The sequence below is a fragment of the Butyrivibrio sp. Su6 genome (assembly GCF_900108105.1).
Classification (GTDB): Bacteria; Bacillota; Clostridia; order Lachnospirales; family Lachnospiraceae; genus Butyrivibrio.
On sequence record NZ_FNUR01000007.1, the window covers coordinates 1 to 57671 of the forward strand.

47 protein-coding genes and 2 pseudogenes (1 of these 49 running past the window's edge) are annotated in these 57671 nt (G+C 39.3%); 2 read left to right on the top strand and 47 right to left on the bottom strand.

The features are described from left to right. Positions 1–819: 819 nt before the first annotated feature. From C4S54_RS08865 to C4S54_RS09060, 41 genes and pseudogenes are all read right to left on the bottom strand, one after another. A complete protein-coding gene (locus C4S54_RS08865) occupies positions 820–2052 on the bottom strand; it encodes a glycerate kinase type-2 family protein (protein ID WP_103869212.1) in 1233 nt (410 codons plus the stop codon). Positions 2053–2082: 30 nt separating this feature from the next. Continuing rightward, on the bottom strand, positions 2083–2766 hold the full coding sequence (locus tag C4S54_RS08870) for a GntR family transcriptional regulator (RefSeq protein ID WP_160110734.1): 684 nt from the start codon (positions 2764–2766) through the stop codon (positions 2083–2085). A gap of 131 nt (positions 2767–2897) precedes the next feature. Further along, a complete protein-coding gene (locus C4S54_RS08875) occupies positions 2898–4358 on the bottom strand; it encodes a GntP family permease (protein WP_103869214.1) in 1461 nt (486 codons plus the stop codon). Positions 4359–4389: 31 nt separating this feature from the next. After that, on the bottom strand, positions 4390–5556 hold the full coding sequence (locus tag C4S54_RS08880) for a UxaA family hydrolase (RefSeq protein ID WP_074885921.1): 1167 nt from the start codon (positions 5554–5556) through the stop codon (positions 4390–4392). Beyond that, a complete protein-coding gene (locus C4S54_RS08885) occupies positions 5553–5873 on the bottom strand; it encodes a UxaA family hydrolase (RefSeq protein WP_074885919.1) in 321 nt (106 codons plus the stop codon). The genes C4S54_RS08880 and C4S54_RS08885 overlap by 4 nt, the downstream gene beginning before the upstream one ends. A gap of 12 nt (positions 5874–5885) precedes the next feature. Next, positions 5886–7172: a nickel-dependent lactate racemase gene (gene larA / locus C4S54_RS08890; RefSeq protein WP_103869215.1), complete on the bottom strand. Its 1287-nt coding sequence runs from the start codon at positions 7170–7172 to the stop codon at positions 5886–5888. A 178-nt stretch (positions 7173–7350) separates the two neighbouring features. Continuing rightward, entirely contained in the window at positions 7351–8994 is a 1644-nt protein-coding gene (locus C4S54_RS08895) for a SulP family inorganic anion transporter (protein ID WP_103869336.1), read from the bottom strand. An 84-nt stretch (positions 8995–9078) separates the two neighbouring features. Further along, entirely contained in the window at positions 9079–10977 is a 1899-nt protein-coding gene (locus C4S54_RS08900) for a peptide ABC transporter substrate-binding protein (protein WP_160110735.1), read from the bottom strand. A gap of 64 nt (positions 10978–11041) precedes the next feature. Next, the gene (locus C4S54_RS08905; RefSeq protein WP_103869217.1) at positions 11042–12058 is read right to left on the bottom strand and encodes an ABC transporter ATP-binding protein; all 1017 of its coding nucleotides are present in this window, start codon (positions 12056–12058) and stop codon (positions 11042–11044) included. Further along, positions 12058–13044 (bottom strand): ABC transporter ATP-binding protein, encoded by a 987-nt coding sequence (locus C4S54_RS08910; protein ID WP_022774158.1) that lies wholly within the window; start codon positions 13042–13044, stop codon positions 12058–12060. The genes C4S54_RS08905 and C4S54_RS08910 overlap by 1 nt, the downstream gene beginning before the upstream one ends. A 142-nt stretch (positions 13045–13186) precedes the next feature. Then, complete coding sequence (locus C4S54_RS08915; protein WP_103869218.1) at positions 13187–14245, bottom strand: ABC transporter permease; 1059 nt, start codon at positions 14243–14245, stop codon at positions 13187–13189. Positions 14246–14282: 37 nt separating this feature from the next. After that, positions 14283–15212, bottom strand: a complete 930-nt coding sequence (locus C4S54_RS08920) for an ABC transporter permease (protein ID WP_103869219.1) — start codon at positions 15210–15212, stop codon at positions 14283–14285. Positions 15213–15644: 432 nt separating this feature from the next. Beyond that, entirely contained in the window at positions 15645–16412 is a 768-nt protein-coding gene (locus C4S54_RS08925; protein WP_103869220.1) for a flagellin, read from the bottom strand. A 430-nt stretch (positions 16413–16842) separates the two neighbouring features. After that, complete coding sequence (locus C4S54_RS08930) at positions 16843–17280, bottom strand: hypothetical protein (RefSeq protein ID WP_103869221.1); 438 nt, start codon at positions 17278–17280, stop codon at positions 16843–16845. 295 nt (positions 17281–17575) lie between these two features. After that, entirely contained in the window at positions 17576–19153 is a 1578-nt protein-coding gene (locus tag C4S54_RS08935) for a helicase HerA-like domain-containing protein (protein WP_103869222.1), read from the bottom strand. Between the two features lie 72 nt (positions 19154–19225). Next, positions 19226–22477, bottom strand: coding sequence for a carbamoyl-phosphate synthase large subunit (gene carB / locus C4S54_RS08940; RefSeq protein WP_103869223.1), 3252 nt, complete (start codon positions 22475–22477; stop codon positions 19226–19228). Between the two features lie 157 nt (positions 22478–22634). Then, positions 22635–23009, bottom strand: a complete 375-nt coding sequence (locus tag C4S54_RS08945) for a desulfoferrodoxin family protein (RefSeq protein WP_103869224.1) — start codon at positions 23007–23009, stop codon at positions 22635–22637. Positions 23010–23150: 141 nt separating this feature from the next. Beyond that, entirely contained in the window at positions 23151–23681 is a 531-nt protein-coding gene (locus tag C4S54_RS08950) for an arsenate reductase/protein-tyrosine-phosphatase family protein (RefSeq protein ID WP_442861132.1), read from the bottom strand. Between the two features lie 299 nt (positions 23682–23980). After that, positions 23981–24127: pseudogene (locus C4S54_RS16110) on the bottom strand (site-specific integrase); the annotation flags it as partial. Positions 24128–24284: 157 nt separating this feature from the next. Next, positions 24285–24464: a hypothetical protein gene (locus C4S54_RS08955; RefSeq protein ID WP_103869226.1), complete on the bottom strand. Its 180-nt coding sequence runs from the start codon at positions 24462–24464 to the stop codon at positions 24285–24287. A 33-nt stretch (positions 24465–24497) separates the two neighbouring features. After that, the gene (locus C4S54_RS08960; protein ID WP_103869227.1) at positions 24498–25886 is read right to left on the bottom strand and encodes a hypothetical protein; all 1389 of its coding nucleotides are present in this window, start codon (positions 25884–25886) and stop codon (positions 24498–24500) included. A gap of 126 nt (positions 25887–26012) precedes the next feature. Continuing rightward, positions 26013–27254, bottom strand: coding sequence for a hypothetical protein (locus C4S54_RS08965; protein WP_103869228.1), 1242 nt, complete (start codon positions 27252–27254; stop codon positions 26013–26015). 49 nt (positions 27255–27303) lie between these two features. Further along, complete coding sequence (locus C4S54_RS08970) at positions 27304–28083, bottom strand: hypothetical protein (protein WP_103869229.1); 780 nt, start codon at positions 28081–28083, stop codon at positions 27304–27306. Positions 28084–28108: 25 nt separating this feature from the next. Beyond that, positions 28109–28501: a hypothetical protein gene (locus tag C4S54_RS08975; protein ID WP_103869230.1), complete on the bottom strand. Its 393-nt coding sequence runs from the start codon at positions 28499–28501 to the stop codon at positions 28109–28111. Then, positions 28494–30077 (bottom strand): 5-methylcytosine restriction system specificity protein McrC, encoded by a 1584-nt coding sequence (locus C4S54_RS08980; RefSeq protein WP_160110736.1) that lies wholly within the window; start codon positions 30075–30077, stop codon positions 28494–28496. The genes C4S54_RS08975 and C4S54_RS08980 overlap by 8 nt, the downstream gene beginning before the upstream one ends. Then, complete coding sequence (locus C4S54_RS08985; RefSeq protein WP_103869232.1) at positions 30070–31866, bottom strand: McrB family protein; 1797 nt, start codon at positions 31864–31866, stop codon at positions 30070–30072. Before C4S54_RS08985 ends, C4S54_RS08980 begins: the two co-directional genes overlap by 8 nt. 17 nt (positions 31867–31883) lie before the next feature. Continuing rightward, positions 31884–33590, bottom strand: coding sequence for a dGTP triphosphohydrolase (dgt, locus tag C4S54_RS08990; RefSeq protein ID WP_103869233.1), 1707 nt, complete (start codon positions 33588–33590; stop codon positions 31884–31886). 793 nt (positions 33591–34383) lie between these two features. Beyond that, positions 34384–34524, bottom strand: a pseudogene (locus tag C4S54_RS16430) (ClpX C4-type zinc finger protein); the annotation flags it as partial. A gap of 68 nt (positions 34525–34592) precedes the next feature. Next, positions 34593–36014, bottom strand: coding sequence for a zinc ribbon domain-containing protein (locus tag C4S54_RS09000; RefSeq protein ID WP_103869235.1), 1422 nt, complete (start codon positions 36012–36014; stop codon positions 34593–34595). Beyond that, on the bottom strand, positions 35999–36175 hold the full coding sequence (locus tag C4S54_RS16000) for a hypothetical protein (RefSeq protein WP_160110737.1): 177 nt from the start codon (positions 36173–36175) through the stop codon (positions 35999–36001). Before C4S54_RS16000 ends, C4S54_RS09000 begins: the two co-directional genes overlap by 16 nt. 231 nt (positions 36176–36406) lie before the next feature. Then, on the bottom strand, positions 36407–36817 hold the full coding sequence (locus tag C4S54_RS09005) for a hypothetical protein (RefSeq protein ID WP_103869236.1): 411 nt from the start codon (positions 36815–36817) through the stop codon (positions 36407–36409). Between the two features lie 34 nt (positions 36818–36851). Next, entirely contained in the window at positions 36852–40571 is a 3720-nt protein-coding gene (locus C4S54_RS09010) for a UvrD-helicase domain-containing protein (RefSeq protein WP_103869237.1), read from the bottom strand. After that, positions 40552–43686 carry a PD-(D/E)XK nuclease family protein gene (locus C4S54_RS09015; RefSeq protein WP_103869238.1) on the bottom strand — a complete coding sequence of 1045 codons (3135 nt, stop codon included), beginning with the start codon at positions 43684–43686 and terminating at the stop codon, positions 40552–40554. Before C4S54_RS09015 ends, C4S54_RS09010 begins: the two co-directional genes overlap by 20 nt. A 52-nt stretch (positions 43687–43738) precedes the next feature. Next, positions 43739–45706: an ATP-binding protein gene (locus tag C4S54_RS09020; RefSeq protein ID WP_103869239.1), complete on the bottom strand. Its 1968-nt coding sequence runs from the start codon at positions 45704–45706 to the stop codon at positions 43739–43741. An 86-nt stretch (positions 45707–45792) separates the two neighbouring features. Continuing rightward, on the bottom strand, positions 45793–47001 hold the full coding sequence (locus C4S54_RS09025; RefSeq protein ID WP_103869240.1) for a helix-turn-helix transcriptional regulator: 1209 nt from the start codon (positions 46999–47001) through the stop codon (positions 45793–45795). Between the two features lie 17 nt (positions 47002–47018). After that, positions 47019–47294, bottom strand: coding sequence for an acylphosphatase (locus C4S54_RS09030; protein WP_103869241.1), 276 nt, complete (start codon positions 47292–47294; stop codon positions 47019–47021). A gap of 356 nt (positions 47295–47650) precedes the next feature. After that, positions 47651–49225, bottom strand: a complete 1575-nt coding sequence (locus C4S54_RS09040) for an RNA-binding domain-containing protein (RefSeq protein ID WP_103869243.1) — start codon at positions 49223–49225, stop codon at positions 47651–47653. Positions 49226–49798: 573 nt separating this feature from the next. Continuing rightward, a complete protein-coding gene (locus C4S54_RS09045) occupies positions 49799–50092 on the bottom strand; it encodes a hypothetical protein (protein WP_103869244.1) in 294 nt (97 codons plus the stop codon). 4 nt (positions 50093–50096) lie between these two features. Continuing rightward, positions 50097–50432, bottom strand: a complete 336-nt coding sequence (locus tag C4S54_RS09050) for a HepT-like ribonuclease domain-containing protein (RefSeq protein ID WP_103869245.1) — start codon at positions 50430–50432, stop codon at positions 50097–50099. Next, entirely contained in the window at positions 50433–50735 is a 303-nt protein-coding gene (locus C4S54_RS09055) for a nucleotidyltransferase family protein (protein WP_242973770.1), read from the bottom strand. Between the two features lie 134 nt (positions 50736–50869). Continuing rightward, positions 50870–51139: a BRO family protein gene (locus C4S54_RS09060; protein WP_330405645.1), complete on the bottom strand. Its 270-nt coding sequence runs from the start codon at positions 51137–51139 to the stop codon at positions 50870–50872. A gap of 160 nt (positions 51140–51299) precedes the next feature. On the opposite strand from C4S54_RS09060, the gene C4S54_RS09065 reads away from it, so the two are divergent. Beyond that, positions 51300–53033, top strand: coding sequence for a DUF6709 family protein (locus C4S54_RS09065; RefSeq protein ID WP_103869247.1), 1734 nt, complete (start codon positions 51300–51302; stop codon positions 53031–53033). 92 nt (positions 53034–53125) lie between these two features. Here C4S54_RS09065 and C4S54_RS09070 read toward each other — a convergent pair whose 3' ends face one another. From C4S54_RS09070 to C4S54_RS09080, 3 genes are read right to left on the bottom strand one after another with little or no spacing between them, the layout of a single operon-like run. Further along, on the bottom strand, positions 53126–53533 hold the full coding sequence (locus tag C4S54_RS09070) for a C-GCAxxG-C-C family protein (protein WP_103869248.1): 408 nt from the start codon (positions 53531–53533) through the stop codon (positions 53126–53128). A 5-nt stretch (positions 53534–53538) separates the two neighbouring features. Further along, positions 53539–54126: a 4Fe-4S binding protein gene (locus C4S54_RS09075; protein ID WP_103869249.1), complete on the bottom strand. Its 588-nt coding sequence runs from the start codon at positions 54124–54126 to the stop codon at positions 53539–53541. After that, positions 54113–54313: a 4Fe-4S binding protein gene (locus C4S54_RS09080; RefSeq protein WP_103869250.1), complete on the bottom strand. Its 201-nt coding sequence runs from the start codon at positions 54311–54313 to the stop codon at positions 54113–54115. Before C4S54_RS09080 ends, C4S54_RS09075 begins: the two co-directional genes overlap by 14 nt. Before the next feature lie 125 nt (positions 54314–54438). On the opposite strand from C4S54_RS09080, the gene C4S54_RS09085 reads away from it, so the two are divergent. Continuing rightward, positions 54439–54783 carry a winged helix-turn-helix transcriptional regulator gene (locus C4S54_RS09085; protein WP_103869251.1) on the top strand — a complete coding sequence of 115 codons (345 nt, stop codon included), beginning with the start codon at positions 54439–54441 and terminating at the stop codon, positions 54781–54783. Positions 54784–54854: 71 nt separating this feature from the next. On the opposite strand, the gene C4S54_RS09090 is transcribed toward C4S54_RS09085, so the two are convergent. The 3 genes from C4S54_RS09090 to C4S54_RS09100 all read right to left on the bottom strand — a co-directional run. Then, a complete protein-coding gene (locus C4S54_RS09090) occupies positions 54855–55853 on the bottom strand; it encodes a class B sortase (protein WP_103869252.1) in 999 nt (332 codons plus the stop codon). Positions 55854–55998: 145 nt separating this feature from the next. Next, a complete protein-coding gene (locus C4S54_RS09095; protein ID WP_103869253.1) occupies positions 55999–57459 on the bottom strand; it encodes an amidohydrolase in 1461 nt (486 codons plus the stop codon). A gap of 38 nt (positions 57460–57497) precedes the next feature. Next, positions 57498–57671 carry the 3' portion of an amino acid ABC transporter ATP-binding protein gene (locus tag C4S54_RS09100; protein WP_103869254.1) on the bottom strand. The gene runs 603 nt beyond the window's last position, so only the last 174 of its 777 coding nucleotides appear in the window; its start codon lies beyond the right edge, outside the window; its stop codon occupies positions 57498–57500.

The window sequence follows — 57671 nt, forward strand, 5'->3', positions numbered from 1 at the left end:
ATAGAAAAAAATCGTTTTGGGCATATAGCGGTTTGTAAAGCTTCCAGCCACCTCTGATTCTTGCTATTTTGGGTATATAGCAACTTTTTGCAAGGCCAGCCACCCCTTATGAAGGTCAACTGGGCATATAGGCCGATTTCAAGACTCGAGCCACCCGTTAAAATGGTGGCTACGGACGGATAATCGCCGTATATGCCCAAATGCCTGCGATAAAAGCTATAATGAGGGGTGGCTGAAAGCCTGAAATCAGGCTATGAGCCCAAAACCGGTTAATTGCAGGTGGCTGAGCTATTGAAAACGAGCTATATGCCCAAAACAGCAGCTCGCTCTCATTGGGAGACGAGGGAATAAAGCCTTATACGTTCTAGAAGTATCAACATCTACTGTTCCTAGCACTACGCATTCTTGAATGTCGCCACTTCTGTTGTTTTTGATTTCGGTGCGCGAGGCACCTTAAATTATCTCCCTGCAGTTCCTGAATTCGGAGGCCGAAGCACCTTAAAGTAGCCGCCCCTACTGTTCTCGGAATTGGATCCTGAGGCAATAATCCCTAGCCACACCGAAGGTGCTTGCCATTGACGGGATCTGAGGAAAACGCTAAAATGCTGAATCCGACGGTGAGAGAAAATCTACTGTTCCCATCATCTTCACCGTCGGCTCGCAGACAAAGGCGTTTTCCTCAGACTCAGTCAATGGTGGCGGACGCTGCCAATCACTTACGCATATACAAAGGAAGAGTATTCCGTTGAAAGCCAATTACATTCAACGGAATACTCTCCCTAATCTACAACAATATTCATTTATAGCATTTTTATTGCCTTAGACTCCTATCAGCAATGCCGCAACATCATTAACATTAGTGCCTGTAGGGCCTGTGATTACAAGTCCATCTACTAATTTCAAGGCGTTATATGAATCATTATTGGCAAGAACATCAGATATTGTTATTCCTTTTGATAAAAGAGCCTCTTTGGTATATCCATCCACAATGCCGCCTGCAGCGTCTGTTGGCCCATCTGTGCCATCACTTCCGACGGAAAATACACATACGTTCTTAAGGCCGCCTATGCCTTCTGCACAAGACAGGGCAAGCTCCTGGTTCCTGCCACCAAGGCCTTTTCCTGTAAGCTTTACTACTGTCTCACCGCCCATGATATATGCAAGCTTTTTGCCATCTTTTGAGTGTTCTCTCGCAATAGCAGAAAGAAACTGCCCTGCTGCCTTAGCTTCACAGTCAAGACAAGCCGTCAGGACAATAGGTTCATATCCAAGTTCCTTTGCCTTTATGGATGCTGAAGCACAAAGCTGCTTAACACTTCCTGTAACTATGGTCGTAACATTAGATAGCTCTTTTGGTGTTTCCTCGGTTAAAAGAGCTTTCACATCTCCTGCCACTTTAAGATTATATTTTTCTATGATTCCAATTGCATCCTCAGTCGTTGCTGAATCAGGATACGCCGGTCCTGATGCGATCATATCAAGAGGATCTCCAATTATATCTGAAAGAATAATCGAAAAGACTGTTGCCGGCTCACACATTTTTGCAAAGCGACCGCCCTTTACATTTGAGAGTCTCTTTCTTATAGTGTTTATCTCTGTGATACCTGCTCCTGATGAGAGAAGCTGCTTATTGATGTCCTGAAGTTCAGACAATGACACCTTTGGGTCTTCGAACAAAGCTGAACCGCCACCTGAAACAAGAAAAATAACAAAATCATCTTTAGAAAGACCTGACACAAGCTTTTCTGCTTCTTTTGTTGCAGCTACGGAGTTTTCATCAAGAACAGGGTGTCCTGCCTCAAAGCATCTGATCCCGTCTATCTGGTCTTTAACATGATCATACTTGGTAATACACACACCATCTGTAATTTTATCGCCAAGCTCATCCACTGCGGCCTTAGTCATCTGCCAGGCAGCTTTCCCTATTGCTACCAGATATATTTTTCCATCACATGCAGGTAACTTCTTAAGAGCTTTTTTTACCGCATTATCAGGTAGTGCACTCGCGATTGAAGCATCGATTATTTCTTTTGCATCTTCTCTTATACCCATATTTTCCCCCATTGATATTATGCAGTCTGTTTATTCATCCTCATCGTCTTTAGAACATTCTCCAAGCAAATGCTCCAAAGCTGTATCCTTTGCATATGTCAGATGAGTTTTATTTATCCTGTCTGCGCCTTTATAATCACCACTTATTAGTTTATCAATTATATCTGAGTGCTCTTTTTGAGACTCATCAAAACGTTCTCTTGAAGATAAAGAGAATATTCTAAATAGCATATTCATATTCCTGACTTTTCTGTAAAGCTCCATCAGAATGCTGTTATCACAGCACTCAATGATAAATCTGTGAAATTTGGAATCAACTTCAATATACATGTCAAGATCATCATCTTTATGGTACTTTTTAAAATCCTTTTTATAATCCGTAAGCTTCTTTTGCTGCTCTTTTGTAAGCTCTTTTGGAAGGTTCAATATAGCATAGGACTCCAATAGCTCCCTGATCTCATATATCTCAATTATCTCTTTTTGTGTAAACTCTCTTACAAATGTCCCCTTATTTGGAATTTCTTTTACAAGCCCATCTGAAGATAATTGCTTTAATGCTTCGCGAACAGGGCTCCTGCTAACTCCAAGTTCCTTGGAAAGCTCCACTTCCTGAAGCCAGAACCCCGGTGCATACTCCCCTGAGACAATAGCTTTTTTTATAATAGAATAAACCTGATGACTTATTGTATTTACCTGCAGTTTTTTTGTTGGCATACGTTTTTCCCCATATAATACGATTTCTGATAAAACACTTATCATCAGAATTATACCAAATTTCGAGCTGTTAAAAGAAATAATCCGGTCCAAAAGTCTGTATATTTGGACCGGATCTTTCGCATATAGTCTTAATGAATGAACAAGCTAAGAATGATTATAAGAATCGATCCAAAGATTGGTATTGCTATTGTTGATACCGTCCACGTCTTAAGAGATGTCTTAATATCCATTCCAGAGAAGTTTGTTACAACATGGAAGTAAGAGTCATTAAGGAATGAAGGCATCATAGCTGTAAGGCAGACTGCCAAAGCTGCAAGATATGGATTGATTCCAAGTGTAGCCATCATAGGTGCTACGATTGCTGAACCTGTGATCATGGCAACTGTTCCTGAGCCCTGTGGGAATCTCATGATTGTTCCAATGAGGAGCGGAACAAGAATTGCCGGAATACCCATAGCTACGATTCCGTTAGCCATTATCTGAGCTGCACCTGTTGCTTTAACAACAGCACCTAAAGCACCACCGGCTGCTGTGATAAATACTATAGGACCAGCGTCCTTACAAGCTTCTCCCATCATAGCAATTACAGTCTTGTTATCAAGGTCTTTTGCCAGTCCAAATGCACCAATGCAAAGAGAGATGAAAAGGGCGATGATTGGTGTTCCAAGGAACTGTACGACCTGTCCGACCATTGTGGCCTTAAGTGCTGTCTGTCCTACTAAAGTGTTCAAAAGAATAAGTACTACAGGTAAAAGAAGAATTGTAAATGAAATAAATGCTCCAGGAAGCTTTTCTGTTGAAAGAAGCTCTGCAAAATCTGCATTTTCAAGATCTTTTCCTGCATTTAACTTAGCTTCGATCCTGTCGAGAACCTTAAGCTGATCTGCTGTATATTTTGATCTGTCAATCTCAGATGGAACAACGAATTTGTCCTTATACTTTTCACCGAACCAGCGGAACAAGAATACTGATACGATGAAAAGAGGAATTGAGAAAAGAAGTCCTGCAATAATGAAAAGACCAAGATCGATGTTTATGCCATTCTGCTGGAATGTGCTGATAACAGCAAGTGGTCCAGGTGTCGGAGGAACCATGAAATGAGTAATGTAAAGGCCCATTCCAAGGATACCGCCAAGCCATACCATTGATTTCTTGGTAAGTCTTGAGAACTCTTTTGCAAGAGAAGAAAGAATTACGAAGCCGCTGTCACAAAATACAGGGATAGAAACAACAAATCCTGTAAGTCCAAGAACAACGTCTGCATTCTTAACACCAACAAGCTTAAGAATTGTAAGTGCCATTCTCTTAGCTGCTCCACTCTTTTCCATAAAGATACCCATTATTGTACCAAAGCCAATAACGATACCAATGGAAGTCATTGTGCTTCCAAAACCGCCAGTTACAGTGCTCACTGCAACTGATAAAAGATTGCCACCTTCATTACCTGTTCCAACAAGAAGTGCGTTTCCTGAAAGGATTGCAATAAAGATAGCAGACACGATCATCGCCGGGAAGGGATGAAGACGTGTGCAGATGATGAGAACCATCATCACAACAATACCGATAAGCATTGCTAATACTGGATTCATAAAAGAAACCCCCTTTCACTTTTTGTGAATTTTATATAACAGGTCCGAGACAGTGAATGTCTATTGCACTGAAATACTGAATCGCCTCATTTTTAGTCATCTCTCCATTCAGTACCCGCAATAATTTATCAAAGGCCTCTTCCCCTACCTGTTCTATAGTTTTTTCTCCCGTTATGATAAGACCGGCATTGAGGTCCATATCGTCCTTCATATTTTCATAAGTATTTGGATTGCCACAGATTTTGATTACAGGCATGCTAGGGAACCCCTGTGGTGCTCCGCGTCCTGTTGAAAAGCACATGAACTGAGCACCCGTTGCAGCCATGCCGGTAAGGATTTCTGGTTCTCTTCCAGGTGTGTCTTTTATCCAAAGTCCTTTCTGATCAGTGATGTGCTCCGGATACTCCAAAACACCCTGAATTGGTCTTGTGCCGCTCTTTACAATAGCTCCAAGGCTCTTTTCTTCTATACTTGAAAGACCTCCAGCAATATTCCCCGGTGTAGGCTGTCCCCTTCTCATATCGCAGCCTATGCTCTTTGCTCTGTCCTCCATTTCAGTAACAATCTGGTATATTTTGTCTGCCACTTGTTTGTTGACAGCTCTTTTAGCTAAAAGATGTTCTCCTCCAAGAAACTCTGTAGTCTCGCCAAAGACTACTGTTGCCCCAAGATCAACAAGCTTATCAGCCACATATCCGATAACGCAGTTTGAAGCCATTCCACTGGTGGTATCAGAGGCGCCGCATTTGATCGCCATTACTATTTCTGACACGTCAGCCTTTTCCCTCTGCTGTCCTGAAATCTCTATTACAAGCCTTCTTGCTATATCAGTTCCCTCTCGTATTGCCTTTGAAACTCCGCCAAGGGCCTGGATGTGAATGATTTCTGTTGGCTTACCTGTGGCCTTTAGCTCCTCATACATTCTGGCATGATCAGTTCCCTCACAGCCAAGGCTTACGATCAGCACAGCTCCCACGTTAGGGCTTTTCCCCAAACTGATAAGCGTATCTGTAACCCTGTCAAGATCAGGCGGAAGCTGACAGCATCCCTGATGATGCATGTAGGTAACAGTTCCCTGAACCTCCCTGCATATGGCATTTGCCACGTCATTTGCGCAGGTTACAGACGGGATGACAGCCACATAATTTCTAGAGCCAACTGAGCCATCTTTTCTTCGATAACCATTCCAAGTTGTCATGACTTATCCCCCTTTTTCTCAAGATCTCCTCTTCCTCTCATGCTATCAAGGTTGTGAACGTGTACATATTCGCCAAACTTTATATCATGAGTGGCTACTCCTATTTCCTCGCCATATTTTGTTATCTGCTCGCCTTTCTTTATATCTTTTACAGCAATCTTATGACCATAAGGAACATTTCCAATTACTTTCACATTTGTCTTCTGACCCTTTTTGTCCCTGATCTCAACTTCTGTTCCATCAGTTATATTTTCTGCAAAAATGGTGGCGACATTATCGAGGTCATTTACTTTAAGAGCAATCTTTACTTCCTCCATACTCCCTCCTTCTCAATTTTCAGGTGCAACAGCGAGAACACTTACACCGTCAGGGATCACAACTACGCTGGCATCTTTTCCTTTTATTCCATATGCTATTTCAAGCGCTTCATCAGGAGTTTTTGCAGGTATCATGTTGCACTTTTTCACAGTCTCAGGATCAAGATATGTTGTAACAAGGATCATCTTGTGCTTATGAAGGATCCTTGCATAGATCTGAGGACACCACTGCTCAGGAATTGTGTCTTTCGCAGGAATCTTGGAAAGATAAGCATCGATTTCCTCAGGCGTTCCCATCTGGATCAGCTTTTCAAAATGTGTTCCACCCATGCCGTCAGCACAGCTGCAACACATGATGATCACGCCGTCTTCCCCTGCACAGGCTTCCGCTGTAGCAACTGCCTTGGGGCTCTGATAAAGGTTCTGATCAAGAGGATAGCCTCCATTACTTGTAACAACTATATCTCCTGTAATGCTAGGACACTGCGACCATTCTCTTATAAACTTAACGCCCTGTGCATGCGCTGCCTCAAGATCACCGGCCCAGGCAGCAATGACTTTTTTCTCTGCATTAAGTGCAACATTTAAGATGAACTGCACATTCACTCTTCTTGCTGCACACAACATATCCTCATGTATAGGATTGTGCTCAAGCACACCGGTTTTTGCATACTTACTGGCTATTGCCTGATAGGAATGATTCATGTTTACAGTTTCCTGTGAACAGATTCCAGGCAAAATACTCTTTCTTCCACCGGAAAATCCTGCAAAGAAATGAGGCTCAATAAATCCTTCACAAATAAGCAGATCACACTCTGTAGCAAGCTTATTTACATGGAATTCAGCGCCTGATGGAAGTGTTCCCATATCAGCAAAATCAGATGGTTCAAATGCATTATTGATGGCAATCTTCTCGTTATCTACTATCTCATCGCCAAACATTCTGCGCTGTTCTTCCTCGGTTGTTGCCCTGTGAAGACCTGTCGCAATAAGTATCGTGATATCTGCATCAGGACTTCCTTTCCTTATCTCCGCAAGCTCTAAAGGAAGTGTTATTTTACTTGGCACAGCCCTCGTGTGGTCACTTGTTACCAGCACAACCTTCTTTTTCCCTTTGGCAAGTTCACATAAAGGTGCCACCCCGATTGGATTCTCTAAAGCTTCTTTTACAAGTTCAATCTCTGTTTTTTCAGTTTTAAATTCGTGCATTTTCGCTGTGATAACAGCCTTAAGATTCTCCTCTTCCACATGAATGTCCATGGTGGACGTGTAGTAAGGAATAGAAATTGTTTTTTTCATACCCCGCCTCCAATAAGATGTATCATGTATACATCATACATTTATTGTAGACTTGCGCATCTGATATTACAATGTAGTTTTATCTATTTTTCGACTAAAAAAGTGACAAAAAAAATGGTTTGTAAATGTTGATTATTTCCATTTACAAACCATTGCCTGTTGTTCTACTCAGTTTCCATCAAATCTCAGCTGCTCTCTTTAATGCATCTTCTATATGAGGAAGGAAGTTTTCTCTTCCAACAAGTTCTACGAAACCATCTTTTTCCATGGTGTTCATAGGCTGCTCATTAACATGTGAAAAGACAAGCTGGACATTGTTTTTCTTACATCTGTCGTAGAGCTGCTCAAGTGAATGCATAGCTGTTGCATCGATAGCAGGTACACCACGCATACGGATAACAAGTGCTCTTGTGAAATCCTTGAAACTGATCTCTGCAATCTGCTCAGCATCACCAAAGAACATAGGTCCTGAAATCTCATATACCCTTACGTGCTTTGGAATATCCTTAAGCTCTGGTCCATCAGGGTCATCTTCAGGATCATAATACTTCCATCCACGAACTCTTGACTCCTCGCTCATTCTCTTCATGAAGAGAACACAAGCTGCAACCATACCAACTTCAATAGCTACAACAAGATCAAATACTACAGTAAGTACAAATGTTGTTACAAGAACTATGATATCGCTCTTTGGAGCTGTTTTGCACAGATGAGCAAAGGTCTTGTACTGACACATATTGTAAGCAACCATGAAAAGAATTGATGCAATGGTTGGCATAGGAATAAGTGCAGCAAGTGGCATGAGAATAACAAGTACCAAAACAAGGCAGATTGCGTGAACCATACCTGCAATAGGAGTTCTTCCACCATTTTTAATGTTTGCAGCTGTTCTGGCAATAGCTCCTGTTGCAGGAATACCACCAAATAAAGCTGATCCGATATTACCAACACCCTGGGCAACGAGCTCCATATTGGATCTGTGCTTAGAATCGATCATGCTGTCAGCCACAACACATGACAAAAGAGATTCTATTGCTGCAAGGATTGCTATAGTGAATCCATCTCCTGCTACAGACTGAATTGTCTTAAAGCTAAATTCAGGCATATGAGGAGTAGGAAGTTTTCCACTAATCTCGTAAAGATCGCCGATTGTATTAACATGAAGTCCACCAAATTTAACAATAAGGATACCGACGATAACAGCTATAAGAGAACCAGGGATCTTCTGATTTACCTTTGGCCATACGATCTGGATCGCAAGACAAAGAAGTCCTACAAGAAGTGCCTGGCAGTTAAAGGTTCCTATATTTTTTACGATTGCTTCCACCTTATCAACTGTCTCAACAGTAGCTGTTCCAGCCGGATAAGTAAGTCCCAAAAAGTCTTTTACCTGACCTATCGCAATTGTTACTGCAATACCTGCTGTAAATCCTGTTGTAATTGTATAAGGGATAAATTTGATAAGGGAGCCAAGTTTAAATACTCCCATCAGAATAAGTAAAACACCCGCAAATATAGTTGCAAGGGCAAGACCATCCATTCCCTTTGTTGCTACGATACCTGCTACGATAGTAGCAAATGCAGCTGTCGGTCCTGCTATCTGAACTCTGCTGCCGCCAAGGAATGAAATAATAAATCCGGCAACAATCGCTGTGTAAAGACCTTCCTGTGGTCCAACACCTGAAGCAAGAGCAAGTGCAATTGAAAGGGGAAGTGCTATGATAGCAACAATGATTCCCGCAACAAGATCAGTTGCAAACTGCTTGCCATTGTAACCCTTAAGGGCCGTAAATAACATGGGTTTTAATTTTTCGTTTTCCATAATCTCCTCACCTGAATAAATAAACTTAGAAAAAAAGCCGCCACGCGTGAGCATGGCGGCTCAATGACTACAATATTATAGTCATTATTCTGCTACTGTGCAATACATGAAGTACTTGTATCCAAGTGGGCTTGAGAAGAAGCCGTTTACCTTGTCAGAGATCATGTAAAGATCTGTGTAGTAATAGATTGGGCAGATGCAACCTGTTGACATAAGCAGGTCTTCTGCTCTGTGCATAAGTGCATAACGTGTGTTAGCATCTGTGCACTTCTTGATGTCAGCGATAACTACATCATATGTCTCAGCCCAGGTTCCGTTCTCAACCTTTGTGTCATATCCAAGGTCTGTAAGATCGATTGAGTATGCAGCAACCTTAGCGTTGTCGCCCTTACCGAACTGAACATCGTTGTTACCTGAAGCTGTTGTCCACATATCAAGGAATGAAATAGGATCGTTGTAATCACCAAGCCAACCGTTACGAGCGATTGAATAGTTACCAGCTTTACGTGTATCAAGGAATGTAGCCCACTCCTGGTTCTCAAGGTTAAGTGTGATACCTACACCTGCAAATGTTGACTGAATAGCTTCACCAATTGCTTTGTGTCCCTCTGATGTGTTGTAGAGGTATGTAAGTGTTGGGAAGTCTGTGAACTGCTGTGTAGCCTCATCAAATGTATAGTACTTCTTAAGTGTTTCAAGTGCTGAAGTCCAGTTTGCTTCGTAAGCTGCATCTGTTACATCGTAGTAACCTGTGAAGCTTGAATCTGGTCCGGCATTCTCATAGAACTGAGATCCATCAGCATCTGTAAGACCCATAGCAACGAATGAAGATGCAGGAACCTGTCCACCCTGTGCAATATCGTTTACAATGTAGTTTCTGTCGATGAGAAGTGCAAGTGCATTACGAACTTCATTCTCAGCATTTGCTTTTTCAACACCTGTAAGAGTACTTGTTGAAGGAAGGATCTCTTCATTGATGTTCCAGCATACATAGTATGTTCCAAGCTGACCTGCTGTTACAAACTGTGTAGGATAGTTCTCTTTAAGAGAAGCGATCTCGTTTGTAGGAACATCATCGATGAACTCCCAGTCACCATTCTCAAAGTTAGCGAGCTGGTTGTTAGCATCATCTGAAAGATAGAAGTTAATCTCGTTCATTGTTACGTCAGCAGCATCTACAAAGTTCTCATTCTTTGTAAGAGTGATAACTGAGTTGTGCTCCCATGATGTCATTGTGTAAGCACCATTGTTTACATATGTAGAAGGATCTGTAGCCCATGACTCGTTAGCAACAACATCCTCACGAACAGGCATATATGTTGGGAATGCAAGAAGCTCATTCCAATATGCGATCTGGTTAGCAAGTGTAACTTCAAGAGTCTTATCATCGATAGCTTTTACATTAAGCTTTTCTTCTCCTGTTGCGCCGTCAGCCCAAATATCAGCATATCCGTCAACAACTTCGAACATGTAGCCGTAGTCTGCTGCAAGAGCCTGGCTTGCTGCACGGTTCCATGCAAATACGAAGTCACCAGCTGTTACAGGCTGTCCATCTGACCATGTAAGACCATCACGAAGTGTGTAAGTATAAGTAACTGTTCCATCCTCATTCTCAACACCATCTACAAGTGCTTCTGCACAGTCTGGCTGAAGCTCAAGGTTTCCGTTTGCATCAAGTCCCCACTTAGCAAGACCTGAGAAAAGGTGGTTGATCATTGTTGCACCATCAACTGCAGAGTTAAGTGCTGGATCGAGTGTTGCAGGCTCAGAAGCAAGACAAACATTGATCACACCCTTGTTTGTTCCTGCATCAGCTGCTGGAGCAGCATCTGTTGAAGCATTAGCATCAGAAGCTGTTGATTCTGTGCTCTGTGGTTGCTGGGTATCTGTGCTCTGTGTAGCTGTGTCAGCTGAAGCGCCGCAAGCTGCAAGGCTCAGTACCATTGATGAAGCAAGTAATACTGATAATAACTTCTTTTTCATAATTATCCTCCTTGTAAGATAATAAGTTTTTTTATAAAAAATGCTGGATCGCATCTTCTATCTTTTAGTTAAGAACTATCTTGTTCTGAATCTTTGAAACATCTTCAATATGATGGCAGGCTACAAAATGTCCTGATGAAACCTCTTTAAACTCAGGCATACTCATGGCACAATCCTCCTGAGCATATGGACATCTTGTTCTAAACGGGCATCCTGACGGTGCATTAAGCGGGCTCGGTATATCTCCCGAAAGGACAATTCTCTTATTAGCCCTAGCTATCTTTGGATCCGGTACAGGTACCGATGAAAGAAGGGACTTGCTGTATGGATGCAGCGGATTGTTATAAATTTCCTCAGCATCAGCAAGTTCTACCATTTTTCCAAGGTACATAACCGCAATTCTGTCACTGATATGTCTTACAACCAAAAGGTCATGAGCAATGAAAAGATATGTAAGTCCCAATTTGTCCTGAAGCTCATCAAACATGTTTATGACCTGAGCCTGAATAGAAACGTCTAGGGCTGAAACCGGCTCATCGCACACGATAAATTCCGGATTTACAGCAAGGGATCTTGCGATACCGATACGCTGACGCTGTCCGCCTGAAAACTCGTGGGCATATCTTGACGCATGCTCAGAGTTAAGTCCTACATAACTCATAAGTTCAAGGATACGATCTCTTCTCTCTTCCTTGGTCTTGTAAAGGCCGTGGATATCAAGAGGCTCTCCGATAATGTCAGAAACTGTCATTCTTGGATTAAGCGATGAATAAGGATCCTGGAAAACCATTGTGGCTTTCTTTCTAAACTCTTTTATGTCATCCTTAGTCTTGATCTGCTTTCCGTCATACCAGATTTCTCCGGCTGTTGGCTTATAGAGGTTCAAGATCGTACGTCCTACTGTTGTCTTTCCACATCCTGATTCTCCTACAAGTCCAAGTGTCTCACCTTTTTTTATGGTAAAAGAGACATCATCTACTGCCTTGAGAGGCTTAGTCTTAAAGAATCCTACATTTACATTGAAATATTCTTTAAGATGTTTTATTTCTACAAGATTCTTTTTGTTTGATACTTCACTCATCAGTTAACCCTGCCTTCCATCTGCTTCTTAACGTTCATCCAGCAGCCAGCAGCATGATCATCATTGATCTGCATACGCTCTGCTCTTTCGCGCAAACATATCTTCATAGCCGCATCGCATCTGGGTGCAAATGGGCATCCCTTAGGCATATTAAGAAGGTCAATAGGTGTACCTGCGATAGGTTCAAGTTTCTTGCCCTCTTTTCCTTCTGTAGGGATTGAACGAAGAAGTCCTTTCGTATACTCGTGGCATGGATTATAGAAGATCTCATCCGCTGTACCCTGCTCACATATTGAACCGGCATACATAACAATTACTTCATCACACATCTGGGCAACTACTCCAAGGTCATGTGTGATCATTATTATTGCCATTCCAAGTTCTTTCTGAAGTGACTTCATAAGATCAAGGATCTGAGCCTGTATCGTAACATCCAAAGCTGTTGTAGGCTCATCCGCAATAAGAATATCCGGTTCGCAGGCAAGCGCCATAGCTATCATTACACGCTGTCTCATGCCACCCGAAAACTCGTATGGATATTGATTCATTCTCTTTTCAGGCTCATTTACATTAACAAGTCTGAGCATTTCTATTGCACGCTCTTTTGCCTGCTCTTTATTTCTATCTGTATGAAGGAGAATTGCCTCCATCAGCTGATGTCCGATTGTATAAGTAGGATTGAGTGATGTCATTGGATCTTGGAAAATGATCGACACCTTATTTCCGCGTACAGTCTTCATGACTTTTTCACCGGATCCTACAAGTTCCTGTCCATCAAGTTTGATTGAACCGGAAACTATTTTTCCTGTTCCTGCAAGTATCTGCATTATCGAATATGCAGTAACTGATTTACCGGAACCGGACTCTCCTACTATTCCCAGGACCTTTCCTCTGTCCAGGTTAAAAGATATTCCATTAACTGCCTTTACCTCACCGGCGTCTGTGAAGAATGAGGTATGAAGGTCTCTTACTTCAAGTAATCTCATCAATTTATACTCCCGATTGTATATTGTATTTATGATCTTAGTTTTGCCTCGTCAAGTGATTTTCCAATGAAGTTCTGCTCTGACACTTCGTGTCATCCAGAACAAAGTAGTACACCAGACTCGAAAGGACCTCGTCAGGTGATTACTTTTCTAACTTAGGATCAAATGCATCACGAAGCCCATCACCAAAAAGGTTAAGTGAAAGAACTATAAGTGAAATAACAAGTGCAGGTATTACAAGTCTGTATGGATATGATGAAATACCGTTAAGTGCATCTGAGGCCAGAGAACCAAGTGAAGGCATAGGTGCATTTACACCAAGTCCAAGGAATGAGAGATAACTCTCAGTGAAAATAGCACTTGGAATCTGAAGAGCTGTTGAAATAATGATTACTGAGAAGCAGTTAGGAATAAGATGCTTTAAGATGATCCATTTTCCTCTTGCTCCTGCGGCCTGGGATGCAAGTACATATTCCTGCTCACGAAGTGAAAGGATCTGACCTCTTATGAGTCTTGCCATTGAAACCCAGTAAAGAACACCAAACACTATAAACAAACTGATGATGTTTGAACCGATCTTGGCAAGCACCGTTCCATCCAGAGCGCCTTCCATAACGACCTTAAGTACTGATGAAAGAAGGATGACCATGAGCATATCAGGAAGGGAATAGATGATATCAACTATTCTCATGATTATCAGGTCGACCTTTCCTCCTGCGTATCCGGCAACTGAGCCGATTGTCATACCAATGATAAGAACGATAATGCTGGCAAAAAAGCCAACTGCTAAAGAAATTCTTGTTCCATAAACAACACGGATGAAGTAATCTCTTCCCTGAGAGTCAGTTCCAAAGATATGAGGAATAACTGTCTCTCCCGCTTCCATTCTTCTGATCTCTGATCTGCCGTACTCAAAAGGCTTAAGATCATTGAAGGAATTATCTACCGGCTTACCGGGTGTCATACCAAGCATCTGGTCATAAGAGTATGGCCAAAACATTGGAATAAAAATTGCTGCCAATGTAATGATCACTATTATGAAGAAACAAACTGTTGCAACTTTATTTTTTAAAAGTCTCTTTACGCTGTCCTTAAAGAATGTTGATGAAGGACGCATCTGAACCATGTATTCTTTTTCTTCTTCTGTAGCAGGAATGAAATCGTCCATGTTAACCTGCGCACTAAGCTTTGAAATATCCATCTGGAAAATCTCCTAACAATTTATTGAAATAATGCTCTTACTCTAATGTGATTCTCGGATCTACAACCTTGTACATGATATCTCCCACAAGGTTCATGATTACGATAAGTGTCGCAAGGACGATCGTTGTTCCCATAACCAGCGGGTAATCACGGCCTGTAATACTGTTTACAAAAGCCCTTCCAATTCCGGGAACTGCAAATATCTGCTCTACTACAAGTGAACCTGTAACAATTCCTGCAAGCATTGGTCCAAAGTATGTGATTACAGGAATCAGAGAATTTTTAAGGGCATGTCCGAAAATTATCTTCATTCCTGAAACACCTTTTGCCTTGGCTGTTCTTATGTAATCCTGACCAAGAACTTCAAGCATTGATGATCTTGTAAGTCTTGTGATATAAGCCATTGGATAAAGAGAAAGTGTAACGACCGGAAGAACCAGTCCATTTTGTGATGCGCCGTTTGCCGGGAAGACTTTAAGCTTTATGGCAAAAAGAATAAGAAGAAGTGATCCCATTATAAATGATGGCATAGACACAAATGCTGTGGTAATTATCATTATTATCCTATCGATCAGCTTGTTTCTTCTAAGGGCTGCAACAGATCCAAGGATCACTCCGCAGATAAGAGCTATTACAGCTGCAATAACACCAAGCTTGGCTGAAGTTTTCATTCCGTCAAAGATGATGTCATTAACGTTACGGCCTCTCTGTTTTAATGATGGTCCAAAATCAAACTTCGTTACGATATCTTTCAAATATGTAAGATACTGAACTACAAGGGGCTTATCCAAACCATATTTGGCCTCCATCGCTGCTTTTACCGATTCGGTAACAGCTTTCTCACCTGTGAATGGTCCGCCTGGAACTGCATGCATTACGAAAAACGTAACCGTGATAACTACCCAGACTGTAACAATTGCAAGGATGACTCTCTTAACAATGTACATTAGTGTCTTTGTGTTCATTCTAAATCTCCACCTACCTGTTTTATTTGTTTATCCAGTTGCTATTAATGGTGCAAAGCGTTGACGCTTCAACGTACTACATCGATTATGTTATAAAAATTGCAATGACACCTCTTTTCGTGCGCCATTGCACTTATCGACAAGATTGTATACACGCATATAATCATGCAACTGCCCTTATGTTATAAGAGTGCTTACTTTATGTCAAGCTAGTTAGGTTAATTTCGCTCTAATTGATTAATAAACATCAACCATCCTTGAGCGAAATACATATGTCCGTGGCCGACGCACATTTAATTAAGTTTGTTTTTTTGATTTTTTTTAATTCAATTTTTTGCAATGAAAAAAATCTACGTAATTATTATATCACAATTACGTAGATTTTTTAATTAAATTAAATTTAGTTTTAACCGTGTAGAATTAATCAGTTGTTCAGGCGAAAAGCATCAGATTTTGCCTTTCATTATCTTCCATTTGTCTTTTCTGGAGAGTCATTTGGTAAGAATCCAGCGCCTGCTGGGTCTTGAGTTGCTGATAAGCCTTTACAGAATTATCCTCTTCTTTATCCATCTGATATCCATTAAGCTCAAGTGCTGCATGTGAGTTGTATGATAATGCATAATCAACTCCATTTGTCTGTGCTCCTACATTTGACCTTGAACTTGAAACCTTTTCAAGAGCACTGTCGATCGCACTTATGTCAAAATCTCCTGTAACGTCATAGTCTGCTATTCCAAGGGCTTCCAAAGTGGAATTGTAAGTTGAAACCGTAGCCTCAGATCCATTGTTGTCGGTAGCAACCTTTAGATCCCCATTTGAGCCATCAAGAAGATTCTTTTCGTTGTACTGTGTACTTCCTGCTATATCTTCTATCCCCTGCTTGTACTGCTCAATCTGATTCTGAATTGCCTGTTTGTCATCGTCTGACAAAGTTCCATTCATTGCCTGAAGAGAAAGTTCTCTGATGGACTGAAGATAATCAGTTATTCCATCCATTGCTCCATCTTCAATGTTCAAAACAGATTTCGCAGAAGTAAGGTTCTCGCTACCTGCATCAAGGCCATTGACCTGTGACTTGGTTTTCTCCTGAATAGCCAGCTCTGAAGCTCCCTGAGAAGCACTTTGATAAGTTCCGCCTGCTGCAATAGTGGAATATGGAGAGTAACTACCGTATCCACTCACAGATGAAATGCTGCTCATATCGACCTCCTTTTCTCATCATGTGAAGCAAAAAATATACTTACTTAAGGTAATCGTAGCATCATGTAAAGAAAATACTAGACGTAAAAATATTAATTTTGGGGGATTTTGAAATGATATTTCATAGAAAAAATGTAGCCATGAAACAAGAAGTCAAGACTTCAAGAAAAAATGAACCACAAACCCCGTCCCTAGGGGCTAGGGGCCATTTTTCCGTATAACGCAAAAACACCCACGGGGGGACGTGAGTGCCTGCGATTTTCTTATGAGGGGGAGATAGTGATTGTCTCTAAACGGCTTAGAGAACTGTTTCATCACTAACCTTAATTAACAATATAAACTAAAATTGTGTTCAAAAAGTGAATAAAATAATCTTTTTTGTGAACTTTTTGTGGAGAAAAGGCGAAGTGCTACTTAAAAACAATGTTTTTTAATTTGAATATCTGCTGTATATCTCCGCCAGTTTACTGATTTCCTCAGGTGAAAGATTCTCAACTGCATATTCCATAAGACCATCTTTGTCGCCTTCATTGACATATTCCATAACCTCTCCGGCAGTTTCTGTATCAATATGGTCTGCTATTATTTCAGTAACTGTTTCCCTATCCTCCTCAGAAAGGGACTCAAGAGCCTCTTTTACTTCCGGATGGTCTGCTGCGATCTTATCAATATTATCTTCTATAAGATCAACCGTTTTCTGAGCAACTATTTTTTTAGTACCTTCTTTAATAATAGGAAGAGCTACATTTATAAACAATAAAACAACAACTCCTAAAATGATGATTGATATCATCAAATGCCCGAATGCACTGTTTTTATCCTCTTTCTTATTTTTATAATGTGCGTTTTTACGTTTGTTTTTTGACATTTTTTCTTTTACTCCAATTTATTTTTTATAATAGATTATATTTCTTTAATAGTTCGTACACATTTTGGAAACACTTACCCTGTACTATATAATCTATCAGAAGTACAAAACTTCTGAACCCCCAACAATACTTTTTTTCATACACGGGTTGTCTGGTTCCCCACCTGGCAACCCCTCCTCCCAAAATTCAGAGCCTTTTAAAGGCTCTTTTCTTTTTGGTCAAAAGAATCTGCAAAATAAAGAAACCAGCTTCTATTGTATCACAGAAGCCGGTTCCATAATTATTATTTTAAGTTCAAACTTTAAACAGTGTTGAAAGAATACCTCTTCCAAGGCTTGCTCCCAGATTACCTCCAAGTGTTTTTCCAAACTTACCAAACTTACCGCCGAAAGTCTTTCCAACCTCTCGTCCTACAGTTCCTGCAACAGCATTTCCAACTGATTTAGCTGCCTGCTTTTTCTTTCTTGCCTCTGCTGCCTCTTCTTTTTCTTTTGCCTTAGCTGCTGCGGCTTCCTCTTTGGCCTTTGCCTTGGCTGCCTCTTCCTCAGCCTTTAGCTTTGCTTTTGCCTCAGCATCTGCAAGACCCTTTCTTTCAAGGAATTCATAGGCAGAATCCGGATCTTCAGCTTCATAATATTTACTATACAGAACGCTCTGCTTTATCTCTTTTTCTCTCAAAGAATCATCAATGCCGCCCATCAGTGACTGTGGCGGAAGGATAGATACCTTCTCTACAACAGTAGGGGTACCATCTTCGTCAAGAAGTGAGCATACTGCCTCTCCTGTTCCAAGCTCCTGAATAACATCAGCTGTCTTAAATGCAGGATTCTCCCTGAATGAATCAGCTGCTGCCTTGACCGCCTTCATATCAGATGGAGTATATGCGCGGAGTGCATGCTGTATCTTATTTCCAAGCTGAGCAAGAACCCCATCCGGAATATCACGAGGATTCTGCGTTACAAAGTAGATGCCAACACCTTTTGATCTGATGAGCTTAACAACCTGCTCGATCTTATCCATCAAAAGCTTTGGTGTATCTGCAAAAAGAAGGTGTGCTTCATCAAAGAAAAATACCATTTTAGGCTTATCAAGGTCTCCAACTTCCGGAAGTGTCTCGAAAAGCTCTGAAAGCATCCACAAAAGGAATGTTGCGTACAAAGTGCCATTGTTTATAAGGCTTGTGCTGTCCAAGATATTTATCATACCCTTTCCGCCTTCACCCGTTGTAAAAAAGTCTCTGATATTAAGGGCCGGCTCGAAAAAGAACTTGTCAGCTCCTTCAATTTCAAGAGAAACAATAGCTCTAACAATTGCCGCAATTGAAACTTTGCTGATATTGCCATAGTCTGCAGCAAACTCTTTGTTGTTTTCGGATATATAATTCAGCATTGCCTTAAGGTCCTTGGTATCTACAAGGAGAAGGTCATTGTCATCTGCAATCTTGAATGTTATTGACAATATATCTCTCTGAAGATCATTAAGTCCAAGGATCCTGGATAAAAGAAGCGGTCCCATTTCTGAAACTGTTGTGCGAAGAGGGATTCCCTCCTTGCCAAAAACATCCCAGAATGTTGCAGGATATTTTGTATAAGTAAAACCGGCTTCATCAAGGCCAAATCTCCTGATCCTTGCCTGCATGTCCTCTGAATCCTGGCCTTCGCTGACCATTCCGGAAAGATCACCCTTTACATCAGCCAGAAAAACCGGAACGCCCATATCGCTAAAGCCTTCTGCCAGCACTTTTAAAGTAACTGTCTTTCCTGTACCTGTTGCTCCGGCTATAAGGCCATGCCTGTTAGCCATTTTAGGCAAAAGAAATACCTTTTCCCCATTCTCATTATTTGCCACCCAGATCTTACCATCTTTATACATACCGACCTCCCAACAAACATATTTATACGCTATATTTTATCACGTTTTCGCTATATATACATTTCAAATAAATCAAAGCTGTTTATGGTAATCCTGAAGAGAATTTATGCTTCCGCATCCTTTGGCCTTAACTTCATGTATTCCTTCTGCTGCCGCCTTGCCTGCTGCAACAGTAGTAATGTATGGAATGCGGGCTTTTATTGCTGCTTTTCTTAAATATGCATCATCATGTTCACTGTATTTACCAATAGGAGTATTGATAATAAGCTGTACCTCGCCGTTTTTGATCACATCTTCAACGTTAGGTCTTCCACCTTCGTAATTCTTCATTATCCTGGTTGCACTAATTCCTGCCTCAACGATTGTGTCATATGTTTTACCTGTAGCATAGATTTTGAATCCATCTGCATCAAAGCTCTTTGCAAGTTCAGCTGCCGCAGGCTTGTCTTCAGTATTAAGAGATATAAGCACTGCTCCTTCTAATGGAAGGGCTGCATTTGCTGCTTCTGAAGCCTTAAAGAAAGCTTCTCCAGGGGTCTTGGCAAGTCCTAGCACTTCACCTGTTGACCTCATTTCAGGTCCAAGGACAGGGTCAACTTCAGGGAACATATTAAACGGGAATACTGCCTCTTTAACACCGTAATATGGAGGATCTTGCTTTTTCTCTTTTTCCTGGATTAGCTCTTTTACCGGTGAAGGGCGTCCTGTTATAGATGCAGTAATGATATCTGTTGCAACAGGAACCATCTTAATACCGCAAACCTTGGAAACAAGAGGAACTGTTCTTGATGCACGGGGATTGGCTTCGAGCACATATACTGTGTCATCTTCGATGGCATACTGCATGTTCATAAGTCCCACTACATTCATCTCAACAGCGATTTTCCTTGTATATTCTTCAATAGTCTTAAGGTGCTTTTCTGAGATATGTTTGGATGGCACTATGCAGGCTGAATCTCCTGAATGGATACCTGCAAGTTCAATATGCTCCATAACTGCAGGTACAAAAGCCTCTCTGCCATCGCTTATGGCATCAGCCTCACATTCAAGCGCATTGTGAAGGAATCTGTCGATAAGGATCGGTCTGTCAGGTGTTACACCTACAGCTGCCTTCATGTAGCCTTCCATGCTCTCTTCATCTCTTACTATTTCCATTCCGCGTCCGCCAAGAACAAAAGATGGGCGAACCATTACAGGATAACCAATCTTTGCAGCAATTTCTTTTGCCGTTTCTACATCAGATGCCATTCCTGACTCTGCCATAGGGATTCCGAGCTTATCCATCATCATGCGGAACTGGTCTCTGTCCTCAGCAAGGTCAATTACTTCAGGTGTTGTGCCAAGGATATTAACGCCTTCTTCTTTAAGCTTTGCTGCAAGGTTAAGAGGTGTCTGTCCACCAAACTGAGCAATTACGCCGATAGGCTTTTCTTTTCTGTAGATCTGAAGTACATCCTCAAGTGTAAGTGGCTCAAAATACAGCTTGTCTGATGTATCATAATCTGTTGAAACTGTCTCAGGATTACAATTGACGATAATTGTCTCAAAGCCAAGTTTCTTAAGGGCCATGGCAGCGTGAACACAGCAGTAATCAAATTCTATACCCTGACCAATTCTGTTAGGGCCACCGCCAAGGATCATTATCTTTTTATTGTCTGAATCAGGGGCGCTCTCCACAACGCTTCCCTCATCTTCATGCTGATATGTGGAATAGTAATATGCGCTTCCATCAGTGCCATATACATGAACGCCTTCCCAGGCCTCGCAAAGTCCGGCTTTTTCTCTTTCATTTCTGATGTCATCTTCTGTAACACCAAGAAGCTTTGAAAGGTATTTATCGGAGAAACCGTCCTCTTTTGCCTTAATAAGATCAAGGGCTTCCGGAACTTTACCAGTGTATTTTGATGTAAGCTCCATTTCCTCATCCACAAGGTCTTTCATCTCATTAAGGAAGTAATGCTTAACCTTTGTGATATCATGTATTTCTTCTACTGATACGCCTTTTTTCATAGCTTCATATATAAGAAAATATCTCTCAGAAGAAGCATCCTTGAGCATACGCAGGAGTTCTTCTTTTGGCATTTTTTCGAACTTCTCTATAGCGCCAAGACCATAGCGGTCCTTTTCCAAAGACCTGATAGCCTTTTGGAACGCCTCTTTAAAGTTTTTGCCAATACTCATGACTTCGCCAACAGCTCTCATCTGAGTTCCGAGTTTATCTTCTACTCCATGGAATTTTTCAAATGCCCAGCGGGCGAACTTAACAACAACATAGTCACCGCCAGGAACGTATTTATCAAGAGTTCCAAATTTAGAATCAGGAAGTTCTGAAAGAGTAAGTCCAGTGGCAAGCTTAGCTGAAACAAGTGCAATAGGGAAGCCTGTAGCCTTGCTGGCAAGGGCAGATGAACGTGATGTACGTGGATTGATCTCGATAACGACGATACGACCTGTTTTAGGGTCGTGAGCAAACTGAACATTGGTACCACCGATAACTCCGATGTGTTCAACGATTCTGTAGGCCTGACGCTGCAGCTCTTTTTGAAGATCCTCACTTATGGTGAGCATAGGAGCTGTGCAGAAAGAATCACCTGTATGAACGCCGACAGGATCAACGTTTTCAATGAAACATACAGTGATCATGTTATTGTCTTTGTCTCTTACTACTTCAAGCTCAAGCTCTTCCCATCCAAGGATTGATTCCTCAACAAGAACCTGATGAATGATAGAAGCCTGAAGGCCACGGGAACAGACAGTCTGAAGTTCCTCTTTATTGTAAACAAGACCGCCTCCGGCGCCTCCCATTGTATAAGCAGGACGAAGAACAACAGGATAACCAAGCACGTCAGCTTCTTCAAGGGCCTCTTCTACACTATAACAAGCCTTTGAGCGAGCCATCTCAATGCCGAGCATATCCATGGTCTTTTTAAACTCTGTTCTGTCTTCGCCACGTTCAATAGCGTCAACCTGAACACCTATAACTTTTACATTAAATTTATCAAGGGTACCTGCTTTATAAAGCTCAGAACACAGATTAAGTCCGGACTGACCACCAAGATTAGGTAGTAGAGCATCCGGTCTTTCTTTTTCAATAACTGCTGTAACACGTTCCACATTAAGTGGTTCAATATAAGTCTTATCCGCCATTTCAGGATCAGTCATGATCGTTGCCGGATTCGAATTAACCAGTACTATTTCATACCCCAGACTGCGAAGCGCTTTTAAAGCCTGCGTTCCCGAATAATCAAATTCACAGGCCTGCCCGATGACAATTGGTCCCGAGCCGATGATCAGTACTTTGTGAATATCTGTTCTCTGTGCCATTTCACTCCTCCAAAAACTATTTTTAATTATCTTTTCTACTTTACCATCTTAAAGTGTTTAGCACAAGAACTTTTTTATTAGAGAAATGAGCATAAAAATAAGCGAAAAAAGTGCTGTCACCTTGAATTTAAAGTGACAGCACTACGTGTGGTCAATATCAGATTTCTTTTACCCAAAGTCCATGGAGGTTGCAGTATTCATATGCAGCAACTGCCTTCTCGCCTTCTGCCAGAACAAACTGCGCGCAAGGCTTCTCGCCAGGGTTAAGCTTCTTTATCATGCAGCCCTTGTCTGTCTCTAAGCAGATGAACTGGATGTAATGCTCAGCAAGCATTGGGTGCTCTACCTCGCCAACAACAACAGTAACAGTGTTGCCATCTACTGTAACTGCAGGAACATGCTTTTCCATTGCACCGTCAGTAGCTCCCGGAACAAGCTCTTTCATAGGCTCTCCGCAGCAAACCACAGGAACACCTGAATCATTTAGTTTTGTAATAATGTTGCCACAATGTTCACATCTGTAAAATTTCATAACGAAACCTCCTAATGTAAAAACATGGGAGTCTTAATTAAGTACGTTGTGACTCCCATTTTGGGGTAAATGATACAATATCATTTTATCACAATTGCGTCTTACAACATACATAATTATGGAGGCCATTTTGTCGGTTATTTATCCTCTTGGAAAATCATCGTGGATAAGGCCCAAATCTCCGGTACCATCTCCATATTCATCATTATTGTCATCATTATCATCTGCCAACACTTCTGAAAATTCAGGACTTACCATTATCTGTCTGAACAGGCCGTGGCATCCATCAGAGCAGTCTCTCCAGGTAGCATCAAAATTGCCGGTATACCAAGGGTCTGCAACATCGCCGTCTCTATCAGTAAAGTCCAGCATTCTAAATATCTTTTTATCAGGATCACCGCCAAATATACGATTGAGATCACGTATATTGGCGCTATCCATGCCAATTATGAAATCAAACCTGTCATAATCTGCCCTTGAGGTAAGCCTTGCTCTTTTTTGACTTACTCCAAGATCATTGTCATCAGTCCCTATACCATGCTCTCTTAGCTTGGCTCTGGCCGGAGGATACACCGGGCTTCCAACTCCATTCCAAATCTCATCCGTATGTGTTGCAGATGATTCTATGTGAAACTTGTCAGAAAGGCCTTGCTTACTGACAATATCCTTCATAATGAACTCCCCGATTGGAGAGCGACAAATATTGCCGTGGCAGACGAATAAAATTCTTACTTTTCCCATTTTATCTACTCTTATCTTCCCTTTTCTTCACTTTTACTCATATTCTACTCATACAATTTTATCCCATTTTTACTCATATCTCCACTTATCTTTTTATATCTTCTCCTTCATTTTGAGTAAAATCTTAAGTAAATTCCACACCTTAAAAAGTACAATAGCAACCATAATTTAATAGTATCATTCCCATTTTTTAAGTCTGGCACTTTGGTACATATATCCTATTATTATCCTTATTCCCGATCATTTTCACCATGATGATTGGTTCTTAATCTCTTAAGCTCTTCCCTTGCATCCTCAAACCCTAAATGAGTATAGGTATTTAAGGTAACACCAATCTCACTATGCCCCATAAGGTATTGAAGTGTCTTAGGATTCATGAGCCATAATTCTTTGTTTTACCTGTTCTTCTGTCCACTACTGTTCTTGACATCGCATTTCCTTTCCGAGCACAAGAAAAGCGCCAAACTGTGGATATACCTTCAGCTTGACGCTTTATGCCCATGGCCATTATTTGATATTAGTTGGTTCTTGGAATCATAGTGCCTCTCCACCCTTGGCTTTGACACCTTTGTCGATTGATTCCTTTTTAGGAGTCTTGGCGACTTCCTCTTTCTTTGCCTTAAGATCACCAAGGAGTGATGCCTTCTCCTCTTTCTCTGGAGCAGCCTCAATTTCGACCTGCGATTCAGCATTTATGCCCGGCCACTGGAACAAATGTACTTAAGTCTTTAGTGATATCGGAAGATTTTACGCATTCTTTGACAAGCATGTGTAAAACTCATTTATATGTCTTTTCTTTACCCTATCCCAATCCTCTTCTCCTGAATAGCTATTGGCTTCCTTAAGCTTACAAGTAAAAAACATCCCATCTGATGACAAGTTGTCAAGTTTACTCATAAATAAAGTAATAAGCTTTTCCTCATCTGCAATTTTAATGTGGGTATACCTATTAAACATCTTCATAAATGAGATTATATAGTTCAGATACATCTCAACTGAAAAAGAATTTCCAAACAGCTTCTCAATTCCCGGGCAGACCATATCTCCTAGATCATGCGTAAGCAGAACATCTGTAAATACAAGTCCATCAATTCCCACCTCAGAAATACACTTTTTAAGTATATTCTTTATTCTTCTATAATATCTCCCGATAAGTGCTTCAATCTCATCATCAGTTCCCCAGAAAAGCAGTTTCTCATGATTATCCATATAATAAACAATTGCAAAAAGTGTTCTGATAAATCCCTTAAAATGCCCTGTATCAACATCAGAATCGCTTTTTATCAGACGGTACACCTTTCTGACATTTGCGATATATCTTTCGATGCATCCTTCTGTAATCTGTCCAGCATTAATTGCGCATATCAACGCAGTGGTCTCACAATTAAAAAAAGCAAGTACTGCCCTAGAATAATCGAAATGTTCATTATAAATAACTCCGCATATATCCTGCACTTCTGATAATCTTCCGCAATAAAAAATCTGTTCCCAGACATTTTCACTAATTAAGATTTCCAAAAATATCTCACCAAATATTTCCGGGCATTTTCTCTTAAGCTTCTTGAATCGCTCTAAATAAGGGGATTTCCCGCATGCCTCAGTAATATCATATAAAGAAGGCAGTAAAAAATTATTATCAATTATTGTAATAAGATTATTATCTACTACATTATGTTCAGCCGAATAAAAAAATCCATCACATGCCCTGAGCTTTAATAGCAGCTTCTTAGGAATATTCATATCTGTCAAAAAAAGCTGATCAATATAGATATACGGTTCAAAAAAATCTTCAGACAATTTTTCGAAGCTATATGAAACAATAGTCCCAGACATTTCAACCCATTTATATTTGTCTATAATTCGCTCTGCAAGCTTGTATTCGTGCAGTAAAAGAGCTGCAAACACAGGGCCAACAACACAATATTGCCTGATTTCTGCAAATGGGATTCTCATCAAGATACCAATATTGCAATCAGCGTCACCATATGATACTTTTTCCAGATAGTTCTTTACAGCCTCAAAATTCTCTGCCTTTTTCCTAATCGTCCTTTGGCTCAATTGCGTTAACAAAGAGATATCTGCTCTTTTCCAGTCATCAAATGTCCCCGGAATTATCAAGCAATTCATATTATTCATAACATAGTCCCGTAAATGTAATACTGATCATCTGTAACATCAGTCCCATAAAAAATAAGACCGCAGGCGTTTCCTACGATCTTATTGTAAAACGCAATGAAAAACTCATTCAGACAGATTTGTCTTTTATCTATCTTCCGGTTCCGGTAGTATCACATCTCTTCCTCTACCGGAATCATCAAGCAATAACATTTGACATAAACCAATATTTGTAGAATATGAAAGGCACCTTCCCTCGGATTCGTCCTCTACATTCTTTTCCCACTCAACAAATATTACAGTAGGTGATGAAAAAACCGTTGGACTCTTGGCCTCCTCTTTATCCCCTTCAACAATGAACTGTTCTCTTAGGCTCCCATCCTTGCGATAAATCTTGTATCCATTCCATAGTGAATTAACACGCCATACGTATTTATATCCATCATAAATAAGAGGATTGTCTGCATTGGCAACCACGTCGGGGCACTCAATACGTTCCTTAGAAATTACTTCACAACCTTTGTCAAAAGATAATGCTAAACCTATGAATGCACTTTTTCCAGGATGTTTCATTCCTTCCTTTTCATAGAAAAAGAACTCATTTCTTGCTGTATCTACATAAGCGAGATTATCAAAAGCGTACCCTGCGCATTGCTTTAAAATACTCACTTCTTTTGTTTCTCTATCCACAATAATAATATCGTTATTTCTGGCTAAAAATATGTTTTTATCGTTATAGCCAAACAACTTGTCATAGAGGCATAATTCTTTAGCGCTTCCATCCTGGGATACAGATAATAGCGCATATTCCTGGCTCTGCCTGGTCATGTCCGCAGCAAAAATACAAACATCTCCATCAGAAGTGCCGTAAGGCCTCATCACCATTACTGGTTTTCTTCCTTTAAGCATATCAATGGTAATTTTGACAGTCTCCGTTGACATAGCATAATTCTCTGAATACTTAGTAGATGCACTGGCCACCTCAATGGCAACACTATCATCAAGTATTTCCTGCTTTTTTATCCAGGAAACAATGTCTTTACCAACTGATATTGTAGGATGTTCCATCGTTATCGAATCATCAGCACTGATTACATCCAGAATTGTAGCTTTTTGCGATGTCGGCTTGACAAATCCTATGAAGAAATCCTTGTTTGTAGCTCTTAAGAACTTATCATCAACCTCAAAAATGCCTTTTTCACCCATCTGCTCAGTAATGCATTCTGATTCGGATCCCATAATTGTTGATAGCTTTGCTTTGAAAAAGACTCTTCCATTAGCCTCCACAAAATCAAAGCCACTGTATCTTTCCGATACAGCACTTATGCCATACCACGTTTTTAGCCATTGACAGCTGTTATTCCAAAACATTGCACATTTTCGTTTCATATATTTGTACCTTCATCCAGAAAACTTCAGCAGTTGTGTATTGCACTTCTTAGTGCATCCAGCCATCAAGCCTTTTCGCATTGCTGCATACATAGTTCATCAACTTATTGGGGCGGAACATGAATTCTCTTTTAAGTCCACCATTCCATTTACCCCATATCATATCTCTGAATTTACCTGCAAATTTATAATCTTTCCCATCAACAGGGGCTCCAATCAATTCCTGAATTTCCTTTATATAAGGCACATACTCATAATTATCCCATGCCATATAAAGTCCATCATTCATCTTCTGCCAGTAGGTATAAACAGGATCCCCGCAATATATAAAGAATACAATGTCCGGATGACTCGAATAATATTTCGCCATTTTCTGAGCATACCGTTCATCAAATTTTATCTTACAGATTGGGATAAAACCTCTCCTGCAATAAGTTGGCTCAAGGTTATCACAGGCATAGCAATCAAGCCTGCTGCCTCCTACCATTACAGCATTGGCAAATGCTATTCCAAGGAAGTTTTGCATCTTGCTGTAAGGAGATTTAAGTACAGAAATCATTTCCCCTGTCTCACTTACAGCAACAAATCCCTCACTGTCACCAAATTCAAGACAGGTAGCATACCTTAGCTCTTTAAACTCTCGAATCTCAATTCGTGAATTCTTGTCAGCACTATAAAGGCTCTTAATATATTCCTGCTTCTCTATAAATTTTTTCGGATCAATGACTCTTCCAATTGGCAAATCCTCGGGAATAAGGCGCTTTTCAATAAAGCTGTCCGTATCTCCGTAGAGAATTGTTTTGCCCTTGGCTTGTAAGTGTTGTTCCATTTGCGCCCTTTCTATCCCATCATAATTATGTTTCCAGTGTGACCATACAATTCAGTCCCTCCAAATAACTCATGGAGATATTTTTTTCATGAAGGTAGTTATACAATGTTATTATTGGAGAATCCTGCTCCCAGTACAAGTAATGATCAGGTTCTGTATCCTTATCATCATATATCATGGATATTGAAAAGTCCGGCATGTAATAATCCTCATCTGGGTCATATCTGCAGAAATCAGCTGTTCTTACACAAAGGTGAAGCTCCTCTACATGAATAATGACGCCTTCCGTAATGATAAGCGCCTCCTCATCGTCAGGTACCTTTATCTCATGGGAAGTACGCGGAGGATCAGTTTCTGTAATCTCACATATACAATCAACCAGTTCATCAAGAGTACAGTATTTTTTTAATTCATTCACCACAACATTCCTCTAGGTCCTTCTCTAGTGCTTCAAGAAAGATATTTAAATAATAGTCAAACTTTGCCCGCCATTCGTCATAGGATTCAAATTGATTACTTAGTGGAATTCCAACAGGAAAGAAATAAAAATATATATCATTATTATCACTAATTGTTCTTTTGCGGCCTTTTTGGCGATCCTCTAATTTTTTCACATTCTTGGCCAGATCGAGTTTAAAGGGATAGATGATACCAGTACCCTTTGCTTTGACCACAACCATATCCCTTATACATTTGTCAATATCATTAGCTTTTTTAGAGACACTATTATCACTCCATCCAGGTTTAAATTTTGCATCCAGGATAAGAACCGGAATATTGTTGTGCAAAAAAACAAAGTCTGGAATGCTAGTGCAGATATACTTTCCCTTTAAAGTCTTTACATATTCATATGGCTCTTGTGCAAGTATCTTATACCTGTCCATATATCGTCTCTGCATCTCATACATGAGAAAATCTTCCCATATATCTGGCAAATAGTATAAAAAGCCTCTAACTTGACCAGACGTAGCATCAAAAATCGACATTCCTATATTTCTCAATATTCTAAGACAAATCTTTCTAGTCTCTTCATATTCTGTGTAGTAAGGATGTGATATTGGAGTGGCATTTTCTATTATTATTTTATGCACATCCAATCTACTATGCTCAATCTGAAATGAAAGGACATTTATGTAGTCTCTGATAGCAATATCTTTGTCTATCTTCTCTTCCACCAGCTGTGGGTATCTTTCTTTTAAATGCTTATAGGCTGATAACAATAGTCTGTTAAACCTATTATCTACAGAGTTTTCCCTGAAAGAATAGGCTATAGCACCGTTTTCCTTCCCTGCGTTTAGCTTTATATGTCGCGCGATATCTATAGTTCCCTTTAATCTGTCGTCATTTCTTTCAAAACGTTGATATGTCCTGTAATGCCCCTTCGGGATGGCTTTTTTGATACTATCTGCAAAAAGATCCACAAGCAGAAAATCATACAACTGATCCATATTCTCAAAGACACTGGAAGAATGGGATTTAAGTTTTCCATGATTTAGCAAGGTATGAAGAAAATACCAGGAATCATTCGAGTCCATTCTGCTATGTACCTGAAGATTGATGTAAAATGATATGTTATTATCTAACGAAATCTTCGCCGTGATCTTAGGTGCTTTTCTTATTTCTTCTATCGATACAGTCCCTGACAAAGCTCCTACTATACCACCTATCGTTTCCTTATCAAATGAAGCGATTAGCTCTAAAGAATTATTATTTCCTTCAGTATTTGCCTTCCTTTTGTTACGTTTTTCAGCCTCTCTTTTGTTACGGGTCTCACTCTTTCCGACCGTTATTCCATTATTGTCCTTGATTGCTTTGTTGAGCATTATTTCAAGCGCAGTCTGAGCTATAAGCATCCCCAGGCTGTCGGCACCATCAGCATTCATAAAAAGTTCTTTCCATGTAAAACCAATAGTTTCAATATTGTCATCTGATATTTTATAAATTTTCTGATAGTCGGTTGCCTTAATATTAATGGAATATCTTTTATTACTCATCATCTTCGTCCTGATCATCTACACTATCAGAATCATTTGATTCACTATCGATTTCATCCTGATTCTTATATTCATCTGATAATGCGCCCATGGTTTCAAAAGCTTTAGCACACTCCCTCATGAATTCTTTTACATCCTGTGAATCCCGACCTCTAACATATTCTTTAAGTATTGGTTCAAGCTTCCATTTCCAAATCTGCTGGTAACCAACAGTTTTATCAGAATCAGGATCACTAGAATTCTCGATTGGATCTCCAAAGGTCTTAAAATAGGCCGGTCCAATATGAAAAGCTTCGCTTAATCCAAATCTTCCTCCTTTGTTTTTATCACTTATAACACTATTTAGATTTGATATGCGATCAACAAGTATATCAAAAGGAGATTTTTGGCTACCCTCTTCGCCTGTACCATAATCAATTTTACCCTTTAACATCTCCCTTAACGTAGGTCTCATAACAACTTCTGCTTTTACATCTATCCATTGGAATCGTCTTCTTAAAGCAAAGTCAAAGGATTCTACACTCCGATCTATATCATTCATTGTACCGACAATATGTACATTTTCAGGCACAAAGAACCCCTTTTCAAATACATCTTCTCGCCCGTCAATATCTTTAATCTTTTTATACTCTTCACCATCCTTAATATATGTTTCTAGATTTATATATTGAGTTTTAAACCTGTTCTCAATTCCGCGGTAAGACTCCTCAAGGCCAAACATTAGCTCGCCGAAAACTCTTCCTATATCTGCCCTGTTTATCTCATCGATTACAAAGAAAAACTGATGTTCTTTATCGTCAATATAGTCTTTTATCTCGCTCCTGATATCCTTAGCATCCTGGTATTCATCCTCAAGACTGAACAATTTAAATAGTTCGTTTGCGTTACCAAATTTTTTGTAATTATCCGATTGTGATAATCGTTCCAGATTATACTCGGCAACAGTTCTACAAAATGATTTGAACGATCCATCCAGCCTTACAAAGGTATTACCACCAAGATTTACAGGACGAAGCCCTTCTACAAAATCAGAATAATCGTAGGAAGAATGAAATTGGACGAACTCTGACCTGTTAATCTCTTTTCCCCTTAATGTAAACTTATTCTTGGTTAATTCTTTAGTTACTTCTCGTACTTTATAGGTTTTTCCCGTTCCCGGCGCGCCGGTCAGAATAACCTGTTTATAATCGCTCAATACATCTAACCAATATGTGTCTTTATCAAGCTTCTGCTCATTTCTCTTATCTTCGTCCTTCTGTTTCTTACCTTCCTCAGAAAGCTCATCATAAATTAGCTTGTAGTTCTTTAGCTCATCCGGATTAATGTATCTGACAAAGCCAATCAAATACGAAATGTATCCAGACGGAAATGCAGGCTGAAAATTAACATAATATGGCGTTCCATTTATTCCAAAAATAGCAGCGTTTTCTTTTTGCCTTTTCTTTATTCTTTTGTTTTCCTCTTCATCATTGGAATCATAAACTACAACACCTGTTTTAGCGGCAAACTCTTTTTTTACAAGCTTATCGATTTCTTTCACATTTTGCTTATTATGTTTATGTAAAAGTTCAGCCATAAGATTCGCCATAGATTCTCTGGTATAGCCGCCTTTTTTTCCCGGTACTTTGTATTCTTTGCCATTGTTAACAGACTCTATACCGATGTAGCTATTATATAAGAGCTCATTTGAAGTAATATCATCCAATTCTTCCCCTCTAAGTCTTTTTCCATCCTTTCTCCTTGAATCGTACATGTCAAATAAATCGTTAAACAAAATTGAACGTTCCATAAATACACTTTTCCTTATCACATTATCCCATTTATAACCTTATACAAATTCGACGCATAAGAATCTGTCATTCCACTGATATAATCTGTAACCATAAGGAGTCTCAGATATAGTTTCTCAGCATCAGTATCTCTTTCAGTTCCTTCAAGATTCTTCTTGGCTCCCTTGTAATCTTCCTTGAAATTCCCAGGGATTTTACGAATGAAGCGATCATCGATTACAGTCATATGCTCATCAGCATCATCTTCTTCATAATAGAGAACAGCTTCTACAAAGTTTTCAAGAAGTGATTCAACGACTTTCTTGGCAGCAAGTTCCATTTCTACAAGTTCTTCGGCATCGTAAACATATTCTGCCATGGTCTTCTTCAGAATAGTAATAGTCGTCTCAACATAGGTTCCAACAAACAAATCATCATTATAGGTTCCGTTCATGATAGCATCATAGTTCTTTCCAAATGCAAAGGCCGCTCCCTTCATAAGGGATTCTCTTACTTCCGTTAGCCAATTTTCAAATATTACAAAATCAGTATCAGAAGTTCTTCTTTTTTGAGTGTAAATACTCTTTTTCAGTCTTGAAATATAACTTCTTGGCTTAGTCCACTGGGCAACGTTTTTCTCCAATCTATTTAATACAGCCTTCTCTTCATCAGTTGTAAATTGACTCTTTCTCTCATCATCCCAGGCATCTATTCTGCCCTGATCTTTTTTACCAGGTCCTTTCCTGGCCTCGGCAGACATCTTATCTCTGATTTCTTCATATTTTGCAACTTTTTCCCTTATTTCAGATTCCTCAATTTCGTCCATAAATCTTTTAAAGCTCTTATGGATTATTCTATCTGCCTGGTCAGTAAAATAGTCTATAAACTCATCTACAGTAAAACACCTCTTCATAACAGCATCTTCCAAATCTGCAGTAGAGTATGCAATATCATCAGCAGCCTCCATGATATAAACCAAGGGATGTCTTACATAAGAGCCATCGATCAGTGTACCTGTAGCTTCTCCTATCTCTTTCATAATATCTTCTTCGGCATGATAATACCCATTTTTATGTTTCTTGACATCAACACTAGTCTTGTCAAACCCATTTGATGGATTTGGATATTTAACTAATGTATTCATAACAGCATAGGTCAGGTTTATATCATGACTGTTTTCCTTATGCCTGCTCTTGGACATGATACGAAGCCCTTGTGCATTGCCTTCAAAATTCGCAAAATCTGCTTTCATCTGTTCCGTAAGCAATTCACCAATGGGCTTATTCCTGAAAGCAAAATCATTGTTCATAAACTGTTTTGCAAACCAGTTCCTTATAACATTCTCTCCATAATGGCCATAGGGCGGATTACCGGTGTCATGGAGTAGTCCTGCACATGCCACAATTGTACTTATATCATGTTCAAAGCTTGGGATGTCCTCTATTATTCTTTTATATTCTTCGGAATTATATTTGCTAAGATTTTTAGAAATCATAACTGCAAGCTGTCTTGCAATTGTAGACACTTCAAGAGAATGAGTGAGCCTTGTTCTTACAAAATCACTCTTATCAAGGAGAAATACCTGCGTTTTATCTTGAAGGCGCCTGAATGCCTGACTGGATATTATTGAAAGATAATCATCATCGAACTCTCCGGTATATCTATCTGTTTTATATTTTTCCTGCTCGTTTTTTCCTTCTTCAGACACCTGACGTTTTGTCGATAACAATTTTTTCCAATCCATAGAATGCTCCTTATTTTAAGTACGCTAAATGATGTTATATCGTAAATTATACAATAGAAAAGGTTTTATATTATACCGCCAAGCAATACTCTTATCAAAAAATGCTTATAGAAATTTCACTAATGTCTGCTTCATACGAATCACGAAACTCAGATCCCATATCTCCCATAATACTAACTTCTTCATTCCATCCCGTTTGACGAATATTTGTCATATACCGAACAATAAGCTTATCGTCTTTAATACTAAGGGACTGAACGCCCAAATAATCCTTCACTACAGGCAATATATTCACCTTTCGCTTAACGCCTCTAGCTCTGTAATGAATAATATCATTTCTTTCAAAATACATCCCCTTCTCGTCAACAACATATGGGCCAATCTTCCCAATTTTATCCAGTGTACGTCTTTCGCCATCTATTTTTGCCACTACATCTGTGTTCTTAAGCATAGCGACCTTTACCTCATCAATACTCATTTCAGGAAAGCGCTCATCCTTCTCATAGGCACCAAAACCTCTTCTCCTACAATGGCTATAATATGCTAGCCTACTCCATGACGTATCTATGTTCCATTTTTTACACAAATCCATGGACAAATAGTCTAATTCATCAATTGTATCCTCAGTTATAACCTTTTCTAGAGAAGTTGCCTTTACCTTCATATCTTTGGCAGAACTCTCATTAACAATCAAAGCAACGCCACATTTATAGCAAAACTTCGCGTCATTTGGTAATACCTGTCCACATCTATGGCATTTAACCGTATCATTCATGGGAACGGCTACTCCCGTTTCTTCACGAATAATATCCGCGCAAATTTCAACACATTTATCACAAATATATATGCCCTTAGGTCCTGCTATAAGACGCTTTACTTGTTCTAGATCTTTATTACAGAAAGAACACCTTACAATCTCAGTTGTATTTGTCATGTAACCTTCCTCCAATCAATGAAATATTTATTAACATTTCTCACATACACCGTCGATAGACATCAATCTCACTCACTAAAACAATATGTACCTTCTAAATAAAATTCAGGCTTCATGTAACCATTCTCATCATATGGCATGGTTCTGTATGAAATTGAAAAATCTCGAAAACGTCTGCTCTTGCTATTAAGCTTTATTACGCCACGTATCACACATACATCTTCAATCTTTACATCCCTAACAATAATACCTTCGTTAAATCTTAGCTTACGTATTTCCCAACCATCCTGATTGAAAACACTTTCATAATTAATAGCATTATCTCCGTCGAAATATTCATAACGATTAGGAGTATCACGAAAGGCAAATCCACCTGGTTCTCCAATATTACATTTCCAAACTTTCATGTCGTCTTTTTCGCATAGACTTCCATCTGGGGTTATAACGTACTCTTTAATACTATTATCGTGCCCATAACCATCCGCATATTCGTCGAAATGGTAAATGGTGTTATTTATCAGATTGCACCACTGGGATGAGTTAGCTCTAAATGATGTTATCTTATTCGTATGTCTATCAATGACAATATGTCCATATTCCCTATCATCATGAGATACAACATAAATATATATTCTAGAATCATTCACAAAAACATTTACAATCTCAGCTTTTGAACCTTCGCCTTCATACTCTCTAAAATTAAAAGGATGTCCACTATGTTTTAATGCCTTCTCATATGTCACCTTCAATAAACTACCATTTACAACATCTCGTTCTTTTCCGGATATTACAGAATATTCAATAATCCTTGCGCCGTCGAGTTTTCCTCCATATAACTCATTATATGATTCTGAACCAACAACAGTATAAACAAACTCATCGTACACATACATTATCTTACCTTGTATCTCAAATTCATTTATGGTTTCCCCTTGTATATCATAAATAAATAAGCGGTTGGAACCCTTTGCTTTGCAAAAGAAGCCTATATTATTAAGTACAAACCCCTCGTCATATGCACAGTCTTTTTTCCATATAACACTTTTTTCATTGTTATTTTTATTTAGTCGATGCATCTCGCTACTTGACGTCGAGGTTGTTAGAGAATATACGTAATCATCCATTGCCGACCAATCCTCAAACAATCTAACGTTGTATGAAGGCCATAAAAATTCAGTATTCTTTCCAAATTTTCTGGGATCTTCAATGTATGTAGCGAAAGGTGTAGCTTTTTTTTCTTGTCCCTGGGTATGCGTATCAACTATATTCTTGCTGATTTTCATATTCATTTCACCACTTGCAAGACTACTATCGTCATCCCAAATTCCTTGTTTTAATGAAGTCCCACAGAATCTACAAAAATTTGATCCTTCCGGCAGTTCTTTTTTACACTTAGGGCAAATAGGTTTTCTAACAATAGGTGTGCCGCATTTCATGCAGAAATTAGCATCATCAGATTGTTCACAGCCACATTTTACGCATTTAACCATTTATCTTTTCTCCTTCCGCAGAACAGATTTATTCTGAAAAATCTCTTGATAGCATCACTATCATTCCCATAAGAATAGCCCTTGGCATCAAACATATCTCTGAAGCCGCCTTTATCATTTATTATTACCCTAAGCCCATCTGACCATAAATCAAGCATCAATGCGTCAATTTCTCCACGCAGTTCCTCCACACAAGAAACAAATACACATATATTTTACACCGTAATACTGCCAAACCATATGAGTTTACTCTTTTTTTATTTTTGCGAAACCGTATCTTTATCCCCTTCCATTTGTTCCGCGATAAAAATAGGATCACAGCACTTGCTGTAATCCTATTATGAAATATCTATTTTGTTTGCTATAGACAAATTTGTCTTTTTTTCAGAGCATTATTCATAGATTACTGCTTCCATATGCATCAGTTCATCTATTGAAATATTCTTTTGCTCGGATATCAAAGCCTTAATCTCTTCCAAAGTATCAACCTGCGCAATAAAAACGTCCTCGTACGCCCCTACTTCATGTAGGTAATAGCAGATCTGGACTGCTGGCTCATTACCAGGTATTTCAGACTTATAGTACTCTCCTTTACATACCTCAAGCTTTATCTTTGGAATTTCGAAATAGTTAATGGTAAAATAGTTTTTCTCGTACTCATCTATTTCTCTTTCTTCACCAGTGTCTTCTTCATCGTCATATACAAACCACTCGCTCTCCTCGGAATTGCGATCGAATATGTAATTACTGACCCAATCAAATGCATCCTTCATTGTGCATTTTCTTGTTTCATAGGGTTTCATATCTTAGCCTCCTTCACGCATACATGCCAATCAATTAACATGTTACTATTTCCGTGCACCTCACCCTGATGGATGTATCCTCATACACTGTTCCTTCACAGTCCTTCTGACTAAACGAAATAATATAAGAGGATATCTTGTCCTCAGGAATCTTGAGGAGCCTGTTTATTATCTTTTTGTAAACACTAAGCTGCGGCCCATATTTTTCTTTAAATACCCCCTGTATATCTTCCTCAGGCACACAGTAATCATGATCCGACTTATAGTCTATAAGTACTGCCGAGCCATCTTCCTTGGTTATAATAAGGTCCGCATTTCCTTTCATGAAGATCTTCTGCTCCTCATCATCAGAATAGTATGAGAATGGAAGCTCTGTATATATGTGGCTACACCCTTTTAAAAGACTGCTTTCCTGATCCATTAGCCACCTATAATATGACTTGGCGCACTGGCCGATAAAAGCTTCTACCTCCTTTGGAGTATATTCTTCTTTAGTCCATATCGCCGTGTCTTCTTCGCTCTGAGCATCCTCTTTCTTTGCACCGCCTCTTTCTATTTCATCTATATGCTCAAAGAGGGCCTGTCTTGTAGCTGCAAGAGCAATATTCTGCGCTTCTTCATCGCCAGCCTCACTGTCGTATCTCTCCAGCAAAAGCTCCATGGTCCTATGAAGAACATTTCCTACGTGATTGCCACTGGGGCGTTTCAAAGCTTTACTCTTCTGACTTTCCCTGGTAATTCCCTGCTTTTCTGCTCTTTCTAGAACTTCTTTTCTAAAAACACGCTCGTTTTCCTTAACCTCAAGAAGACTCGGAGACTGCTTTTCATAGATAGCATGCTTCCTCTCATCAGCATCATTATCTTTTTCCAACAGATAGGTGTAATTATCCTTTCTTACATCATACTTATCGCTAGCCTTGGGTTCTCTTGGCGCATTCTTTTTTTCATTAATAATTTCTTCAATCGAAGGCAACTCCCTTAATTTATAATCAAATCCGTCCTTAAGACTGGTATCAACAATCTCATGCTTATAGTTCTTTGTCTCTTCAACCACTCTGTTGGCAAAAATGCATCCCGGAGCAACAGTATTCATAAATATAACCACCTGCTCTGCCCTCGTGACCGCAACATACTCAAGCCTGTGAAATTCTGCTTTTTCCTCTGCCACATATGAGGCAAGCAGATCCTTATCCTTCTCCCATGGATTCCAATATGCCTTCAGGATTCTATAACCGGGATAATACTCATTGCCTCTTCTATATGACGACAGCTTCTGTTCCCATATCTTGTTGTTCCTGTCAGCGATTATCACGATCTTGCCTTCAAGGCCCTTGGTTTTGTGAAGGTTCATAAGTCTGATTGATGAATCAGCATTTCTCTCCAAAGTCAGTTCATGCTCCAATTTGTCCTGTATGAAGCTTTCCATAGACTTAATTATACTAATCCCGTTACCATGCTCATTCTGACATACATACTCAATCATCTGTCTTATTCTGGCCATTGAGGTATTAACATCAATAAATGAGATGTCTTTGTCCTTATGCAAAAGAGCTGACAGCTGCCTCTCCAGGTATTCCGCCACCCCATAGGGGGTCATTCCTCTTGTGCCCTTTCTTAAAGAATCCAAAAGGTAGTCCGAATAAACATCCAGCTTCTCCTCATCCTTTATAAGATCCGTCATTCTTATCGCTTCAAGAGCTGCCACTCTGCCGAATCTGTCCTTTGGATTTATGAGATGCCTGTAGATACGAAGAAAGATGTTGACATAAATGTCCTCTGTCAGGGAAGCCTCTCCATCCAGCCTAACTGAAATGCCGCATTTTTTTAACTCCGTCAGATATTGTTTCATATTGCCCTTTTTATGGGTCATCAACAAAATATCTGATGGGATGATTTTCCTTGAGAATGGCTCATGAGTGTTTTCATCGTAGTCCGTGATCTTGTAGCCACCATCTATAAGGTTTTTTATAAGATCCACTACGTCCTGAACATCTTTCTGCGAGTTATATCCGGAAGGCACAAACCACTCTTTAGTACTGCCCTCCCCACTGGCAGCGTCTGGCTCCGCTCGGATGGTAAAGCTATCTGCAACAGTATATCTGTAAGGACCTTTCAGAAGCTTATCATCACCTTTTGCCACCTTTTTTTGCGGTTCCATAGGTATATAGGGGTGTCCTTTATCAACTATATACATTATGTTTTCTGGATCGGTATTCCCCCTCATGCCATCAGCTTCTTCAAACTTATTGTTTATCCAGTCAATAAGTTCATTGTTGCTCCTGAAGTTCCATTTAAGTTCATACACTACAGCATTGTCCAGCTTTTTCATGCGATCTTTTATATCAAAATAAACCTCTGGCTGAGCCCCTCTGAACCTATAGATGGACTGCTTCGGATCACCTACAACAAATAATGCACCATCCCTTAAGCGTATGTGCTCAGTGTCTGTTAAGTCAGATGCAAGCCTGTAAATAAAGTCGGCCTGAATGCTGTCCGTATCCTGGAATTCATCCACAAAAAAGCATTTGTACTTGGATGAAAAATAACGCAATGCACTGTCATTTTCCTCATCACAAATAAGCTTTCCTGCAAGTTCAAGGAGCATATCATTTGTAACCATATTTGATGGAAATCTCTCCTTGCAGAACTTGGCCGCCTTATCAGCATGAATGAGTAAATTGCAGTTAAATACATCGTTTGTTATGGAATAAGCTAAAGACTTAACATCCTTCTCGTCACCTGCAAGTGCCTTAATATCTTTGTATTCCTTATCCACCAAAGCTTTAATTGCCCGGTGAGCATCTTCAATTCCATCTTTATTGTAAGCTTTGGTATTTGGCTTATTGAAAATCTTAACCCCAGACAATGCCCACTTAAGGAAATATTTATCTTCCTGTAGCACATCTTCCTGTTTAAAGATAAAATCCGTTTCTCTGAACGATTTTCCTATAAGTTTTTCATCCTCAGGAAGTTTGTCAAAAGAAGATAACTTTTTTTCATCGGCTATGATAAGGCTATTTGCGCTTTCCAGCACCTTATTCTTTATCCTACTTACCCTAGCACAAATCTCGCCATTCAGATTATCAAGTTCCAGACTTTCAAGGAATTCCAGTTCCTTATTAAGCTCTTGGGAATTCTTATGCTTAATCTCAACACCATCAGGCTGTGCAAATATCCCTTGGAACATTTTATACATGCGGTCACGAATGATTTCCCTGGGAGATTGTTTTAGGTCATGTCCCTGAGCATCCGTTTTAGGGCACATTTTCTCAAGACGATTCCACTCTTTGGAGTCAAACGTCTCTCTCAAATATGCATTAAAAAGCTTCTTAAGAAGCTTTTGCTCATCCTTATCCTCTATTACAGTAAGATCAAGGGGAAGTTTTGCTGTAGTTGCCTGCTCCTTCAACAACACATTACAAAAACTGTGGATAGTGGATATATTCATTTCATCCAAAGTGGAAAAAGCACTCTTTAGAGTCTCGTCGTTAAGAGAAGCCTTCTGTACCTGTCCTGTAATCCTACCTCTCAATTCTTCAGCTGCTGCATTAGTAAAGGTTATAACTACAATCTGGGAGGGAGTTACTCCTTGCTTAAGAAGATTCACTATCCTTTGTACTATAAGGTATGTCTTTCCAGCCCCGGCCCCGGCTTCCACAAACATATTCTTTTTTAAGCTTTCAGGGTCACTGTTTGCTGCTATCTCTTCCCTTGCGTCCCGCTCTGTCAAACCATTATTCATCTGATTGCTCATATTCTATTCCTCCAACCCATCTTCTGCAGACGTCTTTATAATCGCAGTATCTCTCCTTACAATAGTCTTTCAGAGTGTATTTCATTCTCACATCTTCAATCTTTAAAAGATCCGAATCGTTTATAGGCTTATTATTCTTTTCAAACCTATCGCTGATTTTTTTGTTTTCTTTATCTAATTTTTTCTGAAGTTCATTCTCTATGGATTGGTCAATAAACTTGTCACATTCTGCAGGAATATCTTTAAGGTTGCCTGCCTGATACGCGCCAAGCACCTTGCACATAAGGTCTTTGGTATTCTCCTGAAAATCAATTTTCAGATCATCCAGTCCCCCACTTAGCACATTGCCGCAGCCATTCATAATAAAAGTAACTGACAGCCCATAATTCTCCTTGCTCTCGTAAGGGAACTCATAACCTATTTCATCGAAACTATATCCTGCGAATTTCTCAACTTCAAAAATTTTCCTAAGTTCTTCCTGATGATCTTTAATGTACTTAATAGCTGCGATTCCATAAAGGTAATGCTGAATCTGGACGCCCTTGTCCACTTCGTCCAGCTTACTCTCTTTCTTTCCTGTCTTATAATCAAGGATACGCAAATGAAGCCACTTATCATCATCAATGTATCCATCCATTCTATCAATCGATCCGTTGAATGAGAGTTTTAAATGCTCTCCCTTTTTGGAAACGCATTCATATTCAACGCCCTCAAATGCAATCTCGCAGCCAATGACCTTCCATTGATTGTCCAGCTGCCAGCAGCTAACCCTGTCTTTAAGATAAGATAGCATCTTGTCGTAGTAGTACTGTTCCTCTTTATCTCTGATGGCCTTTGACATGTATGGTTCAACCATTTCGATCTCTTTGGCACATTCACTTACAATTTCCCTTAATCTGACCTCATCCACCTTTCCTGTGAATGGTGCTTTAGGAGGCATCAACTCAGAAAAATATTTTTCCATGCTGTAATGGCACAAATTTCCCTTTGTAAAAGCAGTGAGCCAGGTTGCCCCTGACGGACTTTTCTGATCATATACCTTAAGACCGTTCACATAGCTGTAATAGTAGGCCAATGGACAGGACAGGAACGTCTGAAGACCGGTAGCACTAATTGTAATGCTGTCCAGCTTTTTCTTTTTCAAAACCTCTTTACCAGATTTCTTCCGATTTTCTTCCGCCTCCTTGCGTTTCTTCTCTCCGTAATCATAAATACCCTTTTGAAGATCATCGGCGTCAATTCTTATGTCGTCTTTCACGATAGGGTATCCGATAGCTTCCTTGAAGTCTTTCTCTTTTATTCCAAGTTCCTCTGCTATCTCCCATAAAAAAACTGACGGGCTGCTCTGCCTAAGAGCTGTGGTGTCGTAATCGTTATATAGAAATGTAATACCTCCATTATTGATTTCTGCCAGAGTCCTGCAGATATCCTTTCGTCTTGCGCTGTTTTTTTCACCCGCCAAAACAACCGGGCAGGTATCCTTCCCTGCATTCTTTATATACCTTCTCTTTTCATCATCCAAAAGGATAGGTGACTGCTTTGTATCCACCGAGAGCTTTCCCGCCGAGAGTCCCAAAATATAAACCAGACTCCTCTCAACAACTTGAATGCCCTTCATTACACTGATTGCAACCGCCCCCGGTTCAGGCTCATCATTGACAGTCAGCTGATTAAGAAAGTCTTCTATTAAAGTCAGTCTATCCTCAAAGCTTCGTTCTTTATCATAGTACTCAAGCTTTTTCACCTGTGTATAAATACTCTCTGAAAGCTTTTCTCTTTCCCTGTTTTTCTTGTAAGTATATAGCCGCACAAACTCCCAAAGTTCCAAGAGAATTTTACTGGCACTCTTTTCATGATCGAATACATCCACAAACTTTGTAAGAAAGTCTGCAAAGATTTCTTTTCCTTTTTGTCTCTCAACAATGTATTTTTTTTCATCCTGTGTTTTGGAATCATCCTTGCTGACTTCGCTTATGGCATCCTCTGCCTCTTTTTGAGTCCTTTTCTGATACTCAATATAGCGCTCCTTGCTCCAACCAATACCCTTCGAAAGTGCATCATTATATCCAGCCACAGGGTTAATGTAGACAGAGTCAGATTCAGCCACATTTTCAAAGGTAACCGCAGGGTTAAGGCAAACGTTTTCCAGTAGCTCATATGAATAGTTTTCTCTAGCCGCCGCAATAAGTGCTAGCATCAGCTGGGTTAAGTTGAGCTCTGTTGCCGGATACCCATTAGAGATGACATAAGGAATCTCATCTGCATCAAAAGAAGCCTTAACATAATTAAGGTACTCGGGGCTTGTGTAAAACACCTGTACATCGCCATAGATATTCGTTTTACAGTTCTTTATGTCAAATGCAACCTGGCGGACTTCATTGGCACAGCCGTATGCTCTGTAAATGTTTATATCTTTATTTTCAAGAGCTTTTTTCAAGTCAATATCTGTCATGTAGTCCTCAAGCTCATAAAGTCCCTGCTCATCATTGAACCTAAGAAACTTTGTCAAAAGAGCTATGAGTCTTTCTTCAACATCACTCCATTTGTTGGAAATAAGGTTTCCCAGCACTGCCCCCTTTGAAAGATATGGAAGGTACAACGACAGCTCTTTTTGATCTGCTATTCCTTCCAATATCTCTATTGATTTACTATATAATCTGGAGGTGTCGTAAAGTTCTCTCTCATTTAATGTATCTTCATAGACAGCAATGATTTCCTTAATCTCTGTCACCTTGGCACCACCATCACTGCCATAGTCATCTGTAAGATCGTTTTGCCTAAGTTCATTTATACAATTCAAAATATCCCTTACTGTAGTCAGAGTAAGGCTCTGCGCCGCTAAAGTCTTACATTCATGATGATGTAGCAGTTCATCAAATACATAAAGAGATTCATCCGAATCAAGTATTTGTGGAAATTTCTCACCTTTAACCGCACAATACCCTATATAGAGTTCCTTTGCCACATCGCTTAAAGTCATGGCCTCAATATTAAATATATCTATTCCATGCTGTATATTGAGCCGTCGGAAAAGAGAATTGGCATAAGACACCCTGTTTGCCAATACAATCTTCCTTCCATCGGTACTCTTAGTTGCAAACTCTGATAGCATCATAGTCAATTCTCCTTATAAATGCCTTATTAAGCGTCAATACATTATCATTATATCACGCAAAACCATATCTAACTACGCGCCCATACTGATTATCATCCGCCTCTGAGAGCTTTTTCACAGTGTCAATTACATCCTTTTTCGTAATCACCTGCATCATCCTCTTGGTCTGCTTTGCTACCGGTATTTCCATGATTCTCTCGGCCATGGTCATCTGACAGTTATCTACAAAACTTCTTGCTTCACGTCCATTACCGAAGTTGCTATCATTCACTCTTTTCTCAAAATAAGTATAAACAGGGCCCATAGCATCTTCCTCAAACATAAAGCCGTATCTGCCGGCAATTCCCTTAACTATATCAATCATCTGAATAGCGTTATATGATGGAAATACGATAGTTCCGTTAATCCTGCTCTTAATCCCCGGATTGGAGTCCAGAAACTCCTTCATCTTGTTATTCCTCTCCATGACATCCGCTCCGCCATAACCGGCAAAGAAGATTAGTCTGTCTTTTCCATGATCCTCCAGCTCAATAGCGAGCTGTGCCAGCGCTTCCTGGGAATATGTATCCATACCACCCATATCAGATGCAGTAAGTGAATATGCTTCATCAATAATGATAATGTCATGATCCTCGAATATCTGATGAACCCTAGGCGCAGTCTGACCAACAAACTGTCCCTTGAGTTGCGCTCCTGAAAAAGAGCCAAACCTTGTTCCGCCAAGGAGATGCTCCTCTTTCATTCTTTGTCCCAGAATATTAGCCATTGTGGTCTTGGCAGTACCGGGTGCACCTATGAGCAGGAATATATTTCTATAATCAAGTCCCGGTAAGCCTCTTCTTCTCCTTTCGTTACTAAATTTGATTGACTTTATAATGTTCTCAAATTGCCGCTTTACATCTTCCATTCCAACAAGGTCATCCATCTTAACTGTATCGGATTTTTCCTTTTTATTCTCCTGTGCTTTTTCCAAGACATTTTTAAGGACCCCTGTCTCTGAGAACATCTCTTTGGTAAGGACAGTTTTCTGAGGGTATTTATGCTTAATATATTTAAGTATCCTGTCTATTGCTCTGCATGGGTTGTCATCCATAAAACAAATATTTTTTAATAGTTTTCTAAGTGGGAACCTCTTTTCAAGAGAATAGCCATAATCACTTAGATAATTTTTAAATAAAATACTATAATAGTTTTCTTTTTCTGCTGTTTTTGCATTTATGTTAATAACCTCTGCAGTATATCTAAGTATCAGAGAGCACAGAGAAAAATCTTCATCATATTTCTGCATGTAGGGAGTCCACGTAAGCGATGTATCTATTTCCGAAACTTCTGTTTCCTTCTTTTCCTGAAAAAGATCTTTTGTGCCGGTGTTTCTTACTAATATGTAATAAACGGTACAGCCATTTTTCATAAATTTGCAAAAAGATTCATGCCATAAATCCTTGTGATCTAAAGGATTATATATGAAGCCCATACCCTGGTCATGCTTGTATAACGCAATGTTTCCATCTTCATCGGCCATACATTTGTCCACAATGCAGACATCTCCTTCATAATCTATCCAATATGGATCAGATTTCTTTTGTTCCATGTTATAATTCATCGAAAAAGGTCCATCTGTAAAATTTGGATTTTCCGACATATCGTAACTAAGGAGCTCATTTATATCTATCACTGGTATATTGTTGTCGTAATCAAATGCACAATAATCATCTTCATCTGCCCCAGAATCTTCATTTGCAAAGCCTATACTTGCAGCAAGATATGTAACTGCTTTAAAACCTTCTTCCTCAGTATCGCAAATAATAATAACCATATCGCTTCCTTGGCCGTCCAGGAATTCTCTGCATGCCTTGTACTGGACTGCGCCAGCCTTAATATCATTCTCAAGATCAGCTTTGGAATACTCGGTACTGATATGTAAGTATCTACATTTTTCCTTATTATTTCCTTTTTCATTTTCATGCTTAAGAAATATCTCACAAACATCCGGTTCTAATAGTTTAAGATTCTTTGCCATATAATCCTCCTTACATACTAGGTCAAAAGAAAAAGACCATGGGATTCTCTCCACGGTCTTAGGATAAAGCAATTATGGAATATACATTAGACAAATCTGTCCAATTCATCTATTGTCTTTTTAATCGCGTTTTGAACATCAACGGTTAAGCTTTCAGGAAATAACGGCTTAACGATAGTATACTGCTGAACACAAAACATCTTTACATTGTCATAATCAGCAAACACTGTTAATCTTACATATTTATCATCCTGTTCAACAATCTTCACATCATTTCCTGCACCAAAATAATCAATGGCAACAGTGATTGCGTTCTTTTTACACAAAAGCTCACATTTTTTAATACCATTATCACCATAATATGCCATGAGTGGATATTTTGCTGTATATGAATCTGCATCAAATTTCTTTCCCTTAAAAAATTTCTGAAGTTTTACTGGGATTTCTTCTCTCCTTTTAAACCGGATTTTCTTCCCGTCCCCTGTTTTAATTAGTTCAATTGCATAAAGCCTATCCACCCGGTAATGGGTTGGGTTACTATAGCCTTCATGTGTCGCAATTAAATAATACTGTCCATTCTGGCATAACATCGCATAAGGATTGAGTATACTCTCCTTCTCTCTCTTTGGAATAAAGACAGTCCTATCATTCTCAGTAGCATAAGTTCCCGGAATCACCTTAACCATAAGCTGATGCTTGATGGCATATTGAAGCAAAGAAAACTTCTTTAAAGTTACCGATGCTTTCGATGGGGGAAGCAAAGCATCATAGCCCTTTTCAGGCCTTCTGGGAAGCCTTAACGCGCTTCTATCCTTCTTATATGATAGAAGTTCTTTTTCTCCATCTTTATAACTGCAAGCAGCATCCAATCTTCGAATAAGGAACTCTGTTTCCTCCATGGATAAATAGTGATTACTCTCAACAGCAGCGCAGATCATCGAAACATCTCCACCACTTAGAATTGGTTCATAGTAATAGGATACTGGTCTGGTGCCCAGTGCTTTCACCTGTCCCCCCATTACTCTGTAAAATGCCTCCCCATATGCTGACTGATTACCAGAACTGTATAGATTCCCTAGTGTTTCCATTTCCTGAAGACGTCTTGAAACGGTTTTAGCAATTGGATTAGCCTCGCCATCCTTTATATTGTTTTCTCCAAGCCCCGTCAAAGCAGTCACTTTAGCAGATATTTGTGCAACTGTCATTGGATTCTCATCGTCTGAATACATCCTGAGAACGTATAATATCCATAATTCCATATATGAAGACAGTAGCTTTTCTTGATCGTTTTTCACGAAGTTAATACCTCTCTTTAATACCTAATCTGAAAACTGCTTTCATCCTCCAGTGGGATAGTCGCTTTTGTCATATCAAGCACTTCTATGAAGCGTCCATCCTTTACTTTTTGGATAAACATATCTATGGCAGCGGGATTTCCCTGGGCTTCCACAGTAACAGAGCCGTTCCACTCGTTTTTTACCCAGCCGGTAAGGCCGTACATGATTGCAGTGTGATACGCAGTATATCTAAAACCAACTCCCTGCACATATCCTTTAAAATTCAGATGTACTCTGATTATTTCTGACATAAATCTTAATCCCGTTCTTTTACCAGTTGATGTACCGGTAATTATTATGCCGCATTGTCCATGTACTCTTCAACCAAATAATCATAGGCATCTATAGATTCTGAAAAACGCTTCAGAACATCTTCTGCCTTGTACAGTCCATCTGCATTTTTCTCTAATCCAGTAAGCCCAAGGCTGTAGATTCCAGGAGGGTTATCTGCTCCAAGAAGAGAAAGTCCGCGGAGCTGCTCAGTTTTCTGATATACGATATCGATACTGATAAACTCTTCTCCGGCGTCATCTCTCCATCTGCTGATTCCTCCAGAATTTTTAGTCTTTCTATAAATACTTTTCCTATCATCATTTCACTATTGTACTTATACAGAAAACTTATATTTCCCTTTCCCCATTCCTTCTACCGGAACTATGATCTTCATTTCATCCTCCATCCTTTTCAAATAGGACGTTGCTGTCACTTCCGAACAACCAAGAATTTCGACTACTCGAGAATTCCCAAAAACCTCTGTCCCGATTTCCTCATATAACTTCAATACGTTTTGTTTTATTTTATTTGTATACCCCGAATCCAAGATTTTCTGCTTGAAATCTTTGGTTTCAGTCTCAATCCAAACTTTTTTCTTTGGTTTTGAGCCATTTTTTATTTCATAGTATTCTTCATTTACAGGTATAACCACAGAAGTAACGTTGTCATTTACATCAAAAGTCTTATAGAAAAGATCCGGAGATCCATTTTCCCGCATTGATCTTTTGGCTTCCCCGATACCTGTTCCGAAAGATTCTATAATGCCTAATGCTTTAAACATATCCCTGATTTCAGGATTCTCCGTGTCTCGCTCGTTAAAAAACGTTCTCTCATTCAGATCACTTATGCGTATAGGCGGTAACGGCTTGTTATAATTCACAATGTTTATCTGTTTTTCAGACACATAAATCTGGATTGGCTTACCATTTTCATAGTTGTTATGAACAATGGCATTTGCAAGCAATTCTTCCAGTGCAATAAACGTGAAGTTCTCGATTTTACGATTATCTGAGTTGCCATCATCACGTATAACCAATTCATTTAAGAAATTGTTATTGATGTACTCCAACGCAGCATAATACTGTTTCCAAACTGCACCTTTAAATACTTTGGATTCCATCTTTCTTTTTGTGCCAAACATATCAACTATTAGTTCCGTATATGCATATGGAATACGATCTTCCGGATGCCCGGAAAACATGAGTACAGCATAATTTTTAACTCGTCTTTCAGTTGGATCATTTTTATCAATCAAATCCAGGGCCTTAGCCAGCTCTTTCTTTTCCATTCCATCACTGATTTGTCTTGAGCTTGTAATAGAAAAGTATTCTCTTAATAAGTCAATATCTAAGTCATCAATTGAAGCACCGGAACTTACAATCGAACTAAAATGAAAATTGGAAAACTTACGCAGCAGATCATACTCTTCATCTACTCTCGCAAGACGTGTTTCCGCTTCAATTCTCACATATCTTCCCGGTTTAAGATTAATCTTTTTGTCTTTTTCAGCTTTTTCAGCCACCATGAAAGGCCCTCCGGTCTGGCGCTTTACAATAATAAGCAAATAACTGATTCCATCCATATCATTTGCTACTACTTCAAACGCAACATTGGGATATAAAAAAGAGCGCAATGAATTGATGCTATTCTTGCATTTTTCCAGCCGTCCTTCAGTAACTCCCTTGATTGGAAGAACCGGAATCGCTTTCTGTTCTTCGTTATTTTCCTCTTCGACACCAATAAAAATATATTGAATATCATTGTTGTAATAGTTATTTCCGTATGCGCAGATGGTTTTTAATATTTTATCCAGCTGTTGCTCTGATGCCTTGTATTCTATATACGAGCATTCTGCTGTTTTGTTCTTAAGTATTTCATTTGCCTGTTTTTTTATCTGTCTATAATCCATAGTTTTATCCTCCGAATCCAAAGAAATTTTATCTCAAACCAAAGTTTTTGTCAATCAATCCAAAGAAAAAACACCCTGCATTATGCAAAGTGCTTGCATCATTCATCGGGTAGTTCACCTCAAAAGGTGTAAATCAGATACTATTCTGCCCATAAATGGCTTATTTCCGCCATTCTTTACTTTGGCATTAAATCCTGCCGTGGCAGACGAATAAAACTCTTACTTTTCCCATTTTATCTACTCTTATCTTCCCTTTTCTTCACTTTTACTCATATTCTACTCATACAATTTTATCCCATTTTTACTCATATCTCCATTTATCTTTTTATATCTTCTCCTTCATTTTGAGTAAAATCTTAAGTAAATTCCACACCTTAAAAAGTACAATAGCAACCATTATTTATTAGTATCATTTCCATTTTTTAAGTCTGGCACTTTGGCACATATATCCTAATTTTAGAGAGATTGCCGAAGTTGTTCGTAGATTAAAAAACGAACAAATAAAACACCTGTCTTACTCTCACACGGAGTAAAACAGGTGCTCACTGTAATTATTTTATTGTTGTAAACTCTTCATTTAGTTTTCAACAATTCTTTATCGTATTCCTCAATCTGTTTTAATAACTCTTCCGGCACATCTTTGTCCTGATTTATCAAAATCATGGCTTTGATCCTATAAGGATTTTCAGTTTCGCCATCAACATCATGACCGGTGATAACAGTATGTTTCTCACCAATCTTCTCTAGTCTCTCAAACTTTATCTTTCTTTTATTCATTTCTTCTGGAGTAATCTTCTTCTCCGAACCTGGGGCAATAAAAGGTAGAGGTTTTGATACGGTGTTATTCTGTTTCTTTGTCATTTTCATTTACCTATTTTATCCCGTCAAGCTGCTTCTTAAACTCCGGAATAACATCAAATACAATATCGCAGATTATTGTCCAATTGGTATTTTCATAATCATGAACTAATCTATGGCGAAGTCCTGATATTTTTGCCCATGGAATATCTGAGTTCGTTTCCTTAAACTCCTTGCTCAGATAATATGCATGCTCACCTATGTTATATAGCGGTGTTGTTAAAGTCCATCTTATTGTTTCATCTTCTAAAATTTTGTCTCTTGTAAGCCCTGAACTGGTAACATATTCCTGAAGCTTTGAAACTGTTACTTTTATTTTTTCAATTCTCTGCTCGTCAGTATACTGCATTTAAACCTTTACTCCGTCCTTAAGTATATTTCTAAAAAACTCTGAGTTTCTATCTATCTCACGTTCCTCATAAACATCAACTTGTTTGCCCGAGATGTCATAGAGTTCATCAGCTATACAGAATACATCTGTCGGATCAAAATATTGTCCTCCAATGATCATCACATCAATATCAGAGTCCTCTGTAGCATCTCCTCTTGCATAGGAACCAAAAATAACAGCCCCATCAGCTGAGTATTTCTCAACAAGTGACCTGACCATATCCTTTATTTCTTTGATTGAATACTTGGTAGCTATCATCATAGCCCTGTTCCTCATAATAATTGTTGACGGACTTCTTTTGTGACTTCATTATAACATTTTTTCAATTATTATAATATATTCACGAACCCCCCTTACTCTTCGAACCAGTTATTAATCTATATAAGTCTTTATTGTTAGTTAGCTTTAAATACCATATCTACCTTACCCTTCATATTAAGCCACATTTTAAATGGTTCGGCTTTTTTTGAAGGAATAGACTGAATAATTCTAAGGAGTTGCTCAGTATTTGCCACGTCAGCTTTATACCTTTTCCCATCTTTAGGAGACTTCATTTTCAGTTGGTTACAATTTGTAACCAACTGATTTCCTTCCTCCTTAAGCCTGCTTTTTAGCACTTTCCAATAGTCACGAGCTCCATCAAAGGTCTGCTGCTCAGTTAACACACCCACCACATGGCTTTGTTACTTTTTGTTCGTACTATGCCGTGGCAGACGAATAGGACACAAATGGTCCTAGGGCCATCCGTTCAGGATATGGGTTGCCTAACTGAATTTCTTCAAATATAATTATCAGGAAAACGCTAACTTGGGGGAAAAAGTAAATATGAAGACTAAAAGTAACAGATTCTTACAACTTATTGGCTGTATTGTTATGTTGGCAGTAGGTTTTTTCCTGATGTCAGACATAGATACACTAATATCCAAAAACAACGGTAGTCTGGAAGACTACAATGCTGCTCTTTCCATTAACAACAATGAAGATATCGAGGATGGCTACTATCAGGTTACTATAGACGCAGTTTTTACCTGCTTTGCTACTGAAAGTTCTGGAAGCACTCCGTCAAGCTGGTATTACGCAGTTTGGCTTGATGATGATTCAATCGCTATCCTGACTACAGACGACAAAGAAACAGTTAAAGAACTTGACAGAATATGCGATGATACCTGGGCATATCTCAATTATGAGGCAGACAGCTTTACATTAGAGCCTTGTACACTAGACATAAGCGCATCCGAGCTTATAAAAGACAGTGAACTTGGTATCATGTACAAGCAGTCACTTGAAAAACTCGGCATTACTGATGACAATTTCAGGATCAGATACTCAACACTAAGTACAAAGCCGGTTGACGATCTATTAAGCAATGTGATCATTGGTGCTGTGATCTTTCTTATCGGCCTAGTATGCACGATAGTTATATTATCTATGATCATGAAAGAAAGAGAAAATAAGCTAAGTGGTTTTGATACTCCCGTGATGGCAGATGCCGATTATTCTCAGCCTATGACTCCACTTGTCACAAAATCTGAAGCCAGAAAAAGAATGACTGATTCAATTATCAGGAAAAGCTATAACTCGATGATCAAAAAAGCTGCTTTTTGCCTGGTTGCAATCATTGTATGCATCGCAATTCCCGGCGGAATGCTTATATATAACCAGCACTATTCGGCTATAACAAACGGTTCAGTAAATCGCTTCGATATGACAAACACTGATGGCATCGATAATGTCAAAAACAACGATGCTGCAGAACTTGTAATAACCAAAAGCCCTTCTATGATTTATTCCTATAATGATAACAATTATTATCTTGTAGAAAATGAACACAGCTTCATCGCTATAATGGACAACGAACAATATACTGAAGCTGATACTTCAGTTAAAAACACAGGAAGTTACAAGCTTGTCGGTTACCTTGAAGCTCCTTCAAACGAAATAAAAGGAAAGCTAAAAGACTACTTTGCTATTAACTCTGATGAATATGACGCTACTTACGGCAAATACATGCTTCATGTTCAAAATGATTATAATGGCAGCGGTTTTCCTATAGAAAAAATAGAAACTACCGCGATCTTTTTTGGTATTATTGCTATTTTCCTTTTATACTTTGGAATTGATTACATTGTAAAATCAGGGCTGATGCTTAAAAAATTAAGCTATCTTTCAGATGCATCCTATGCACAGATGGAAAAAGAACTTGAGGCTCTGGGAGTCCGCAAATATCCTCAGAATCTGTATCTCACTGAGAATTACATTGTGCTTCTTCACTCATTTTCAGCATATAAAGATAACAGCAAAAAGGAAAATGACAGCTTGTTTATTAACTATCATGACATAACATGGATGTATCCAAGCAATATGACCCAGTATGGAAAAACTGTCAACTCAGGGATAACCGTGTATAACAAAACTTTTGGAGCAGTATCTATCCTGTCGCTTCCTACCAATGACTTTAATCAAAATATGATAAATGAAGTCTATAATATCATAAGTCAAAAGAATCCTAATATTTTGCTTGGATATAATGATGAAAATCAGAAAAGAATTGGAGCTTAACAGCTAAAAAAATCCTTTGTCCGGTGTATTTTTTATAAGCACACCGGCACAAAGGATTTTTTACTGTTCTAATTTAAGTTCAAAATGGGCCGTTAATCCCGTCCCTCTACCCCCAGTGCCATAACTTCGCCATAGACCATCACTGCATTTCTTACGCACTCTTCGCAAGGGCAAAGTGGCTTACCATCTGTAACGGTCTTAAGATCTCTGCACTTTATGGCACCGCATCTTCTTCCGAACTCTTCCTGGAGCTGTCTTGTTTTGGCAAGAGTTCCTTTTCCCTCAGTTTTCAAGCCTGTGATCATTCCGGCTCCGATAAGTGCTCCGCAGGTAGCCTCCATGTTTCCCATTCCTGCACAAAATCCTGCGGTTAACTGGCAAAGCTGCTCATCGGTAAGCTTTGTCTCATCAGCAAGTGCCACAGCTACTGACTGCGCACAGTTGTACATTCCGGATGTTTTCATTTCTACAGCCTTTGCTGCTCTTTCCTCTATAGTCATAATCTTTATCCTCTCTTCTCCTTAATCTTACAGATTCCCTGTGTCATTGTTCCCATTGGACAAAATGAACACCAGGTTCTCTCTTTATATAATGCCATAACAATAAGCCCAATAAGTGTTGATGTAAGCATCAGACTGTAAAACCCAAAGCCAAACTGAGCTACCCAATCAGGGAATATAGATCCATTATAAGCCCATTTCCACGGCACTTTAAAGGTCCAGAACAGTTTTATTGCCTTTCGCAAAGACTCAGCACCTGAAAATACCAGATATGTCTGAAATACCATTGTACCAAACATTGTTAAAAAGAAGGCCAAAAATCCATATCTAAACCACGTCGATGAAATCCACGCCGGAGCCTGTTTTCTTCTGGAACACTTCAAATTTCTTCCAAGAACCCAGAACAGCTGGCCTCTTCCACACATATGATTACAAAACCACTTATTTCCACCGGCTATTGCAAATATCAGAGGGAGTATGAAATCAATCATACCAAGCCACGCAAAAAGAATATTAAAAAAGCCAAGCGCAAAATAAATAATTGTCCATATCCAAAGATAATCATACCAATTTTTCTTCTTATTTTTTGCCATTAGAAACCTCCATAACCTTTACAGAACCTGCAGGACAAGCGCCCTCACATATTCCACAGCCCACACATTTGTCATGATTGATCACTGCGTAGCAGCCTTTGAATATGCTGATCGCATCCCTTGGACACTCTTTAGCACAGACTCCGCAGGCAACACATCTGTTAATATCATTAACAGCCTTTCTCATCTCCTACTTTCCTTTCTTTTTTCATAAAAAATACTTGTTTTTTTCAGCCAATGCTTATATTGTATTAGGTATAAAAAATATATCAAGTACGCAGATTATATGTATCTGGTAAGGAAAAACATACTATGAAAAAAGACGCAAAAAAAGAGCCTTTGTGCAACAGTATTGCAGGCGAAGGCTGTGGATTAAAAAAAGTTATTAACATAGTCGGTGGAAAATGGAAGATCATGATCCTATGTGTCATCGATAATAATGAGACAGTCAGATATGGCGAGCTAAACCGCTCTATTGCAGGCATCACCAATACAATGCTTGCCAATTCTTTAAAAGAGCTTGAGAAAGATGGCCTCGTAGAAAGAAAAATGTATGACGAGATGCCTGTCAGAGTTGAGTATACCCTCACTGATAAGGCAAGAAGCCTTATCCCCATTCTTCTCGAACTGAAAAAATGGGGTGAAGACAATCTCTAACGTAATGCGCATATACTAAGCTAATTTAGCGCATTCAAAAAAGCTTTTGCACACTTTGCTGCCTACAACCATTAATCATCTACTTTAACAGCAAACATAACAAAGAACAGGTCATCTTTCTGAGTGCAGGTGGAAAGAGTAATTATCTTGTCATCAACAGTTGGCTCTATTCCTGTGTCAATGTAGGTCTTATACTCTATCGTATCAAGAAACTCACGCATTCTGGATGTGTTGTCGCCACAAACATCGTAGATGTATGAATTTTTGGGAACATCCATAAAAGCAAAGAGCATATATCTGCCACTTCCCTCAGGAGTTATGATCTGGAAATATTTGTGATCATCTAAAAAGCCAAGGTCCTCTTTATAATTCTTAAGCGCACCAAACATGCTTCTGTCCCGCATATTGTGACCATAGATTATAGTATTTGAATCCGAGAAATCAGCTGATGATCTGTAATCAAGGAAAATAGCTCCTGTCTCTGAGTCATTTCCATCAGCATCCTCTATGGCATATTTGGAATTGTCCTCTGCCTGCATGATTGGATAACTGATCAGATCATCCTCAAACTTTATCCAGCCAACAGCCTCTGTATGTGCCTTAATAAACTCTGAAATACCACTATCCACATATAAAGAAGCTGTGCTCTCTAATGAAGCTGCTGCATCAGCATTTTCTAAGCTTGTTTCACTAACTGCTGAATCTACATTTTCCATACTTGTTTCACTAACTGCTGAATCTACATTTATCAGACTCTCTTCGCCAGATGCCTCATTCGAAGCTTCAACCGTAGCTTCCTGCAAAGCCTCCTCTACAACTGACATCTCCTCAGAAGCAGCCACTACAGAGCCTTCCTCAGGAGTTTTAGATTCAACACTTGCAAGATGTCTTGCCGAAATCCCTATGACGATCAGAACAACAACTACTGCCAAAAGAATTTTGTAATGCCTGCAAATATTCTTCATGATACTTGCAAGAAATATCAGAATTATCTCAATCCATATTATAAATGGAGCAATCTTCCTGTGTTTATTATTAAAATCCTTAATCTTACTCAAAAAACTCTGCATAACTCTTATCCCTATCTTTAAAACATATACCGAATGATTCTATCTAAAAATCGATGTAGAAGTCAATATGTTTTTAGTAAAAAAGGCCACAAAAATCCACACGTAGCGGTGCAAAGCCTCTGCCACGTGTGGTAGTTCATTTACATTAAACCTTTGCTATAGCCCCTTTGGGTATTGGGCAATTGTAGCCATCTTTGGTCCTTTCTTTTAATTCCGAAAGGCTTTCCTTTAATATATCTTCATTTTCAAAAAGATCTATCGCTGTGGCCGCAAGCACCTTTCCTGCGTGAAGAAGCGCCTTTTTTCCAATGGAAGTGCCGCCACATGCAACATTCTGCCAGCTATGTCCCGGGCACCCATTAGGCCAGGATGTTACATGAATCTGCACAGTAGGACAATTGTAGCTCACATCTCCAACATCAGTTGATGAAGCTTCAAAAGCGTCTCCCATGAAATGCGGTAACAAAAAGTCATTCATATAAGAACCATTTTCTTTCCTAAGCGAAGCAGCTTTTTTGGCATATTCTTCGTCAAAAGAAGCCCCAATACCTGGATTTTTATCGCTGCCTTCATAGGTTAAAGCTATTTCTTTTGCCAATTTAAGCTCCTCATCAGTATGAACAGGAACTCCCAATTCTGCAAAATTCTTATATGCTACCTTCTCCAGACTTCTATTGGTAACTGTATCGGACATGCCATCTATAAAGGTTCTCTCAACTGTTGTATCAGTCATAAGGGCTGCGCCCTCTGCAATCTTGTCTACTCGCTCTTGAAGTTCCAGAGCCTCTTTTACATGATTGGAACGCACCATATAAAGTACCTGTGCTCTTGCCTGAACAACGTTAGGGCTCATACCACCTGCATCTGTTATGGCATAATGCACTCTCGCCTTATCACTCATGTGCTCTCTTAAAAACTGAACACCAATATTCATCAGCTCCACAGCATCCAGAGCGCTTCTCCCCTTTTCAGGTGCAGCAGAAGCGTGAGAAGATACTCCCTTAAATGTGTATTTCACCTGGATACAGGAATTGGACGAGCCTGTAACAACCTCGTTGCAATCTGAAGGATGCCAGGTAAGAGCGGCATCTAAAGTACTCCATACACCATCTCTAGCAAAAAAGGCCTTCGAAGCGCAGCCCTCTTCTCCAGGACATCCATATAAAATAACAGTTCCCTCACGGCCTGATTCCTTAAGATATTTCTTTATTCCGATAGCCGCAGCCATAGCTCCTGCGCCCAAAAGGTTATGCCCGCATCCATGTGCTGAACTATCCGATGTTATACTGCTTTCAAGCTTTTCTATATCAAGATGTTCTTTCTTTTCCACATTACACTTTGGGATTCCTGAAAGGGCATCATACTCTGCCAAAAGCCCTATTACAGGTTTTCCTCTGCCAAAAGAGGCCATAAAGGCCGTTGCGATACCGCTCAAGCCTTTTCTGACCTCAAATCCTTCATCTTCCATGACCTTGCAATACAGATCGCAGGACTTATACTCATTTAGCGAAAGTTCTGCATAGTCCCATATTTTATCAGCCACATCATATATAAGTTTTTCTTTTTGATCTATTGCTTCTAATGCAATTATTTTATTCTTATTCATCATCAGGTCCCATACATCCGGTAATTTGTTATACGCATTTACAGCACTTTTCCCAAAAATTCCTGGAGTCTTGGGTGCTTAGGATGCTCAAAGATCTCAGTAGGAGTGCCCTGTTCAAGAAGTTTTCCGTCAGCCATAAAAAGAACTCTGTTTCCTACTTCTCTTGCAAATCCCATCTCATGAGTTACAACAACCATTGTCATTCCCTCTGA

Coding starts and splice junctions, on each gene's coding strand:
- C4S54_RS08915 (WP_103869218.1), bottom strand. CDS start 14,245: ATGGATATTTCAAAGCTTAGTGCGCAGGTTAACATGGACGATTTCATT.
- C4S54_RS08885 (WP_074885919.1), bottom strand. CDS start 5,873: ATGGAGGAAGTAAAGATTGCTCTTAAAGTAAATGACCTCGATAATGTC.
- carB (WP_103869223.1), bottom strand. CDS start 22,477: ATGGCACAGAGAACAGATATTCACAAAGTACTGATCATCGGCTCGGGA.
- C4S54_RS08900 (WP_160110735.1), bottom strand. CDS start 10,977: ATGAAAAAGAAGTTATTATCAGTATTACTTGCTTCATCAATGGTACTG.
- C4S54_RS08920 (WP_103869219.1), bottom strand. CDS start 15,212: ATGAACACAAAGACACTAATGTACATTGTTAAGAGAGTCATCCTTGCA.
- C4S54_RS09030 (WP_103869241.1), bottom strand. CDS start 47,294: ATGTCAGAAATAATCAGAGTACATCTGAATTTTAAAGGATATGTGCAG.
- C4S54_RS09055 (WP_242973770.1), bottom strand. CDS start 50,735: ATGATGATAGCTACCAAGTATTCAATCAAAGAAATAAAGGATATGGTC.
- C4S54_RS09090 (WP_103869252.1), bottom strand. CDS start 55,853: ATGCAGAGTTTTTTGAGTAAGATTAAGGATTTTAATAATAAACACAGG.
- C4S54_RS09065 (WP_103869247.1), top strand. CDS start 51,300: ATGAAGACTAAAAGTAACAGATTCTTACAACTTATTGGCTGTATTGTT.
- C4S54_RS08930 (WP_103869221.1), bottom strand. CDS start 17,280: ATGTCAAAAAACAAACGTAAAAACGCACATTATAAAAATAAGAAAGAG.
- C4S54_RS09080 (WP_103869250.1), bottom strand. CDS start 54,313: ATGAGAAAGGCTGTTAATGATATTAACAGATGTGTTGCCTGCGGAGTC.
- C4S54_RS09000 (WP_103869235.1), bottom strand. CDS start 36,014: ATGGTTAAATGCGTAAAATGTGGCTGTGAACAATCTGATGATGCTAAT.
- C4S54_RS09045 (WP_103869244.1), bottom strand. CDS start 50,092: ATGAAAATGACAAAGAAACAGAATAACACCGTATCAAAACCTCTACCT.
- C4S54_RS08925 (WP_103869220.1), bottom strand. CDS start 16,412: ATGAGCAGCATTTCATCTGTGAGTGGATACGGTAGTTACTCTCCATAT.
- C4S54_RS08905 (WP_103869217.1), bottom strand. CDS start 12,058: ATGAGTGAAGTATCAAACAAAAAGAATCTTGTAGAAATAAAACATCTT.
- C4S54_RS09070 (WP_103869248.1), bottom strand. CDS start 53,533: ATGACTATAGAGGAAAGAGCAGCAAAGGCTGTAGAAATGAAAACATCC.
- C4S54_RS08965 (WP_103869228.1), bottom strand. CDS start 27,254: ATGAAACGAAAATGTGCAATGTTTTGGAATAACAGCTGTCAATGGCTA.
- C4S54_RS08865 (WP_103869212.1), bottom strand. CDS start 2,052: ATGGGTATAAGAGAAGATGCAAAAGAAATAATCGATGCTTCAATCGCG.
- C4S54_RS08985 (WP_103869232.1), bottom strand. CDS start 31,866: ATGGAACGTTCAATTTTGTTTAACGATTTATTTGACATGTACGATTCA.
- C4S54_RS08945 (WP_103869224.1), bottom strand. CDS start 23,009: ATGAAATTTTACAGATGTGAACATTGTGGCAACATTATTACAAAACTA.
- larA (WP_103869215.1), bottom strand. CDS start 7,172: ATGAAAAAAACAATTTCTATTCCTTACTACACGTCCACCATGGACATT.
- C4S54_RS08970 (WP_103869229.1), bottom strand. CDS start 28,083: ATGGAACAACACTTACAAGCCAAGGGCAAAACAATTCTCTACGGAGAT.
- C4S54_RS08870 (WP_160110734.1), bottom strand. CDS start 2,766: ATGCCAACAAAAAAACTGCAGGTAAATACAATAAGTCATCAGGTTTAT.
- dgt (WP_103869233.1), bottom strand. CDS start 33,590: ATGGATTGGAAAAAATTGTTATCGACAAAACGTCAGGTGTCTGAAGAA.
- C4S54_RS08960 (WP_103869227.1), bottom strand. CDS start 25,886: ATGAATAATATGAATTGCTTGATAATTCCGGGGACATTTGATGACTGG.
- C4S54_RS09020 (WP_103869239.1), bottom strand. CDS start 45,706: ATGGCAAAGAATCTTAAACTATTAGAACCGGATGTTTGTGAGATATTT.
- C4S54_RS09005 (WP_103869236.1), bottom strand. CDS start 36,817: ATGAAACCCTATGAAACAAGAAAATGCACAATGAAGGATGCATTTGAT.
- C4S54_RS08895 (WP_103869336.1), bottom strand. CDS start 8,994: ATGGAAAACGAAAAATTAAAACCCATGTTATTTACGGCCCTTAAGGGT.
- C4S54_RS08880 (WP_074885921.1), bottom strand. CDS start 5,556: ATGACAACTTGGAATGGTTATCGAAGAAAAGATGGCTCAGTTGGCTCT.
- C4S54_RS09085 (WP_103869251.1), top strand. CDS start 54,439: ATGAAAAAAGACGCAAAAAAAGAGCCTTTGTGCAACAGTATTGCAGGC.
- C4S54_RS08935 (WP_103869222.1), bottom strand. CDS start 19,153: ATGTATAAAGATGGTAAGATCTGGGTGGCAAATAATGAGAATGGGGAA.
- C4S54_RS09075 (WP_103869249.1), bottom strand. CDS start 54,126: ATGGCAAAAAATAAGAAGAAAAATTGGTATGATTATCTTTGGATATGG.
- C4S54_RS09050 (WP_103869245.1), bottom strand. CDS start 50,432: ATGCAGTATACTGACGAGCAGAGAATTGAAAAAATAAAAGTAACAGTT.
- C4S54_RS08875 (WP_103869214.1), bottom strand. CDS start 4,358: ATGAATCCAGTATTAGCAATGCTTATCGGTATTGTTGTGATGATGGTT.
- C4S54_RS08980 (WP_160110736.1), bottom strand. CDS start 30,077: ATGAGTAATAAAAGATATTCCATTAATATTAAGGCAACCGACTATCAG.
- C4S54_RS09010 (WP_103869237.1), bottom strand. CDS start 40,571: ATGAGCAATCAGATGAATAATGGTTTGACAGAGCGGGACGCAAGGGAA.
- C4S54_RS09015 (WP_103869238.1), bottom strand. CDS start 43,686: ATGATGCTATCAGAGTTTGCAACTAAGAGTACCGATGGAAGGAAGATT.
- C4S54_RS08910 (WP_022774158.1), bottom strand. CDS start 13,044: ATGAGATTACTTGAAGTAAGAGACCTTCATACCTCATTCTTCACAGAC.
- C4S54_RS09040 (WP_103869243.1), bottom strand. CDS start 49,225: ATGGATTATAGACAGATAAAAAAACAGGCAAATGAAATACTTAAGAAC.
- C4S54_RS08950 (WP_442861132.1), bottom strand. CDS start 23,681: ATGAAGGATATTGTCAGTAAGCAAGGCCTTTCTGACAAGTTTCACATA.
- C4S54_RS09095 (WP_103869253.1), bottom strand. CDS start 57,459: ATGAATAAGAATAAAATAATTGCATTAGAAGCAATAGATCAAAAAGAA.